The 57,671-nt window shown below is 42.0% G+C and carries 55 protein-coding genes, 2 rRNA genes and 1 pseudogene; 31 read left to right on the top strand and 27 right to left on the bottom strand.

From position 1 onward, the window contains the following. Positions 1-224: 224 nt before the first annotated feature. Entirely contained in the window at positions 225-1,445 is a 1,221-nt protein-coding gene (gene serB / locus FTV27_RS11175; RefSeq protein ID WP_180024656.1) for a phosphoserine phosphatase SerB, read from the bottom strand. A gap of 77 nt (positions 1,446-1,522) precedes the next feature. On the opposite strand from serB, the gene FTV27_RS11170 reads away from it, so the two are divergent. Beyond that, complete coding sequence (locus FTV27_RS11170; protein WP_078190618.1) at positions 1,523-2,779, top strand: hypothetical protein; 1,257 nt, start codon at positions 1,523-1,525, stop codon at positions 2,777-2,779. A gap of 49 nt (positions 2,780-2,828) precedes the next feature. Here the strand turns inward: FTV27_RS11170 and ppk1 are convergent, their stop codons facing one another. The 5 genes from ppk1 to mhpT all read right to left on the bottom strand — a co-directional run bounded on the left by ppk1 (position 2,829) and on the right by mhpT (position 8,615). Next, the gene (gene ppk1 / locus FTV27_RS11165) at positions 2,829-4,892 is read right to left on the bottom strand and encodes a polyphosphate kinase 1 (RefSeq protein ID WP_180078525.1); all 2,064 of its coding nucleotides are present in this window, start codon (positions 4,890-4,892) and stop codon (positions 2,829-2,831) included. A 206-nt stretch (positions 4,893-5,098) separates the two neighbouring features. Continuing rightward, positions 5,099-6,067 carry a bile acid:sodium symporter family protein gene (locus FTV27_RS11160; protein ID WP_180024658.1) on the bottom strand — a complete coding sequence of 323 codons (969 nt, stop codon included), beginning with the start codon at positions 6,065-6,067 and terminating at the stop codon, positions 5,099-5,101. Positions 6,068-6,140: 73 nt separating this feature from the next. Beyond that, positions 6,141-6,791: a bifunctional nicotinamidase/pyrazinamidase gene (pncA, locus tag FTV27_RS11155; RefSeq protein ID WP_180024688.1), complete on the bottom strand. Its 651-nt coding sequence runs from the start codon at positions 6,789-6,791 to the stop codon at positions 6,141-6,143. 70 nt (positions 6,792-6,861) lie between these two features. Beyond that, entirely contained in the window at positions 6,862-7,251 is a 390-nt protein-coding gene (locus FTV27_RS11150; RefSeq protein WP_180024659.1) for a hypothetical protein, read from the bottom strand. A gap of 152 nt (positions 7,252-7,403) precedes the next feature. Then, positions 7,404-8,615 carry a 3-(3-hydroxy-phenyl)propionate transporter MhpT gene (gene mhpT / locus FTV27_RS11145; RefSeq protein ID WP_078193261.1) on the bottom strand — a complete coding sequence of 404 codons (1,212 nt, stop codon included), beginning with the start codon at positions 8,613-8,615 and terminating at the stop codon, positions 7,404-7,406. Positions 8,616-9,338: 723 nt separating this feature from the next. On the opposite strand from mhpT, the gene dapA reads away from it, so the two are divergent. From dapA to purC, 3 genes are read left to right on the top strand one after another with little or no spacing between them, the layout of a single operon-like run. Then, a complete protein-coding gene (dapA, locus tag FTV27_RS11140; protein ID WP_078193262.1) occupies positions 9,339-10,238 on the top strand; it encodes a 4-hydroxy-tetrahydrodipicolinate synthase in 900 nt (299 codons plus the stop codon). A gap of 15 nt (positions 10,239-10,253) precedes the next feature. Continuing rightward, positions 10,254-10,859: a lipoprotein-34 precursor (NlpB) gene (locus FTV27_RS11135; RefSeq protein ID WP_078193263.1), complete on the top strand. Its 606-nt coding sequence runs from the start codon at positions 10,254-10,256 to the stop codon at positions 10,857-10,859. A gap of 36 nt (positions 10,860-10,895) precedes the next feature. After that, positions 10,896-11,615 (top strand): phosphoribosylaminoimidazolesuccinocarboxamide synthase, encoded by a 720-nt coding sequence (gene purC / locus FTV27_RS11130; RefSeq protein WP_078190626.1) that lies wholly within the window; start codon positions 10,896-10,898, stop codon positions 11,613-11,615. Between the two features lie 338 nt (positions 11,616-11,953). On the opposite strand, the gene FTV27_RS11125 is transcribed toward purC, so the two are convergent. Further along, positions 11,954-13,222, bottom strand: a complete 1,269-nt coding sequence (locus FTV27_RS11125; RefSeq protein WP_180078524.1) for a replication-associated recombination protein A — start codon at positions 13,220-13,222, stop codon at positions 11,954-11,956. A gap of 252 nt (positions 13,223-13,474) precedes the next feature. Here FTV27_RS11125 and FTV27_RS11120 point away from each other — a divergent pair, with 252 nt between their 5' ends. After that, complete coding sequence (locus FTV27_RS11120; RefSeq protein WP_180078522.1) at positions 13,475-15,271, top strand: EAL domain-containing protein; 1,797 nt, start codon at positions 13,475-13,477, stop codon at positions 15,269-15,271. A gap of 20 nt (positions 15,272-15,291) precedes the next feature. Further along, complete coding sequence (locus tag FTV27_RS11115; protein ID WP_180078519.1) at positions 15,292-15,768, top strand: DUF523 domain-containing protein; 477 nt, start codon at positions 15,292-15,294, stop codon at positions 15,766-15,768. A 27-nt stretch (positions 15,769-15,795) separates the two neighbouring features. On the opposite strand, the gene FTV27_RS11110 is transcribed toward FTV27_RS11115, so the two are convergent. Beyond that, entirely contained in the window at positions 15,796-16,248 is a 453-nt protein-coding gene (locus FTV27_RS11110; RefSeq protein WP_180024689.1) for a YcgN family cysteine cluster protein, read from the bottom strand. A 167-nt stretch (positions 16,249-16,415) separates the two neighbouring features. Here FTV27_RS11110 and FTV27_RS11105 point away from each other — a divergent pair, with 167 nt between their 5' ends. After that, positions 16,416-16,574, top strand: coding sequence for a DUF1328 domain-containing protein (locus tag FTV27_RS11105; protein ID WP_005006601.1), 159 nt, complete (start codon positions 16,416-16,418; stop codon positions 16,572-16,574). Between the two features lie 163 nt (positions 16,575-16,737). Here the strand turns inward: FTV27_RS11105 and murJ are convergent, their stop codons facing one another. Together murJ and ampD are read right to left on the bottom strand one after the other, a co-directional pair. Continuing rightward, positions 16,738-18,279, bottom strand: a complete 1,542-nt coding sequence (murJ, locus tag FTV27_RS11100; protein ID WP_078193266.1) for a murein biosynthesis integral membrane protein MurJ — start codon at positions 18,277-18,279, stop codon at positions 16,738-16,740. A gap of 86 nt (positions 18,280-18,365) precedes the next feature. Beyond that, positions 18,366-18,938: a 1,6-anhydro-N-acetylmuramyl-L-alanine amidase AmpD gene (gene ampD, locus FTV27_RS11095; protein WP_180078517.1), complete on the bottom strand. Its 573-nt coding sequence runs from the start codon at positions 18,936-18,938 to the stop codon at positions 18,366-18,368. A 197-nt stretch (positions 18,939-19,135) separates the two neighbouring features. Between ampD and nadC the strand changes: the two genes are divergently transcribed. Continuing rightward, positions 19,136-19,981 (top strand): carboxylating nicotinate-nucleotide diphosphorylase, encoded by an 846-nt coding sequence (gene nadC, locus FTV27_RS11090; protein ID WP_180078515.1) that lies wholly within the window; start codon positions 19,136-19,138, stop codon positions 19,979-19,981. A gap of 66 nt (positions 19,982-20,047) precedes the next feature. On the opposite strand, the gene FTV27_RS11085 is transcribed toward nadC, so the two are convergent. Both FTV27_RS11085 and rph read right to left on the bottom strand, forming a co-directional pair. Continuing rightward, positions 20,048-20,263 (bottom strand): hypothetical protein, encoded by a 216-nt coding sequence (locus FTV27_RS11085; protein WP_180078513.1) that lies wholly within the window; start codon positions 20,261-20,263, stop codon positions 20,048-20,050. Between the two features lie 157 nt (positions 20,264-20,420). Beyond that, a complete protein-coding gene (gene rph, locus FTV27_RS11080) occupies positions 20,421-21,137 on the bottom strand; it encodes a ribonuclease PH (protein WP_078190634.1) in 717 nt (238 codons plus the stop codon). 176 nt (positions 21,138-21,313) lie between these two features. Here rph and FTV27_RS11075 point away from each other — a divergent pair, with 176 nt between their 5' ends. Further along, positions 21,314-21,991 carry a TetR family transcriptional regulator gene (locus FTV27_RS11075; RefSeq protein WP_180078511.1) on the top strand — a complete coding sequence of 226 codons (678 nt, stop codon included), beginning with the start codon at positions 21,314-21,316 and terminating at the stop codon, positions 21,989-21,991. Positions 21,992-22,051: 60 nt separating this feature from the next. Here FTV27_RS11075 and FTV27_RS11070 read toward each other — a convergent pair whose 3' ends face one another. Continuing rightward, positions 22,052-22,669, bottom strand: coding sequence for a thiol:disulfide interchange protein DsbA/DsbL (locus FTV27_RS11070; RefSeq protein ID WP_078193271.1), 618 nt, complete (start codon positions 22,667-22,669; stop codon positions 22,052-22,054). A 182-nt stretch (positions 22,670-22,851) separates the two neighbouring features. Between FTV27_RS11070 and ubiG the strand changes: the two genes are divergently transcribed. From ubiG to FTV27_RS10995, 15 genes and pseudogenes are all read left to right on the top strand, one after another. Beyond that, entirely contained in the window at positions 22,852-23,562 is a 711-nt protein-coding gene (gene ubiG / locus FTV27_RS11065; RefSeq protein ID WP_078190637.1) for a bifunctional 2-polyprenyl-6-hydroxyphenol methylase/3-demethylubiquinol 3-O-methyltransferase UbiG, read from the top strand. Next, on the top strand, positions 23,562-24,260 hold the full coding sequence (locus FTV27_RS11060) for an HAD family hydrolase (protein WP_180078509.1): 699 nt from the start codon (positions 23,562-23,564) through the stop codon (positions 24,258-24,260). The genes ubiG and FTV27_RS11060 overlap by 1 nt, the downstream gene beginning before the upstream one ends. A gap of 36 nt (positions 24,261-24,296) precedes the next feature. Next, on the top strand, positions 24,297-25,046 hold the full coding sequence (locus FTV27_RS11055; protein WP_078190639.1) for a YciK family oxidoreductase: 750 nt from the start codon (positions 24,297-24,299) through the stop codon (positions 25,044-25,046). Positions 25,047-25,214: 168 nt separating this feature from the next. Then, positions 25,215-25,634 (top strand): hypothetical protein, encoded by a 420-nt coding sequence (locus tag FTV27_RS11050; protein ID WP_180024665.1) that lies wholly within the window; start codon positions 25,215-25,217, stop codon positions 25,632-25,634. Between the two features lie 232 nt (positions 25,635-25,866). Next, on the top strand, positions 25,867-26,022 hold the full coding sequence (locus FTV27_RS11045; RefSeq protein ID WP_180008593.1) for a hypothetical protein: 156 nt from the start codon (positions 25,867-25,869) through the stop codon (positions 26,020-26,022). A 311-nt stretch (positions 26,023-26,333) separates the two neighbouring features. Beyond that, complete coding sequence (locus FTV27_RS11040) at positions 26,334-26,744, top strand: RcnB family protein (protein ID WP_078193274.1); 411 nt, start codon at positions 26,334-26,336, stop codon at positions 26,742-26,744. A gap of 242 nt (positions 26,745-26,986) precedes the next feature. Further along, positions 26,987-27,397 carry an RcnB family protein gene (locus FTV27_RS11035; RefSeq protein WP_168379728.1) on the top strand — a complete coding sequence of 137 codons (411 nt, stop codon included), beginning with the start codon at positions 26,987-26,989 and terminating at the stop codon, positions 27,395-27,397. Positions 27,398-27,575: 178 nt separating this feature from the next. Further along, positions 27,576-28,665, top strand: a pseudogene (locus FTV27_RS11030) (RNA-guided endonuclease InsQ/TnpB family protein). Positions 28,666-28,751: 86 nt separating this feature from the next. Then, positions 28,752-30,104: an amino-acid N-acetyltransferase gene (gene argA, locus FTV27_RS11025; protein ID WP_180078507.1), complete on the top strand. Its 1,353-nt coding sequence runs from the start codon at positions 28,752-28,754 to the stop codon at positions 30,102-30,104. Between the two features lie 338 nt (positions 30,105-30,442). Then, positions 30,443-31,405, top strand: a complete 963-nt coding sequence (locus FTV27_RS11020; RefSeq protein WP_180024668.1) for a sulfonate ABC transporter substrate-binding protein — start codon at positions 30,443-30,445, stop codon at positions 31,403-31,405. Between the two features lie 26 nt (positions 31,406-31,431). Beyond that, positions 31,432-32,421: an aliphatic sulfonate ABC transporter substrate-binding protein gene (locus tag FTV27_RS11015; RefSeq protein ID WP_180078505.1), complete on the top strand. Its 990-nt coding sequence runs from the start codon at positions 31,432-31,434 to the stop codon at positions 32,419-32,421. A 33-nt stretch (positions 32,422-32,454) separates the two neighbouring features. Next, on the top strand, positions 32,455-33,630 hold the full coding sequence (gene ssuD / locus FTV27_RS11010) for an FMNH2-dependent alkanesulfonate monooxygenase (protein WP_180078503.1): 1,176 nt from the start codon (positions 32,455-32,457) through the stop codon (positions 33,628-33,630). Further along, positions 33,630-34,445 carry an aliphatic sulfonate ABC transporter permease SsuC gene (ssuC, locus tag FTV27_RS11005; RefSeq protein ID WP_078190647.1) on the top strand — a complete coding sequence of 272 codons (816 nt, stop codon included), beginning with the start codon at positions 33,630-33,632 and terminating at the stop codon, positions 34,443-34,445. Before ssuD ends, ssuC begins: the two co-directional genes overlap by 1 nt. 10 nt (positions 34,446-34,455) lie before the next feature. Then, positions 34,456-35,262, top strand: a complete 807-nt coding sequence (locus FTV27_RS11000) for an ABC transporter ATP-binding protein (RefSeq protein ID WP_180024671.1) — start codon at positions 34,456-34,458, stop codon at positions 35,260-35,262. Between the two features lie 347 nt (positions 35,263-35,609). Continuing rightward, a complete protein-coding gene (locus FTV27_RS10995) occupies positions 35,610-36,230 on the top strand; it encodes a TetR/AcrR family transcriptional regulator (protein WP_078190649.1) in 621 nt (206 codons plus the stop codon). A 69-nt stretch (positions 36,231-36,299) separates the two neighbouring features. Here the strand turns inward: FTV27_RS10995 and FTV27_RS10990 are convergent, their stop codons facing one another. From FTV27_RS10990 to FTV27_RS10980, 3 genes are all read right to left on the bottom strand, one after another. Continuing rightward, positions 36,300-36,866, bottom strand: coding sequence for a 5'-nucleosidase (locus FTV27_RS10990; protein WP_180078501.1), 567 nt, complete (start codon positions 36,864-36,866; stop codon positions 36,300-36,302). A gap of 118 nt (positions 36,867-36,984) precedes the next feature. Next, positions 36,985-38,061 carry an aromatic ring-hydroxylating dioxygenase subunit alpha gene (locus FTV27_RS10985; protein WP_180078499.1) on the bottom strand — a complete coding sequence of 359 codons (1,077 nt, stop codon included), beginning with the start codon at positions 38,059-38,061 and terminating at the stop codon, positions 36,985-36,987. Between the two features lie 259 nt (positions 38,062-38,320). After that, a complete protein-coding gene (locus FTV27_RS10980; RefSeq protein WP_180078497.1) occupies positions 38,321-39,469 on the bottom strand; it encodes a TDT family transporter in 1,149 nt (382 codons plus the stop codon). Between the two features lie 208 nt (positions 39,470-39,677). On the opposite strand from FTV27_RS10980, the gene ribF reads away from it, so the two are divergent. The 5 genes from ribF (at position 39,678) to FTV27_RS10955 (ending at position 45,284) form a co-directional block, all read left to right on the top strand. After that, the gene (gene ribF / locus FTV27_RS10975) at positions 39,678-40,679 is read left to right on the top strand and encodes a riboflavin biosynthesis protein RibF (RefSeq protein ID WP_111886018.1); all 1,002 of its coding nucleotides are present in this window, start codon (positions 39,678-39,680) and stop codon (positions 40,677-40,679) included. A 63-nt stretch (positions 40,680-40,742) separates the two neighbouring features. Then, positions 40,743-43,589: an isoleucine--tRNA ligase gene (gene ileS, locus FTV27_RS10970; RefSeq protein WP_180024675.1), complete on the top strand. Its 2,847-nt coding sequence runs from the start codon at positions 40,743-40,745 to the stop codon at positions 43,587-43,589. Beyond that, positions 43,582-44,121 (top strand): signal peptidase II, encoded by a 540-nt coding sequence (lspA, locus tag FTV27_RS10965; RefSeq protein ID WP_078190655.1) that lies wholly within the window; start codon positions 43,582-43,584, stop codon positions 44,119-44,121. Before ileS ends, lspA begins: the two co-directional genes overlap by 8 nt. Beyond that, on the top strand, positions 44,114-44,596 hold the full coding sequence (locus tag FTV27_RS10960) for a peptidylprolyl isomerase (protein WP_078190656.1): 483 nt from the start codon (positions 44,114-44,116) through the stop codon (positions 44,594-44,596). Before lspA ends, FTV27_RS10960 begins: the two co-directional genes overlap by 8 nt. Before the next feature lie 145 nt (positions 44,597-44,741). Beyond that, positions 44,742-45,284 carry an NADPH-dependent FMN reductase gene (locus tag FTV27_RS10955; protein ID WP_180078495.1) on the top strand — a complete coding sequence of 181 codons (543 nt, stop codon included), beginning with the start codon at positions 44,742-44,744 and terminating at the stop codon, positions 45,282-45,284. Positions 45,285-45,569: 285 nt separating this feature from the next. On the opposite strand, the gene FTV27_RS10950 is transcribed toward FTV27_RS10955, so the two are convergent. From FTV27_RS10950 to FTV27_RS10935, 4 genes are all read right to left on the bottom strand, one after another. Continuing rightward, positions 45,570-46,862, bottom strand: coding sequence for a M20/M25/M40 family metallo-hydrolase (locus FTV27_RS10950; protein ID WP_180024677.1), 1,293 nt, complete (start codon positions 46,860-46,862; stop codon positions 45,570-45,572). 537 nt (positions 46,863-47,399) lie between these two features. Further along, on the bottom strand, positions 47,400-48,689 hold the full coding sequence (locus FTV27_RS10945) for a glutamate carboxypeptidase (protein WP_180024678.1): 1,290 nt from the start codon (positions 48,687-48,689) through the stop codon (positions 47,400-47,402). 489 nt (positions 48,690-49,178) lie between these two features. Further along, positions 49,179-49,517: a tautomerase family protein gene (locus FTV27_RS10940; protein WP_180078632.1), complete on the bottom strand. Its 339-nt coding sequence runs from the start codon at positions 49,515-49,517 to the stop codon at positions 49,179-49,181. 92 nt (positions 49,518-49,609) lie between these two features. Then, positions 49,610-49,786 carry a hypothetical protein gene (locus tag FTV27_RS10935; protein ID WP_171263829.1) on the bottom strand — a complete coding sequence of 59 codons (177 nt, stop codon included), beginning with the start codon at positions 49,784-49,786 and terminating at the stop codon, positions 49,610-49,612. 251 nt (positions 49,787-50,037) lie between these two features. Between FTV27_RS10935 and FTV27_RS10930 the strand changes: the two genes are divergently transcribed. Beyond that, positions 50,038-51,078, top strand: coding sequence for a TauD/TfdA family dioxygenase (locus FTV27_RS10930; protein ID WP_180078494.1), 1,041 nt, complete (start codon positions 50,038-50,040; stop codon positions 51,076-51,078). Between the two features lie 92 nt (positions 51,079-51,170). Here the strand turns inward: FTV27_RS10930 and FTV27_RS10925 are convergent, their stop codons facing one another. Next, the gene (locus FTV27_RS10925) at positions 51,171-52,346 is read right to left on the bottom strand and encodes a PQQ-dependent sugar dehydrogenase (RefSeq protein WP_249748488.1); all 1,176 of its coding nucleotides are present in this window, start codon (positions 52,344-52,346) and stop codon (positions 51,171-51,173) included. Positions 52,347-52,789: 443 nt separating this feature from the next. Between FTV27_RS10925 and FTV27_RS10920 the strand changes: the two genes are divergently transcribed. Then, positions 52,790-53,389 (top strand): type 1 glutamine amidotransferase domain-containing protein, encoded by a 600-nt coding sequence (locus tag FTV27_RS10920; protein WP_180078492.1) that lies wholly within the window; start codon positions 52,790-52,792, stop codon positions 53,387-53,389. A gap of 68 nt (positions 53,390-53,457) precedes the next feature. Here FTV27_RS10920 and FTV27_RS10915 read toward each other — a convergent pair whose 3' ends face one another. The 6 genes from FTV27_RS10915 to FTV27_RS10890 all read right to left on the bottom strand — a co-directional run. Further along, positions 53,458-53,769 (bottom strand): ankyrin repeat domain-containing protein, encoded by a 312-nt coding sequence (locus tag FTV27_RS10915; RefSeq protein ID WP_180078489.1) that lies wholly within the window; start codon positions 53,767-53,769, stop codon positions 53,458-53,460. Positions 53,770-53,784: 15 nt separating this feature from the next. After that, entirely contained in the window at positions 53,785-54,630 is an 846-nt protein-coding gene (locus FTV27_RS10910; RefSeq protein ID WP_180078487.1) for a hypothetical protein, read from the bottom strand. Between the two features lie 88 nt (positions 54,631-54,718). After that, positions 54,719-56,068, bottom strand: a complete 1,350-nt coding sequence (locus FTV27_RS10905; protein ID WP_180078485.1) for an MFS transporter — start codon at positions 56,066-56,068, stop codon at positions 54,719-54,721. A 407-nt stretch (positions 56,069-56,475) separates the two neighbouring features. After that, positions 56,476-57,027 carry a DUF4256 domain-containing protein gene (locus tag FTV27_RS10900; RefSeq protein ID WP_180078483.1) on the bottom strand — a complete coding sequence of 184 codons (552 nt, stop codon included), beginning with the start codon at positions 57,025-57,027 and terminating at the stop codon, positions 56,476-56,478. A 234-nt stretch (positions 57,028-57,261) separates the two neighbouring features. Continuing rightward, a 5S ribosomal RNA gene (rrf, locus tag FTV27_RS10895) occupies positions 57,262-57,376 on the bottom strand. A 189-nt stretch (positions 57,377-57,565) separates the two neighbouring features. Further along, positions 57,566-57,671: ribosomal RNA gene (locus FTV27_RS10890) — 23S ribosomal RNA — on the bottom strand; the annotation flags it as partial.

Here is a 57,671-nt window from a genome sequence, read left to right as displayed (position 1 = left end):
ACATTTTTTCTTTTTAAAGAATTTCTAGAACAATGATGGCATCTCGTTTCGAGTGTCATTACAAAAAAAACAGCTGGTTTTAGGCTAAAAAAATTAATTTTTCGAATGCTGTTAATCGTTGTTTTTATCGACAATTTTCTTCTACCGTTCATCGGATGAGCTGAATTCTTGGCATAAAAAAACGCAGCCTTTTGGCTACGTTTTTGACTGTGCCTTAAATGGTTTTAAGCACGATTTAAATCTTTATCATGCACACCAAGCAGGTAAAGAACACCATCTAGACCCACGCTTGAAATGGCTTGATTGGCATTTTGACGCACTAAAGGTTTCGCACGGAAAGCAACGCCTAAGCCGGCTAAAGACAACATTGGCAAATCATTCGCACCATCACCGACTGCAATGGCTTGTTCTAATGAAATCCCCATTTCTTCAGCGATTTGTGTCAATAAGAAGGCTTTGCGAGCACCATCCACAATATGGCCTTTCACTTCACCTGTTACCGCGCCATCTTGGACGTCCAGTACATTGGCATGCACTTCATCGATACCCAGTTTTGCTTGTAAATATTCGGCAAAATACTGAAAACCACCTGACAAAATAGCTGTGCGATATCCCAATGATTTAAGGGTTGAAATCAGACGTTCCGCACCTTCTGTAATGGTCAGACGTTCTGCAATTTTAGGCAATACCGAAGCATCCATACCTTTGAGCAGTGCCACACGTGCACGGAAACTTTGTTGGAAATCGAGTTCACCTTGCATAGCACGTTCAGTGATTTCAGCCACTTGAGCGCCGACACCCGCTTCAATCGCCAATTCGTCAATCACTTCTTGCTCAATCAGCGTCGAGTCCATATCAAAGCAGACCAAACGACGATTACGACGGTAAGCATTGTCCTCTTGAACGGCAACATCTACCCCAAGTTCGGTAGATAGACGTAAACATGCTGCACGCATTGCAGTGGCATCCAACATTTGGCCTTTTAAACCAAATTGAACGCAGGCACGGCGCGGACCTTCGCTTGATCCATCTAACTCTGGACGGCCAGATAAACGCGTCACAGTTTCAATATTGAAGCCTTGGTTCGACACAATATTTGTAACTGCCTGTAAATGAGACGCCTGTAATTCTGGCGCAAGTGCCGTAACGATATAGCGTGTGCGGCCTCCCTCATTTACCCATTGTTGATATTCTGTTGTAGAGATTGGTTTAAAGCGCACAGTTAAGCCAATATCATGTGCTAAAATCAACATTTCCTTCATGGCTAATGCTGTCGCAGTCTGGTCTTCCGACGAAACAACAATACCTAAAGTCAGCTGATTGTGGATGACTGCTTGTCCGACATCTAAAATCTGTAAGGAATGTGCGGACAAAACCTGCATTAATCGTGTAAATTGATTAGGTTGGTCAGGTCCTAAAAGTGATATAAGAATGATTTCTCGCATGAATTGACTCGGGTCTGAGCTACAACTAATGTAAGAATCATAATCTAAATTGAATAGAATTGCCTTGGAAGTTTACGTTGAATGCGCCTAGACAAGGGCTATTTGCTAGCCTATTAGTAGTTTGTTTTGCTTTGCATACCTTTTTATTGGTATTGGCAACAACCCACCAACTGAACGAAAACCGTGCCAGTCAGGGACAACTGATGACCAGTCAATTGGTTACAGACAGCCTATCTGAGCTTGAGCCGGCCAATACCGTATCATTAGCCTTACTTGCTGACCGCTATGCAACCAACCCGAGCGTGGCTTCCATCCGCATTTTAAATGCCAATAATCAAGTTTTGGCCACAGGCGGTTTGACCAAAACCCGTGATGGTGAAATCTTTGTTCGTGATGCGCTGCAAAACGAAAAGAAAGTCGGAACAGTTGAAATCACCTTAATTAAACCAAGTATTGGTGAAATCTTACGTACGCAATGGGCTGCGATTCTATTTTCATTATTCTTACATGGCTTGTTGTGGTTGGCGTATCGCGCAATTGCACGTCCAAGTCGTACTGAATATTTAGCGCGAATCAACAATGAATCACGTCTAAAACACGAAATTCAAACGCTAGCGCAGGCTTTAGAACAAGAAAAACATAATGCCGCTGTGGCGATTGCTCAAGCGCAGCAAAATGCGCAAGCCAAAGCAAAACAGCATAAAGACATGAAACCAGTGGTTCTCGACAGCAACAGCTTGGCATTAAATATTCAATTTTATGATCCGAAACAGCTGCTCGATAGCGTCAACAAAACCGTGTCTGTGCCGTATTTTAATCTCTGCCAAATTTTCTTGAATAAAACCACAGAACTCTGTGTTCAACATTATAAATTGAACAGTTCTGACATCAGTACGGTGCATAAGTTTGATGAACATGGTGCAACCATCAGCATGACCGCTGACACTCCAGATGCGCTGCGTTGCCTCACCATGATCAGCTCAGTATTCCAATTGCTTTCTGATGTTTTATATAAACGCTACCGTGAAGAAAAACGTTTCGTTTTACAAACTCGTAGTGCGATTTCAAGCTCTGTCGAAGCCATGCAATTGTCTTCTGTACAAGCAGCTGAGCGTTTGGTTCAACAATTGGTTGCCAAAGAAAGTGCTATTCATGTGCCGACAACTTTGCTCAAAGAGATTTCAGATCATTTCCAATTGGTCAGTTTGCCAAATCCGACCAATGTGCTCACTCGTCATGCATTTATGCTCAATGGGATGGACAGTGATGCCGCTGAATTGGCTCAAAACTTCAGAACTGAAATTTTAAAATCCAAACAGTCAAAAGCCTCGTAAAGGTTTGAGCGAAATCAAAAATCCCGACTTGAGTCGGGATTTTTTTGTCTTAAACGGTCGAAATTTTCTGTGCAATCAAATATTTTTGCGCATTATGCGGTTCGGCACCTGCTTCAACCGCGACTTTCTCCCATTGCCCATTCGACTGCATTTCCCATGCATTTTGATTATCTTCCAAATAGTTAAGTAAACAATCTTTCATAATGCGTTTTTTCAAACGGCTTTCCAAAATGGGAAAACAGGTTTCAACCCGTGAAAATAAGTTACGTCCCATCCAATCGGCACTGGCACAGTACAATCGTTTTTCGCCTGCATGCTCAAAATAATACACTCGAGTATGCTCTAAGAAGCGTCCGACGATAGATCTCACATGAATATTCTCAGACATACCTTTGACCTGAGGAATCAAACAACAAATCGAACGGATAATTAAATCTACAGATACCCCTGCTTGCGATGCACGATACAAAGCAGCAATCAGTTGCGGTTCCGTGAGTGCATTGACCTTCACAATAATTCTTGCGTATTTTCCCGCTTGTGCGGCAACAATTTCCTGTTCAATCAGTTTCAGTAATTCAGTATGCAGGGTAAATGGTGCATGCAGTAAGGCTTTCAGCTTCGCCATCTTGCCCATACCGGTCAATTCCTGAAACATGCGATGCACATCCTCGCAAATATCGGGATGCGTCGTCATCAGGCCATAATCGGTATACATCCGCGCATTGCCTGCGTGGTAATTACCTGTTCCCAAATGGGCGTAGCGCAATAGTTGATTATTTTCACGGCGTACAATCAAAATCATCTTGGCATGGGTTTTATAGCCCACAATGCCATACACCACGACAGCCCCAGCTTCTTGCAATATATTGGCCACAGTAATATTGGATTCTTCATCAAACCGTGCCCGAAGTTCGATGACTGCGGTTACTTCCTTGCCGTTGCGTGCCGCCTCCGCTAAAACTTGTACGATGTCCGAATCTGGCCCACTACGATAGAGCGTCTGCTTAATGGCTAAAACCTGAGGGTCTTTTGCAGCTTCACGTAATAAGTTGATGACCGGTTGAAAGGAGTCAAACGGATGATGTAACAACACATTTTGTGTTTTTAATACATCAAAAATCGCGGTTTGTTTACGAAAAACTTTAGGAATAATCGGTGTATAGACCGGATATTTCAGTTCAGGTCGATTAAAACTGGTACTGAGACGCGATAAATTGATCGGGCCGTCAATGCGATAGAGCTCCTGCTCACTCAAATCAAATTCATCTAACAAATAATCAATAATGCTTTGCGGACAATCATCTTCAATTTCTAAGCGAACTGCCCGACCAAAACGCCGTGAAGACAATTCATCTTTTAATGCCACCGCCAAGTCATCCACATCTTCAGCCAGAACTAAATCTGCATTGCGTGTCACTCGAAAGGCATAACAGCCCGTCGCTTTCATCCCCGGAAATAGGTCATTGATGTGTTGCTGAATAATGGCGGTCAGGAAAATTTGTGTCTCTGCACTGCCTTCAACCTCGGCGGGCATTTTGATTAAACGCGGCAATGAGCGTGGCGCAGGCACAATTGCCATTTCAATGGCACGACCAAAGGCATCTTTACCTTCTAGACTCACAATAAAGTTGAGGCTTTTATTGACCAAGCGTGGAAACGGATGCGATGGATCTAAGCTAATTGGTGTTAAGACTGGTTGAACTTCTTTACTAAAATAATGGCTAATCCACGCCCGATGTTTTTCTAAAATATCTTTAAATTGAATAAAGCGAATGCCTTCACTTTGTAATGCAGGCAATACAGCATGATTGAGGGTCTGGTATTGCTCTGCAACCGTGTCATGAATCACTTGGGAAAGTTCATCTAAGACCACTTCAGTCGGAATGGCATCTGGCGTCCGTGCAATCACATTCAAATCTCGTTGTTTCATCAGCCCCGCAATGCGAATTTCAAAGAATTCATCTAAATTGCGTGAAAAAATGATGAGAAAATTCAAGCGTTCAAGTAAAGGTAAACTTGAATCGAGTGCCTGAGCCAAGACCCGCCGATTGAAATCTAAAAGTGACAATTCACGATTATAATAGGTCTCTGATGAATGCTGAAAATGTTGCATACCCTCTCAATGCTGTTTGAAACAGTCTATATCTAAAGTGTTTGCCGGCATGTTAGGCAGCGGATATGACACTTATGTTACAAATAGCATTAATCAATTAAAAAAGCATGCAATTCCCTAAAGCCCTGTTCATCAAATCGTAAAATTTATTTTCGACATCAAAAAAGAGGGACATTGCCCTCTATTTTACTGAATTGTTTTTTTGTTTATTGCACAGGCTTGTCTTGTTCCAATGCTTTGGGCTCACTCGTCCGTGCTGCCCAATAGGTTGCCAGTGCGGGACCCGAAATATTGTGCCACAAACTAAAAATCGCACTCGGCACAGCGGTCAGAGGTGAAGCGGCAAAATGGGTCGCCGCCAATGCCACACCCAAACCTGAGTTTTGCATCCCAACTTCAATCGACACTGCTTTACAGTCTGCATAGGGCAATTTAAATATTCGGCTGGCCCAAAAACCCAATAGATAGCCCAAGCCATTATGTAAGGCCACTACCCCCAGAATCAGTAAACCTGATTGCAAAATCTGTGTTCGGCTACCCGCAATGATTGCCGCCACAATCGCCACAATTGCTACAACAGAAACCAATGGCATGACCTGTATATAGGCATCCACTCGGTGCTTAAAGACAGTTCGAATCATTAACCCCACAATGATCGGAAATAAAACCACTTGTAAAATTGAAACCAACATCGATGCCGCATTAATTTCAATCCATTGGCTTGCCAGCAAATAGAAAATCGCAGGGGTTAAAACCGGTGCGAGTAATGTCGCAACAGAGGTACAAGCAACAGATAATGCGGTATTGCCTTTTGCCATATAGGTGATGACATTAGAAGCCGTTCCACCCGGACAGCAACCGACAAGAATGACCCCGATCGCGATTTCTGTCGGCAGTTGTAATAATTTACACAAGAAAAAAGCCAATCCCGGCATCACAATAAACTGTGCCAAAACCCCGATCATCACAGCTTTAGGGCTTTGCAATACACTTTTAAAATCTTGCAGTGTCATGGTCATGCCCATACCCAACATAATGATGCCTAGCATCCATGGGATATATGCTTTTAACCAAACAAATACATCGGGAAAAAACATGGCGAGCGCTGCAAACAGCACCACCCAAATCGCAAATGTTTTCTGCACAAATTGAGTGAATTTTAAGAAAGCCGACATAGGCATCTTCCATTTAAATACAGGGACAAAAAAAGGCACACCCTTGTGCCTTTTCTCAACTGAGCCCACTGGGTCATGCCAAAGATAATGCCTGTGCATGCTGCTGCACAATATCTTTCAGGTAAATACGCTTCACCCCATTCGCCAACATGTCTTGCCATGCATGCTGAAGCGAACCCTGTAAATCGATCCCTTTGGTCAAATCAGCAATCACAAAAGTTTCAAAACCAAGCTTACGTGCATCCATTGCCGTCCATGCAACACAGAAATCCGTGGCAATGCCCACCACAAAGACTGTATCAATACCACGTTCGCGCAAATAGCCCGCCAAACCTGTTGAAGTTTTCTGATCTGCTTCCATAAAAGCAGAGTAGCTGTCGATATGCTGATGAAAACCTTTACGGATAATCAGCTGCGCCGTCGGTAAATTTAAATTAGGATGCAATTCGGCATCCTGTGTGCCTTGTACACAATGCGTCGGCCACAATACTTGCGTTCCATAATTCAGCTCTATGCTGTCATAAGGTACATGCTCAGGATGATTTTCAGCAAAAGAGATATGGTCGGCTGGATGCCAATCTTGAGTCAGCACAATATTCGTAAAGTATTGCCCCAGTTGATTAATCCCTGGAATAATTTGATCGGCATTGGCAACAGCCAACTGACCACCCGGGGTAAAACCATTTTGTACATCGACCACAATCAGCGCTGTATTTTTTTGCATATCTCTCCATCCGTTGTCATGCATTTTCGGCGACTCTACTGATTCGCTCATATTTTAAAAGCCTTAGTATTCAGTCCTGTGCATAAAAATAAAATGACTGTCCTTCCTGACAATACCGATACTTGGGCAAATGCTCAACCAGCCGCTGTGCAAATCGTGGGTAAATACGGGCTTTTCGCCGAGTCGAAGCATGAAAATAAAAATATCGCGGTTGATGTTGAAAGATATATTTTAATAAATGGCTGCGTGTCTGTTGCATGACCTCAAACGCATTAATCTTTTCAGCAACATCTTCTAGGGTAGGTTCATCGGCAAAGGCCAACCACGCATTTTTTCTCGGCTGTTGGCGATGTCTTTGAAATACAGGTTTGAGTTCCAAGATAAATTCGTGCTGATGTAGATACAAACTAAATTCACGTTGATCAACTTTAAAAATTGCGACCAGTTTTCTTGCTGACATAGCCCCTCTACGTTGATTTTTTGTTTTTTCTTTCTGCTGTATTTTTACATAAAATACATTTATTTATATTGGTTTAGAGCATTAGTGCGACTTCTATTGTCGCCATAAAAAAAGCCCGCATGATGCGGGCTTTTTTTGATATGGCATGTTCCTTATGATGGAATACGACGTACCAATAACAACATAAATATTGCAGAGATTGCGATACATGGAATTGCCGCGGTAATCACCCCTGCCGCACCAAAACCTGCTGCCAATAACTGACCCGCAATTGCAGGGCCTAACATTGCACCGACACGACCAACGGCTGAAGCTACACCAACACCCGTACCACGTAACTGTGTCGGATACACGATACCACCGAAGGCATACAATACGCCTTGGCAACCAATCACGAATGCACCGACTAAAGCTGACGCCATGTACATTTGAGTCAATGAACCTGCACCATTCAGCGCAAATAGACCTGCCAAAATACCGCCGTACATCAAAATGATCACATAAGCTTTCTTCCAACGATCAGTCAACATACCTAAAATGATCGTACCAATGGTTGCACTCACCATGAAGTAGAACTGCGCAGTTGCACCATCTTTACGAGTGAAACCGAGTTCGGTGAACAACGACGGTAACCAGCTCAACATGATGTACACCACCATCAAGGTGAAGAAGTAGCTCACCCAAATTGAGAAAGTACGTAAACGGTTTTCTGTGTTAAAGAGGTTTTTGAAAGCACCTTGTTGCACTTCGCCATTGGCGGTCGCTTGAACCGCTTGATCTTTGGCTTTCAAGAATTCACGCGATTCGGGCAGGAACCAAATCATCAATGGAATCACAACAATCGGTAATAAACCGCCTAAATAGAAAATATTTTTCCAGTTTGCACCGAAGTCCGTCATTGCAACTAATGACAAGATTGCCGCACCCACAGGCATACCACAGTACATCAAACCGACTGCACGGCCACGATTTTGTGGCGTTACCGCTTCAGATGCCAAGGTAATTAAAATTGGCATTGCTGCACCTAAACCTGCACCTGCAAGAAAACGTACAGCGAGTAAGCTATGGAAGCTATTTACCCATACCGTACATAAGGTAAAGATGGCGAACATCCCCGTAGACCAAATTAATACTTTTTTACGGCCCATTCGGTCTGCAATCCGACCACCCAACAAAGCACCAGGTAATAATCCTAAAATACCGGCACTAAAAAACACCCCTAGCTGCGAGCTATCCAGCCCGAAATATTCACGAATCCCTGCTGCTGCAATACCTGCAGCCTGAATATCCAGACCTTCGATTACGGCAATAAGGAAGCAGATTGCTACCGTGACAATAGCATGCTTATTATCTGACTTTTCCATTGGAGAATCCTTGTTGTCATCAGCGTTCAAATTAAGTCGCATCATCGCTGAGCCTTATAAAGGATATAACTACCAATAAGTTGAAGCCTTTCGTCCAAAATTGGATTACGTGCATGGTGTAATAGTTTTTGTGCTTTAAGTCACAAAGTCGTAAAAACAATTAAAAATTTAAAATAAAAAAATATGAATCGTGCAATGAACAGTCAAATCAAGCGATCTTTTTAAACACTCATAAAAACATGTCTATTTCTATTAGATATAAAAAAGATTATTACCCAAGTTTTTAACAATCATTTGTAATAAAACCCGAGCGAATTGATATAGTTTTTAAATCTTTAGTCATTGTTATTTAATCTTAAATTCTGATTAAAAAGCACGGAATACACATAGATCAACCTTTTGCTGATGATTTAATCAATCCCATCAACCATGCCAACCCTCTCGATTGAATAACACATTTTCAAGATTCAGCCCTTGCTAAACAATTTTCAGGCTGCAAAAAAACCGCTATTTTACACTTGATTGTTTTAAGTTTGATTTGTATAAAGAATTTTATGGCTTTGACCAAAGCATATTGTTCTTATGCGTTTGATCAGTCATAATTTGCGTAAGCATTATTCAACTTGGGTATAGCCCAATGAACATGCTACAAATCAAAATTCGAAACCATCCAGAAATCAATATTTCATCTTGTCGGATGGACAAATAGGATAGCTTTTCAAAATGACTCAGCAAGCTCAGACCATTCAAGGTTCAATTGTCGCAATCGTCACCCCAATGTTTGAAGATGGCAGCGTAGATTGGAAGAGCCTCGAGAAGCTGGTTGAGTGGCATATAAAGCAAGGCACCAATAGTATTGTTGCTGTAGGGACTACAGGTGAAGCTTCTACCTTGAGCATGGCCGAACACACTCAGGTGATCAAAGAAATCATCCGTGTGGCGAACAAACGCATTCCAATTATTGCCGGCACAGGTGCAAACTCAACCCACGAAGCAATTGAACTCACCAAAGAAGCCAAAGAATTAGGTGCAGATGCGGCATTATTAGTTACACCATACTATAACAAACCTACCCAAGAAGGCCTGTATCAACACTACAAAGCGATTGCTGAAGCTGTTGATTTACCTCAAATTTTGTACAATGTACCTGGCAGAACCGGTGTAGACATGCACAACGACACCGTGATCCGTCTTGCTGATATTCCACAAATCGTGGGCATTAAAGACGCCACTGGCGATGTTCCTCGTGGTCAAGAACTCATTGAAGGCCTTAAAGGCAAAGATATGGTGGTGTACTCAGGTGATGATGCAACGGCTTATCAGTTAATGGGTTTAGGTGCTAAAGGCAACATTTCGGTTACTGCGAACGTGGCGCCAAAAGAAATGAGCGAAGTGTGTGCAAGCGCTTTGGCGGGTGACGCAGTCCAAGCCGAGCAACAAAACAATACTGTTGCAAATTTACATCAAATTTTATTTTGCGAATCGAACCCAATTCCTGTGAAATGGGCACTTCATGAGATGAACCTGATTGAAACAGGCATTCGCTTACCATTAACACCCCTTGCAGAACAATATCGTACTCCGCTTCGTGAAGCACTCATCACTGCGGGCGTTATCAAATAAAGAAGAGCAAACATCATGCAATTACGTTTAGGACTTAGCCTGGCACTTTCAGTATTTACATTAGCCGGTTGTAGTTCACTTGCCTTTAATAATGGCACACTGGACTATAAACAAACCACAGATGTTGAACCGCTGAAATACCCTGAAGGGTCAATGGTTCGTCCTGCAACGCCTTTGTATCCTGCTCCATCAGTTGACCCACTAGCAATTGAGCATGCACCAAAGCTTGAAAATAAGCGCGGCAATCGCTATGCCCTTCCGCGTCCAGCCGCGGAAAAAAATAATGTCGTCGCAGATTCCTCAACAGACAGTACAAATATTAGCCGCCCTCAACTATTGGTGGATGGAAATCAAAATCCACTGATCAAAGTTGAAGGAAATTCTGCTACAATTTGGCAATACACACTTGCTACCCTCAGCAGCCTTAACCATACCATTGTTGGTCAGAGCAAAAACCGTTACGAAGTAACCGTCAAGGTCGATCAGCAGACCTATGTCTTAAGACTTTCTTCTGTAGGTTCAAGCAATAACATCGCTGTATTCAATGCCGATAACAGTTTTGCAGACAAAGAAAAAGCTGCAGATCTGTTAGCTCAGATTTACCAAAATTGGCCAGCCTAGTCGTACTAGGCATTTTTTCTCGAAAAAGGTTCCCTCATGTTAAAACAAACCTTGCTCTATACTGGTAAAGCGAAATCTGTTTATGAAACAGATAGTTCTGACCACCTCATCCTAGTTTTCCGTGACGATGCTTCTGCATTCAACGGTGAAAAAATTGAACAACTGGATCGCAAAGGTAAGGTGAACAACCGTTTTAACGCCTTTATCATGGAAAAATTGGCTGCGGCTGGTATCGAAACTCATTTCGAAAAACTTCTTTCTCCAACTGAAGTTTTAGTGAAAAAATTGACTATGGTTCCTGTAGAGTGCGTAATTCGTAACTATGCAGCAGGTTCACTTTGCCGTCGTTTAGGCGTTGAAGAAGGTAAAGAACTTACTCCGCCAACTTTCGAATTGTTCTTCAAAGACGATGCGTTAGGCGACCCAATGGTGAATGAATCACAAGCGATTGCATTAGGTTGGGCGACTGCAGAACAACTCGCTCAAATGAAAGAATTGACTTATAAAGTAAACGAAGTACTTAAAGGTCTATTCGATGCAGGCAACATGCTGCTTGTTGACTTTAAACTTGAATTTGGCGTGTTCCACGACCGTATCGTACTAGGCGACGAATTCTCTCCAGACGGCTGCCGTCTATGGGACAAAGACACTAAGAAAAAACTCGACAAAGACCGTTTCCGTCAAGGTTTAGGCGGTGTGGTTGAAGCTTATGAAGAAGTTGCTGCACGTTTAGGTATCGACCTTTCTGATATCTAAGTCGTTCATCGATTTAAAAAACCGAGCTCTTTAGCTCGGTTTTTTAATGAAATATTACTCGATTAATCCTTGATCGAAAAAACAAATGTTAACCATAAAAAACCTCTGTTTCACATTTACCCACGTTCACACTAAGATAGCTACATATCAGGCAGCACCAGGATCTATACTTCTCCAATGTGTATGCCGACCAGATTTTCCATCTACCCTCTAGGATGTATCTCCCCAAAGACATCCTATTTTTTCAGCCCAGCTCGCCTTGAGTTGGGCTTTTTTTTGCATGAAATAGACATAAAAAAGGGCGCCGAAGCGCCTTCCCATTATGATCATTCAAATTATTACTGCTGTTGTTGCATCCAACGTCGTTGCTGCAAACGCTCACCTTCGACTTCACGTTTATTGCGTGCAGACTCATACAGCTTAGTGCCTTTTAGTTCAGGCGGCATATAGTCCTGCATGACAAAATGTTCAGGATAATTATGTGGATATAAATAGTCCACGCCATAGCCTTGCTCTTTCATCAATTTGGTTGGCGCATTTCTCAAATGTAGTGGCACAGGTAAATTCGAGGTTTTTTCTGCCAAATCTAAGGCTTTGTTGATGGCCAAATAAGTACTATTACTTTTAGCACTGGTTGCCAAATATACCGCACATTGCCCCAAAATGATTCGACATTCAGGCATACCAATTGCCTGCACAGATCGGAAACATTCTCCAGCCAACAGTAAAGCATTTGGATTTGAGTTGCCAATATCTTCAGATGCCGCAATCAACATACGACGGGCAATAAAAACAGGATCTTCACCTCCTTTGAGCATTCGAGCCATCCAATACAAAGCGGCATCTGGATCACTGCCTCGAATCGACTTAATAAAAGCCGAAACTAGATCATAATGCTGTTCGCCCGATTTGTCATAGCGTGCAATATTTTGCTGCGCAACTTTGACTACCACCGCATTGTTAATGATATTCTCTAAGTCTGGCTCAAACGTACTGGCGATTAAATCTAAAAGATTTAATGCTTTACGAGCGTCACCTGCGGCAAATTGAAATAAAGCTTCATATTCTTCGATTTGAATATAACGCTCTTTTAAAAACGAATCTTGCTGAATGGCTTGATCCAATAAGCGCTGAATTGCGTCATTATCCAGAGCATTTAAGGTATACACCTGACAACGCGACAATAAGGCATTATTAACTTCAAATGAAGGGTTTTCTGTGGTTGCACCAATCAGGGTAATTTTGCCCTTTTCAACCGCATTCAGTAAGGCATCTTGTTGTGACTTATTAAAACGATGAATTTCATCAATAAACACCACAGGTGTCAATAAATCTCCACCATCGGCGATGATTTCACGTAACTCTTTCACCCCAGTATTGAGCGCAGATAAACTAATAAATGGTCGGTCAACAGCCTGCGCCAACAACAATGCAATCGTGGTTTTACCTACACCCGGAGGTCCCCAAAAAATAATCGATGGCAAATGCCCTTGGTCAATCATCTGGCGTAACGGTGCATCTTCACCTAAAAGGTGATCTTGTCCAATAATTTGAGATAAATCATGAGGACGCATGCGTTCAGGAAGAGGAATTTGGCTGTCTGACATCTTATTATTTCGTTTCCGGCAATTGGGGACGTTTTTTCTATTCTAACACTGCCTTGGCAGAATCTTTGCTTTATTCGGTATTCAATTTAGGAAGGTGGTTTAATGTCGTTATTTAATTATCTTGCATGTAAAAAAGCTTAGGCGAATGTTAACTATAATGTAACAAGACATCCTAGCCCTTATTGATCAAATTAAAGTATCATCGGCAAGATATCCCATTTTAGACTTGCCTGACCCAATTGGACAGATTGTATGAAGCAATCAACAAAGCAAAAGCGAATCGTTCAAGTTCAACAAGGCATTGATCTACCTATAAATTTATTTCAAAAAATGCCCCAAGCCAAGAATATACAATTACAACATAATCAATGCGCTGAATTACGAGAAAAACTGAATAGTCGTAATCAAATGTTAGATGCTAGTGTCGACTGTATAAAATTATTAAGTCTAGACGGTCAAATTCTGCATATGAACCGCGCGGGATGTTTAGCTCTCGGCGTATCTCCAAATGAAACTGAGTTTGGTATGTCTTGGCATAAATTACTGCCTGAAGAAGTCCGTGACGCGTGTTTGAATGCTTTTGCCGAAGCCAAAGATGGCAAAATATCTCGCTTTGTCGGCATGAGCCAAGTAGCAGATAAACCCTTGGCTTATTGGGATAATATGCTCAGCCCAGTATTCAACGAATATGGCCAAGTCAAAGAAATCCTCTGTGTATCACGTGATATTACGATACAGCGACTGGCAGAAAATAAACTTCAACGCATCATTGAACGAGATGATTTAACAGGTTTATTAAACCGCCGTGCGTTTAGTCGAGTATTTAAAAGCCAATTAAAAGTGGCGCGAGAACATCAGCAACAACTGGGTTTGTTATTAATCGATCTAGATTATTTTAAGCATATTAACGACACCTTAGGTCATAGTGCAGGAGACCATTTACTGCATACCCTTGGGCAGCGTTTTCAGCAATGTTTTGATACAAATATTGTAGTTTCACGTTTAGGTGGCGATGAATTTGCCATTTCTATTCCAAATTTAAAATCGCAACAACAATTACAGAATTTTGCCAGCATCGCCTGTCAGCAAATGGACATGCCCATTTTCTATAATGGGCAAAGTATCAATATTGGTATGAGTATTGGCTGTGCGATCTACCCTCGCGATGCACAAAATACCTCCAATTTACTTAAATGTGCTGATATTGCGCTAAATGATTTAAAAAGCAGTGGTCGTGGTGGTGTACGAATGTTCAACCATACTATGTTCAAAACCCTTGAAAATACTACTCGCCAATTAACGCTTGCACGCAGCTTGATTAAGTCCAATCAAATTATTCCGTTTTATCAGCCCAAAGTTCGTCTTTCTGACAGTCAAGTTATCGGCTTTGAAGCATTGTTACGTTGGTATGATAAAGACCAACAATTACAATTACCTTCTCAAATTTTTGCTGCATTTCAAGATTATGAATTGGCTTCACGCATTAGTGAAACAATGCAAATTAAAATCTTTCAAGATATTCAAAAATGGATTGAACTTGGACTACAACCGCTACCAATTTCAATAAATGCTGCACCTGTCGAATTTTTACGTGATGATTATGCGGAAAAACTACTGAATCGCTTAAAGCAGTTTGGTATATCACCAGATATTATTGAGGTCGAAATTACCGAGCAAAGCCTGTCAGAACGTGGCTCAAATTATGTGATTCGCGCTCTCCATTTATTAAAAGAGCATGGCATACACATTTCTCTAGATGATTTTGGTACAGGTCATTCATCATTAACACGTTTGAGTAATTACCCTGTCGACTGTATTAAGATAGACCGTAATTTTGTGGAACGCATGCATACCGACTGTTCAGCACTTGCCATTGTCAAAGCGATTACCCAAATTGGTGCGAGTGTTTCCCTGAATATATTAGTCGAAGGTATAGAGAAACCGGAACAGGTCGATACCTTAAAAGAATGTAATTGTCATACTGGACAAGGTTTTTACTTTTATCGCCCGCTCAGTTATGACCATGCGATGGAACTTTTGAGTCACTAAAACTTGTGGAGCATGACACGATGACACTGAAGTATTTAGTCAGTGCCTGTCTGGCAGACCAACCCGTTCGTTATGATGCCAAATCAAATACACAACAAGCGATTTGCCAACTGATGCAGACTCACCAAGTCATTACGGCCTGCCCAGAAATGATGGGCGGCCTTAGCTGTCCACGTTTTCCTGCAGAAATTCAAAATGGTCAAGCCACTGATGTGCTCAATGGTACAGCTCAAGTTAAAGATGTTTTGGGGACAGACGTTAGTGCTGAATTTATTGCAGGTGCTCAACGAATGTTAGAATTGGCCCAATTACACAAAGTTGATGTTGTTGTCTTGAAAGATCGCAGCCCGTCTTGCGGCAGCCATTATATTTATGACGGTAGCTTTACCCGTACGAAAATTGAAGGCTATGGAGTAACCACAGCACTCCTCAAACAGCACGGTTTTCAGGTTCTGTCAGAACAAGACTTTCTGGCTATGATACAAGATCAACTCTAGATCCAAGATAGAGCGTATCTGTGTCCTTTAGCGTACCCAACGTACAATATAATCTTCAATATCGTCAGGGTTGACGTCTTCTTCACTGATGCAACGCCCTGCGGCAGACTTTCTTGCCTTCAAAATACTGTCACGATTTCCCGTCACTAGATGATGCCAACGTGGTAAATCTTTACCCTCAGAAATTCTACGATAAGCACAGCTCGGTGGTAGCCAATGAAATTGGTGAATCTGATGTGGGGTCAGCTGTATACAGTCTGGAACATGTGATTGACGATTTGGATAATCGGAGCAAGATGCCTTTTCACAATCTAAAAGTTTGCATGCCACTTTGGTGTAGGCAACCTCATGAGTATCTTCATCTTCAAGCTTAATTAAACAGCAAAGTCCGCAACCATCACAGAGTGACTCCCACTCCAAATGGTTGAGTTCAGTCAAAGGATGCTTTTTCCAAAAATGTGGGCGTAGAGTATCGGTCATCTTCTCGCTCGCAACAAAGGTGGCAGGCATATTAACTGAACCTGCACATTAATTCCTTGTTTAAGTTACCGAATATTGAACATTAAATAAACAAAAGACTACAGAGTAGGTTTTTTTAGCCTCTTATAATGAGCATACAGAATAAAAAATCACATGGAGATAAAACTATGTTCCGCTGGGCTATTATTTTCGCTGTAATTGCATTGATTGCGAGTCTGCTAGGTTTTGGTGGTGTGGCAGGCTTATCCAAAGACTTTGCTGTTATTCTTTTGGTTATTGCAGTTATTCTCGCAATTGTTGGTTTCCTCTCTCGAGGAAAAGTTTAGGCGACGGATTGTATGTCGTTTTAAACTACAAATTACCCCCTTAGACTCATGGATAAGAAACGTAGGTTTTTATCATCTTGAGTGTCAATGAAAAAAATAAGAGCCTATGGGCTCTTATTTTTTTTTCATCCACGTAAACTTACTACGTTGTATGGTTTTAGCTTTATGGTTTTAAATGACGTGGTCTAAAGCCTGTTGCAATTAAGGCGATACCATAAGCAGCAACTCCAATCACACATAAGATGATCACTTCCGCGACACGCATCCACGCAGATACATCACCGTTGTACCATGTTAAGCCATACCACAGAGCAGCAATCATCACAGCATTGGCTATCGCAAACTGAATCACCAACTTTTTCCAATGTGCGCCAAAGCGAAAAATATTGCGCTTATGTAAATAAAAATACAGCATCCCTGCATTCACCAATGCGGAACCAGAGGATGCCAATGCCAAGGCCATATGCTCAGCATGCCAATCAATCAGTTTAAAGAATCCAATAAACACCACGTTAAGAATGGCATTGGCTGCGACCGCCATTAAACCTACACGTACAGGAGTTTTGGTATCTTGTTGCGCATAAAACCCTGGTGCAAACACTTTAATGAGCATGAATGAAATCACACCGGCACTCATACATTGCAATGCCAATGCGGTCATCTGTGTATCTTCAAAGCTAAATTGACCACGTTCAAATAAGGCCTGAATAATAGGTGTAGAGAGCATGAAAAGCGCAATACTTGCAGGCACACCCACCAAGATAATGACCTTAGCTGCCCAATCAATCATACGACGGAATTTTTCTTGATCTTGTTCAGCATGACGTGCAGACAATGACGGTAAAATTACGGTACCTATCGCGACACCAATTAAGCCCAATGGCAATTCGGTCATCCGTTCGGCACTGTATAACCATGACACCGAACCATCTTGCATGAAAGACGCCCAAATGGTGTTCAACAGTAGGTTGATCTGCGTCACTGAGACACCAAACAGTGCTGGCAGCATCAACTTCATGATGCGATCAACACCTTCGTGTTTGAAGTCAACTTTCGGTGGAATCAGTAATTTTTTACGCCACAGCTCTGGAATCTGAATCGCCAATTGCAAGAATCCTGCCGCGACAACAGACCAACCCAAAGCCATAATTGGCTCAGCCATATAAGGGGTTAACCACAGCGCACCGGCAATCATCGCGACATTGAGTAACACTGGAGCGAACGCAGGTGTACTGAATGAGCCATAACTATTCAAAATACTGCTGGCAAATGCCGTTAGGGACATAAACAGTAAGTAAGGAATCGTTAGGCGGAACATATCGGTAGCTAACGCAAACTTGTCTGCATCACCATGGAAACCCGGTGCATAGATATAAATAATCGCGGGTGCCGCCACCATCGCGATGAACGTCAAACTAGTCATCACCAGACCTAAACAGCCAAAAACACGGCTAATCAGAATCTGGACTTCGGCATGGGTTCGACTGGTTTTATATTCAGTCAATACAGGAATAAAGGCTTGTGAAAATGCCCCTTCTGCGAATAAGCGCCTAAAAAAGTTAGGAATACGAAAGGCAACCACGAAGGTATCGAAGTCTTTACCTGCACCAAATACATTTAACAGGACAATATCCCGTACCAGTCCCAATACACGGGACAACATAGTCATTGCACTGACAATGACTGTCGAACGCCAAAGCGCCATCGGTATTTCTCACTTTTGAAAGTGCGCCTATTGTAATGAAACTCGTCAAGGAATTTCATTGGTTTATTAAACGCAGTATGTATTGTTTATTTGTTTTTAAAATGATGTAGCTGTTGACGAAAAGCGTTCCACTCAAAAAATGGACCCGGATCAGTTTTACGTCCCGGTGCAATATCTGAATGCCCTGCAATATGTTGTTGAATTTTAGGATAAGCCTGTTGTAAACACGCCACGACCTCGGTCAGCACGGCATATTGTGCAGCCTCAAAAGGTAAATCATCACTTCCTTCGAGTTCGATGCCTATCGAATAATCATTACATTCTTTTTGTGCTAAATAGGTTGAGCGACCTGCATGCCAAGCTCGATCATTAAAATTGACAAACTGTAGAACTTCGCCTGTGCGCAGGATCAATAAATGTGTCGATACTTGCATCCCTTCAATAGTTTGAAAATACGGATGCACCGACCAATCTAATTGATTTTGAAAAAACTGCTCAATATAGCCACCCCCAAATTGGGAAGGTGGCAAGCTAATATTGTGAATCACCACAAGCTGAATTTCAGTATCTGCGGGACGCTGATTAAAGTTCGGTGATGGAACTTGCCGTGCACCGATAAGTTGCCCATCCTGCACCTGAAATGTTGTTGCTTGTGACATAAAAAATCCTGTGTCTAAGCCGGCCTGCAATGCTGCAGATCAAAACGCCGAGCCCTACTTGAAAGGTTTAATGCTAAAACTTTCACATTGAAATCTCAATTCAAGTCTGTGAAAGGAGTTAAAAATCGCTCATTTTTAAGGAACAATGCTAATATAACGCGCACATTTTCTCGGGTTAAAAAGATACGGAATTTCTTATGAGCATATCGCAATCTTTGCTTGAACAATCTATCCAAATCAATATTCAACACGCACTACAAGAAGATATTGGCGAAGGCGATATTACAGCCCTGTTAACTCCAGAAGATGAACAAGCCACTGCAACGATTATCAGCCGTGAAGAGATGATCTTGGCGGGTCAGCCTTGGGTTAATGCACTCATTCAAACTTTTGATGCAAGTGTACAAGTCACATGGTTAAAAAATGATGGGGAACGTGTCTCAGCAGGTGAGGCTTTCTTAAAATTAGCAGGTTCTGCGCGTAGTTTACTCACGGTTGAGCGTCCAGCCTTAAATTTTATACAAACATTATCTGCAGTAGCGACTAAAACTGCTGCCTATGTCCAGCAGCTTGAAGGTTTGAATACTCGTTTACTCGATACCCGTAAAACCTTACCAGGCCTACGTATTGCACAAAAATATGCAGTAGCTGTCGGAGGTGGTCAAAACCATCGCTTAGGTTTATTTGATGCGTTTTTAATTAAAGAAAATCACATCATGGCAGCAGGTGGCATTAGCCAAGCTATTGCTAAAGCGCATACCATTGCTCCGGGTAAACCCGTTGAAGTGGAAGTCGAAACTTGGGACGAACTCAACCAAGCGTTGGAAGCAGGTGCGGATATTGTGATGTTGGATAACTTTAGTCAGCAACAAATGATTGATGCCGTCAAACATGTGAATGGTCGCTGCAAACTTGAAGCCTCAGGCAATATCACTATTGCAAATTTACGTGAAGTGGCAGCGACAGGGGTCGATTATATTTCGATGGGTGTTTTAACCAAAGATGTGAAAGCAATTGACCTGTCTATGCGCTTTAATGCTTAAATGTTACCAAAATTAAATCCATTTAAAGAAGGGTGCTCATCAGCACCCTTTTTAATACGATTCCTTTTAATCATCATCTTTGCCTTTTGAATTCTCTTCTCGCTCTTCATCCTGATCTTGATCAGCTTTAGCATCACGATCATCATCATTTTGCTCATTGTCATGATCACGATCTGATGACAAAACAAAGCGCTCTTTATCCTCATCTTTTGAATTGGAAACATCACAAGCACTCAGTCCTAAAAGTCCCAACAATGAAAAACCGATCAATAACGCTTTCATTATTTTCTCCTTGTTATTGTGTTCTTCACACTGTGCTGAAACTTTGCTGTCAACAATAGCGCTTTTAAGTTTTAATTTGTCAGTTGATATTACTCATCCGACTTAAAAATAAAAAAAGCACCCGAAGGTGCTTTTATCAACTTAAGCTTTAGTCATATTACCAACCCAAAGCTTCTTGTTGTTTTTTGATCAATTCTTGAATGCCTTTTTCAGCCAATTCAAGCATTTCATTACACTGTGTACGTGTAAACGGTTTGTCTTCTGCTGTGCCTTGAAGTTCAATGAACTCACCAGCTTGTGTCATCACTACGTTCATGTCTGTTTGGCAGCTTGAATCTTCTTCATAGCAAAGATCAAGTAAAGCTTCGTCTTGATACATCCCTACAGAAATCGCAGCAACGAGACCTTTTAATGGATCTTGTTTAATTTTTTTATTTTCAAGCAAGACATTCATTGCATCGACCAAGGCAACTGCTGCACCTGTAATTGATGCTGTACGTGTACCGCCATCTGCCTGAATCACATCACAGTCGATGCTGATGGTATTTTCACCCAATTTTTTCAAATCGACCATCGCACGTAAGCTACGACCAATCAGACGTTGAATTTCTTGAGTACGACCGCTTTGTTTACCACGTGCCGCTTCACGGTCAGTACGTGTATGTGTTGAACGAGGTAACATACCATATTCAGCAGTCACCCAACCCTGACCTTTACCTTTAAGGAAACGCGGTACTGAGTTGTCGACACTTGCAGTACAAAGAACTTTTGTATGACCAAATTCAACCAATACAGAACCTTCCGCATAACGTGTGTAGTTACGGGTAATTTTTACTTCACGTAATTGATCTAATGCTCGTTGGTCGATACGCATGATGAGTCCTTAATCTGACAAAATTGATTGCGGTACATTATAACAGAAGGTACAGCCAGATTCGGGACGCATTCGTGCGCATTTACAAAATCCATTCATCCAAGTTTTGATAGGCCCATCGTACGACATCAGGAAATTTGTTAGACTGAAGCCACGCAAAATTCAGGACGAATTGCATGTCGATACGGGAAGAACGTAAGCAACAAAGTCGTAAAGCTATCCTTGATGCAGCGCTTGCATTGAGTACCACAGGCCGTTCTTTTAGCAGTCTGAGCTTACGCGAAATTTCCCGTCATGTCGGCTTGGTTCCTGCTGCGTTTTATCGCCATTTTCAAGACATGGACCAACTCGGTTTGGAACTAGTCGACCAAATGGCCCTGCACCTTCGGAATGTCCTCAATCAACTGAGTCAGCAATGCTTTCAAGCACCAGATGCACGCACACGACAAAGTCTGGATTATTTATTTCATGCCGTTGAGCAATTTCCTGAGGCATGGATGTTTCTTATTGCTGAACGTTGGGGTGGTTCAGCATTCTTAAGACAAGCCATTACTCGTGAGTTTAATTTTCTCAGTACCGATTTGGCCCATGCACTGGCTCAAGTTGAAGCGACTCAACATATTCAATCCGAACAAGACCTCAAAGTATTGGGACAAATTTTGTTTGAATTGGCCTTAAGTTGGGCCATGCAGTGGATTGACTTACATCGACATATTGACCTTCCACAACGTACTGATGCGCTAAAACAATTTCGCCGCCAAGCTCAGACTCAAGTTCAGCTCTTATTTCGTGGCATCTTGCATTGGGATCGATCTTTGGCTCAAATCTCTGATCCACAAAATTTATCGCCATAAAACGCAAAATGTACCGTCATAAAAAAAGCCGCATCGAGTGCGGCTTTTTTATGACATCTGTTATTTCGCTTTGCGTTCTTTATCAACAAGGAATTTCACGATTTCAACAGTACGTGCATCTTCACCTTGTACGATGTATTTACCATTGACGGTAATCGCAGGCACGCCGCTCAATTGATATTGAGCCGCTAAGTTTTTCGCTTGAGCAATTTTTGAAGACACAGCAAATGATTTAAATGTGCTGTTAAATTTCGCTTCAGGAACACCATAACGGGTGTAGAACTTAGCAAATGCGCCTTGTTCTAAGATATTTTTTTGACCCACATGAATGTCATGGAACAATTGTAAATGTGCTTTTTGACGAACACCCAGTGCTTCCGATGCATAGTAAGCACGCGCGCCTTGTTCCCAAAGTGGATTCATTGCTGCAGGTGTACGGACAAAACGTACATCTTTAGGCAATTGCTTTAACCACGTTTGCATATGCGGTTCTAATGTAAAACAATGTGGGCAGCCATACCAAAAGAACTCACGGACTTCGATTTTACCCGGACGTTCGACTTTAATCGGTTTTGGAATAACCGTGTAATCAGTCCCCGCGACAAATTGTGCTGCCATCGCACTGCCGGAAAAAGCCAAAATAGCTGTTGTAATCGTGCCTAAAAGGAATTTTTTCATTGAACTTATCGTCCTCAAAATCATTATGATTAGTTTATGGCAACACTATAAATCAAATCTGTCGATTTCGTTTTCATTCTGTGAACTTTTTTAAGGCTTTTATCGCTTTTTTTTCAGGACGCGCTACACTAACTCCCATAAACTTTTTTCTAAAATATAAAGACTTGATTGAGGTGCAACCGATGTCGCAATTGAATGTTGATCCACAAGAAATTGCCAAATTTGAAGCTTTCGCAGCCATATGGTGGGATCAGCATTCTGAGTTCCGCCCTTTGCACATGATTAATCCCCTGCGTTTGAACTGGATTGATGAGCATTCAAATGGTATCACTGGCAAGAAAGTATTAGATGTAGGCTGTGGCGGCGGTATTTTAGCTGAAAGCATGGCACGTCGTGGCGCGCAAGTATTGGGTATCGACATGGGCGAAGCGCCATTAAATGTTGCACGCCTACATGCCGAACAAGAAAATGTGCAAAATATTGAATATCGCCAAGTGCCTGTAGAGCAATTGGCAGAAGAACAAGCAGGTCAATATGACGTCGTTACCTGTATGGAAATGCTCGAACATGTACCTGATCCAGCATCAATTATTTTAGCGTGTCAAAAACTGGTAAAACCGGGTGGTCATGTATTCTTCTCGACCATTAACCGTAATCCTAAAGCCTATTTGTTTGCGATTATTGGTGCGGAATATGTTTTACGCATGTTGGCGAAAGGCACTCATGATTATTCAAAGTTTATTAAACCTTCAGAATTAGCTCATGATATTCGTCAAGCCGAGTTAAAACTCAAAGATATGACAGGTTTACATTATAACCCGATCACCAAACGCTATTGGCTCGCACCGAATGTGGATGTGAACTACATGGTTCATACGGTGAAAGAAGCCTAATGAAAGCTGTACTCTTTGATCTTGACGGTACACTGATTGATACCGCGGCTGATTTTATTCGTATTATTCAAGACATGTGCCGTGACAAAGGCATTGCGGTGGTCAGTGCAGAAGATATTCGTGTACAAGTATCTGAAGGCGCGCGTGCGATGGTCAAACTAGTCTATCCAGAGTTAGACGTTGAAGATCCTGTCTTTCTGGCACATCGTCAACGCTTTCTAGATCTGTATGGTGCTGATATTGCAGTTGATACCGATCTGTTTGAAGGCATGTATCCACTACTCGCAGAGTTAGAACAACATCAAATTCCGTGGGGCATTGTCACCAATAAGCCGCGTTCACTCAGTGAAGCGTTGCTCAAAGCGTTGAATTTAACTGAACGCTGCTCGGTATTGGTTTGCCCAGACGATGTCAGTAAAACCAAGCCAGACCCAGAGCCGATGTATTTAGCAACCAAGCACATTCATCTAGATGCTCAAGACTGTATCTATGTCGGTGATCATCCACGTGATATCGATGCCGGTCGTAATGCGCAGATGTACACAATTCTTGCGGCTTATGGCTATTTACCTTTACAACACAAAGATGACTTAACAGCTTGGCATGCAGATTGTATAGTGAAGACTGTTGCTGAATTGCATGAAGTCATTCATGATTTGGTCATCAAACCGAAAACGCTAAACACTGCGACTTTATAACGATAGAACACAACACAATAAAACGAGGAGGTACGGATGAAATATTCAGAATATCAACCTCGCCCCGATCTGCTCAAAGATCGCATTATCCTGATTACAGGTGCGGGCGATGGTATTGGCCGTGCGGCTGCCCTCAGTTATGCCTTACATGGCGCAACCGTGGTCTTACATGGACGCACACTGAATAAACTAGAAGTGATTTACGATGAAATTGAAGGATTGGGTGCCCCCCAACCGGCGATTTTACCGCTACAACTGTCTAGTGCCTCTCCTCGTGACTATGAGCTATTGGTCGACACCTTAGAAAAGCAATTTGGTCGCCTAGACGGCATTTTGCATAATGCCGGGATTTTGGGTGAGCGAACTGAACTAGAACATTATCCTGTGGATGTTTGGGATGATGTTATGGCGGTGAACCTTCGTGCGCCTTTTGTACTGACTCAAGAGCTAATGCCATTACTGCAAAAATCTGAGCATGCCTCAGTGGTCTTTGCCAGTTCGGGTGTGGGACGTGAAGCCCGTGAACGTTGGGGCGCGTACTCGGTCTCAAAAATTGCCATTGAAGCCGTGAGTACATTGTTCGCCAAAGAAAATGAACACCCCAATATTCGTTTTAACTGCATTAATCCCGGTGCGACACGTACTGCCATGCGTGCAAAGGCGTATCCAGACGAAGATCCAAAAACTTTGCCTACGCCTGAAAGCATCATGCCTGCATATTTATATTTAATGGGTGACGACAGCTTGCATTTAACCGGTGCCAGCATAGATGCCCAAGATGAATAAGCTTAAAGCCAATTTAAAAAAGGAAGCGCGAGCTTCCTTTTTTATGTATTGAATGCCTACAAGACATCATTCACCGACTGATTTCGCGGTGTCCTCGCGAAAGTCGACTTGAGTTTTTAGCAAATTTGCCGATACTTGGGGCATTCTTTAAAAACATTGGATTGATACATGTCTGACTTTAGCAATATTACAGTGACTCCAACTGAGGATGGCATGGTTAACCTACTGGTCGATGGTCAACCGATTTCAGCAAAATATGGCATAAAATTCGACCCGAGTATCGTGGACGATTTAAAAGGCTTAGATGTCGGTCAAAATGCAAAATTATTTGAACAATTTATTTTTTCGCATACTGACTTAAACTTTGAGCATGCCTATTTCTATGTCACTTGCATTCAAAAGCAAGAAGCAGGCTTTCAAGTGATCACTAACTTTGTTTATCGCATCATTGCGCAAGATCAAGCACCGTTTGAGCATGTGATTACCAAACAAGGTGCAGCAATGACACCTGAAGATATTAATGAATTTATTCAAGCTCATATTCAAAAATCATTAACGGATTATACCGACCTGAAATACGCATACTAATTACGTTCCAAGTGACACATTTAGAACTAAAAAGGGCCATTTGATGCCCTTTTTTTAAACTCTTAGATTAGCATTTGAAATTCAACAAGCTTTGATCAATAGACAGCTTCATTACCCAACTTGCCATTGATCGTATTTTTAAATTATTTTTATAATAATATTCGGTTTTTCAAATCAAGTATAAAAGCATAGACTGTTGGCCATGACATAGACCGACGGCAAGGAGACCCAAATGGCTGATCAAACACGTAAAATTGAAACCATTCGTTCAATTGAAACCTTACAACTGACTGAAAATTTGATCTCTGCAATGGACGATGCCGAGCAAGCTGAATCTGTGGCTCAAGCGATTTATTCACTCCAATGCCTCAATGAGCAGTGGTACTAAAACCCCGAATTTACCCACCGTTTTCATTCCAGTATCTCTACCCTATTTGCCCATCAAGACTTGATGGGCGTTTTTGATCGTGCTTACAATAGACCTCAAATTTGATCAAGACTGCATTGCAAGGATAAAAAGCACGCATTATCGGACCATCGCTTTCAAGATGGAAAGATTGTTCTCAGCGCGAAATTTATCGCATAATATCCGCAATCTCTTCGTTTTATTTAAAGAAATATTCATCTTTCTTCACAGTTTCTCTGCATTTAATGCGTACAGTAGTGATATTGAAGATAAATTACTCATGAGGGTTGAACATGAAAAAGATTTTGCCAATTTTGGCTATTTCTTTCAGTGCTTTAATAGCAAGCAGCATCACGTCTGCAGCGCCTCACTTCAAGAACGATGAACGTGGCTTTGATGGCCCACGCGGCAATGCATATGGTCAAATGAAAAAAGATCGTGATTTCCGTGGTTATCAGGACGATGACGATCTTGAAGATCGACGCCGTATGCGTGAACAACGTGGAGTCAAACGTTTGCAACAACATAAATGGCAAACGGGCTATGTGATGCCACAGCATTATCGTGGTAATGGTTATAAAGTCGATTATAAAGACCATAACTTACCTAAACCATCGCGTAATCAGCAATGGTATAAAATCAATAATGACTACATATTGGTCAACTCAGATAGTAACAGTATTCTGAAAATTTTAGGTATGTAAGCCGTTTTGAATTTAATTTCGCTATTTTTTTAAAGCCCAGATCAACTCTGGGCTTTTTTTATGAGGTTTTTTTAATGTTTAACCGCAAAAGCTGATGCTGCCTAGCGTTCAGATCATTTACACACCTTCAAATTTCCTCCATACATTTCACAATTCAACTATATTGCCCCCACGCTTTCTCTGAACTTTCTCGCTAATTTTGAATCATCGAAAAACAGATTAGAAATGTATAGAGGTGTCCCATGAACAAAATCGTATCGAGTTTAGTTCTTTCCGTATCGGCTTTGATGGCTACAACAGCAGCCATTGCTGCGCCAGACCATCGTCAAGATGACCGCCGTTACCATCCGTCATACCAACATCAAGACAACCGTTGGGACAAAGATCACCGTCCGAGCAATTGGAATAACAACAACCGTTATGACAATAATCGCTACGACCGTAATGACTTTCGTCGTGTAAATCCAAGCCGCGATTGGCGTGTTGGTCAAAGCTTTCCTCGTTATTTCGATTCAAGCCGCTACAAAGTGAGTGATCGTGAAGCGCGCCGCTTACCGAACACCGGTCGTTATCAACAATGGTACAAAATCAATGGTGACTACGTGCTAGTCAATGATCGTACCGATCGCATCATTCGCATTAAGAATGGCTAATCATTCGACGATCTCTTAAGTCCCTTTCCCAACACCTGAACACTGTTCAGGTGTTTTTTTATCAAATGGAGGGTAAAACTCTGTCCTTCAGGTCAGAGATATAAGCGACACGACATGAAGTGTCGTTTGATTTAACTAAGAACTATTTTCCTTGAGTTTTGATTGTTAATATAAGTACATGAAAACCCTTAAATTACGTATAAAAGACAAACATTGCAAGGTGTTAGACCAACTAGCATCAGAAGTGAACTTCGTCTGGAATTATGTCAATGATTTAGGGTTTAGGCATTTGAAGCGGAAAGGTGAATTTCTCTCTGCTTTTGATATTGCCAAATATACGAAAGGCACATCCAAAGAATGTAATTTACAAAGGCACATCCAAAGAATGTAATTTACATAGTCAAACCATTCAGGCTGTAACTGAAGAATTAGTCACCCGAAGAAAACAATTTAAAAAGGCAAAGCTGAAATGGCGTGTCAGCAATAAAAAATCAGCAAGGCGCTCTTTGGGATGGGTTCCCTTTAAAAAGGTGGCTATCAAATATGCCAATGGATATGTCCAGTATGGAAAACACCAATTTAAGCTTTGGGATAGCTACGGTTTAAGCAAATACACGTTAAAAACAGGTTCATTTGTAGAGGATAGCCGTGGGCGTTGGTATGTATGTCTTGTTGTTGAATCGCCTAAGCAAGATAAATCGACAGCAACCAAAGCGATTGGTATTGATCTAGGCTTAAAAGATATTGCCACCTGTTCTGATGGCACTGTAATTTCAAATCCAAAATTCTATCGAAAATATGAGCAGAAATTAGGTATTGCTCAGAGAGCCAGGAATAAGAAGCGTGTTCGTGCATTACACGCCAAGATTGCAAATAGTCGAAAAGATCACTTGCATAAAGCAAGCACCAAGCTTGTGAATGAAAATGCATTGATTATTGTAGGTGACTTGAGTGCTAAAAAATTAGTAAAAACCAAAATGGCAAAATCTGTTTTGGATACAGGATTTTCTGCATTAAAAACAATGCTCAAGTATAAATGCGAGAACGCAGGCGTATTGTTTGAAGAAGTCCAAGAAGCCTATACTACCCAAATCTGTTCGTGCTGCGGTGAGATCACCTCAAGTAGTCCAAAAGGTAAGACAGATCTTGGAATAAGAGAATGGGAGTGCATGAGCTGTGGTACAGCTCATGATCGAGATATAAACTCAGCTCTAAACATTCTTGCGCTTGGGCATAAGCGTCTAGCTGTAGGAATCACCCTCTTTTAAGGGGGTGAGGATGTCAAATTTGCTTTCCGCTGTCATATGTTTTTGTTTAGAATCATCCATACCAGAGCGAATAAACAGGCATAGGCATGCAAACGAATATCACTGAACCATCTTCTAGCACAACCTTACAGTATGTGCATTGGTTCCGTCATTCTGCACCCTATATTAATGCGCATCGTAACAAAACCTTTGTCATCATGTTTGATGGTGAAGCACTGCAACATGAAAATTTTCAACACATTATTCACGATATTGCCTTATTACACTCGCTTGGTATTCGTCTAATTTTGGTGCATGGTGCCCGTCCGCAAATCAATCATAATTTACAAAGCAGCGGCATCCAGACACCATTTCATCATCATCGTCGCATCACCACTCGCGAATCTTTACCTGCTGTGATGAATGCTGTTGGCTCCATTCGTCTGCAAATTGAAGCCCTCCTATCTATGGGTTTAGCCAATTCACCGATGTACGGCGCGCGTATTGATGTGGTCTCAGGTAATTTAGTCACGGCAAAACCGTATGGCATTCGTGACGGTATCGATTTTCAACTGTCTGGTGAAGTTCGTTCCGTCGATATCGATGCAATTCAACGTCATTTAGATAGCCAAAATATTGTGGTGCTTGGGCCGACAGGTTATTCCACTACAGGAGAAGTGTTTAATTTATTGGCTGAAGAAGTTGCGACCAAAACCGCCATCAGTTTAAAAGCGGATAAGTTAATTTTCTTGGGCAAACAACACGGTTTGCACAATGAACATGGGCAGCTACAACGCGAAATTACACCTCATCAACTTGATCAGCATATTTTGCAATATCAAGATTCTAATCCCGATATTGCCCTGCATTTAAGCGTTGCTAAAGATGCTTCTTTACAAGGCGTACACCGTGTTCATCTTATTTCATATGCCTATGATGGCGCATTGATCGAAGAACTGTTCACGCGTGACGGTTCTGGCACCATGATCACGGATGCGCATTATGAAGAAGTGCGTACTGCCGATATTCAAGATGTGGGTGGCTTAATCAATCTGTTACGCCCTCTCGAACAAGAAGGCATCTTGGTTTATCGCTCACGCGAGCGTTTGGAAAATGAAATTGGACAATTTGCAGTGATTGAACGTGACGGTACGATTTTGGCCTGTGCTGCGTTGTACCCGATTCCTGTCACAGGGGATGAAAAACGCTCTGCTGAAATCGCGTGTGTGGCTGTGCATCCGGGGTATCGAAAATCAAATCGCGGTAGCCAAATTTTGCATTATTTAGAAGAAAAAGCGCGAGATTTAGGTATTGAACAATTGTTTATTTTGACCACACGAACAGCGCATTGGTTCCTTGAACAAGGTTTTGAACAAGTCAGCGTCGATGACTTACCGAATGCCCGTCAGGCCTTATATAACTATCAAAGAAACTCGTTAGTTTGTAAAAAGTCACTTTAAAGTGGCTTTTTTTATGCGCTGAATAGCATTATTTTGCATAAGGTTATGCCGAATCCCTTGGCTATCCCCTCAAATCACTTTGCAAGCCATAGAATAACCATATCTACCATTTAAATAACCCAAATAAATAAAATAATTTCAATAACTTAAAATAATACTTCGACACATTATATGTTTTTCTAAAATCATAATTTCTCATAAGTTTTGCTGATTTTTATTTATCTTTTTTCCTGATTTTAAATTTAAGTTTTCTTATTTTTTTCGAAAAAGAAAACTCTTTAGCTTATGTGTTCATAAATCAACAGTTCTGCAACTTTAGGCCTGTATAGGAGCAACACATGCGTACTCACAAAGCAAAACTTTGGACAAAAACACTTGTACTGTCTACAGCGGTTGTGGGTGCCATGATGATGTCGGGCTGTGGCAAAAAAGAGGCTGAAGAAAATGTCACCTTAAATATCGGCTTCCAAAAATATGGCTTATTGCCAATTTTAAAAGAACGCGGAACCTTAGAAACAGCCTTAAAAAGCCAAGGTGTAAATATCAAATGGGTGGAATTTCCTGCGGGTCCACAGCTGCTTGAAGGCCTCAATGTGGGCAGTGTTTCATTTGGTGAAGTCGGTGAAGCACCACCTATCTTTGCTCAAGCCGCTCAAACCGATTTGGTTTACATTGCCAACCAACCTGCTGTTCCAAAAGCTGAAGCGTTAATTGTGCAAAAAGATTCGGCTATTCACAGTATTCAGGACTTAAAAGGTAAACGTGTGGCCTTAAACAAAGGCTCAAACGTGCATTACCTGTTGCTCAAGTTGTTGGAAGCCAATCAGCTTAAATTTAGCGACATCAATGTCGTGTATTTACCGCCTGCCGATGCACGAGCTGCCTTTGAAAAAGGTGCAGTCGATGCATGGGTAATTTGGGACCCGTTCCTTTCTGCCGCTGAGCATCAACTTAATGCTCGCACCATTGCCAATGGCGAAAACTTGGTGAAGAACTACCAGTTCTATTTGGCCGATCGCAAATTTGCTCAGGAAAATCCAAAAGTCCTGCAAGCTGTGGTGAATGAGTTGAATTTGACCACGCAATGGGTCTCAAAAAATCAAGATGAAGCGGCCAAGTTACTCGAAGGCAAAACCGGCTTAGGTCTAGATGTACTTAAAACATCTATTTCACGCTTAGGCAATCAAGTGACGCCGATTACTGCACAAGTGGCGCAAGAGCAGCAGCAAGTCGCTGATGCGTTTTATAACGAAAAATTAATTCCAAATAAATTAAATATTGAGTCGGCCATTATTAAATAAGCCGACTACAGCATAAGGGCGATGCCATGCGTATTCTAAGAACATTTTCCATACTGACTTTAGCCACTTTGGCCCTTGGACTCAGTGCCTGCCAAAAACAAGAAACAGCACAGCAGGATGGTGAAAAACCAGCTGAAACAGCCGTAAAAACCTTGGTTATCGGTTTCCAAAAATCAGCCTTAAATTTACTGGTTGCCCGTGAACAAAAGCTCTTTGAACAACAATTTCCCGGCGCTCAGATTGAATGGAAAGAATTCCCTGCTGGCCCACAAATGTTAGAAGCCCTTGCGGTCGGTGCGGTGGATTATGGCTATGTCGGCAACACCCCGCCTATTTTTGCCCAAGCTGCCAATAAAGACCTGAATTATATTGGCTATGAAGTGGTGCCTGAACAGTCGCTTGCTGTCGTGATTCCAGCGGACAGCTCAATCAAAACCATTCAAGAATTACGTGGTAAACGCGTTGCTGTACAAAAAGGCTCGAGTGCGCATGAGTTATTAGCCAAAACTTTAGAAAAAGCCGGTTTGACTTGGAATGACATTCAACCGATTTGGATTCCACCAGCAGATGCACGGGCCGCATTTGATAAAAAATCAATTGATGCATGGGCCATTTGGGACCCGTTTTTATCTGCAGCGGAGTTGGATGCTCAGGCTAAAGTGCTGATTCAATCTGGTGATTTTCCAAAGACCTATTCATTTTATGTGGCAAATCCAAAAGTCGTTCAAGCGCACCCTGATGCCCCAGCTAAATTTTTAAAGGCCCTAGACGCTTCCGATCAGTGGATTGTGAAGAACCAAAATGTGGCTTTAGAGATTTATCAAAACAGCACTGGGCTGCAAAAGAATATTGCTGCGCAAGCCTTTTCTCGCCGATCTAAACCATCTCCTGTGCGCCCACTGACACCCGAGGTCATACAAGCACAGCAAAATATTGCGGACTTATTTAAACAAGTCCAACTGATTCCAAACAACATTCAAGTCCAAAAGCAAGTTTGGACACCTTCATCACATTGATACCCGAGCCATCAAAAATACAAGGAACTGAACATGAAAATTTTCTGGTTTATCCCTACCCACGGTGACAGTCGCTACTTAGGAACAAGTAAAGGTGCACGCCAAGTCGATCATGCCTACATGAAGCAAATTGCAGTAGCGGTGGATAATCTTGGCTATGAAGGCGTTCTGATTCCGACAGGTCGTTCATGTGAAGATCCATGGCTTACAGCTGCAAGCTTGATTGATACCACTAAAAATCTAAAATTTCTAGTCGCTCTACGTCCGGGGGTGACAACGCCTGCACTGACTGCACGTATGGCTGCAACTTTTGACCGTTTATCTGGCGGTCGTATCTTACTAAACTTAGTCACAGGCGGTGATGAGCAAGAACTCAAGGGTGATGGTGTCTATGAAGATCATGCGACGCGTTACCAAACTGCCGCAGAATACACCACGATTTGGCGTGAAATTTTAACCCGTTCACATACTGGTGAAAGCTATACCTTCCATGGCGAACGCCTGAGTGTGGACGACGCAAAATTACTTTATCCACCGGTACAAAAACCGTATCCACCACTATGGTTTGGCGGTTCTTCAGAGGCAGCTGTTGAACTGGCAACGGATCAAGTTGACACCTATTTAACTTGGGGTGAGCCACCTGCTGCGGTAAAAGAAAAAATTGCAGTGGTGCGTGAAAAAGCCAAAGCCAAAGGACGTGAACTGAATTATGGCATTCGTTTACATGTCATTGTGCGCGAAACCAATGAAGAGGCATGGAAAGCAGCTGAAGAGCTGATCCAATATGTCGACGATGCCACCATTGCAGCCGCGCAAGCCAAGTTCAAAACCATGGACTCTGTTGGTCAACGCCGTATGGCTGAACTGCACAACGGCGACCGTAGCAAATTAGAAGTATCGCCAAACTTATGGGCGGGTGTTGGCCTGGTTCGTGGTGGTGCAGGTACGGCACTCGTTGGTGATCCTGAAACGGTAGCCGCACGTATCCAAGAATATGCTGATCTCGGGATTAATACCTTTATTTTCTCTGGTTACCCACACCTTGAAGAGTCGATCCGTTTCGCAGAATTGGTGTTCCCACTACTGCCATTGGAAACGCGTCAGAAATTGGTTCAACCTAACTTAACAGGCCCATTTGGTGAGATCGTCGCGAACAACTACACCCCAGATGAAAATAAAAAAGCTGGAAAGATTCAGGAGCCGGCCTAATGTCCAAAACTGTTTCTGTTGAAACCTTCAAAGCACCGAAGGTTTCACGTGGAACACAACTCGGGCAGCGTTTGCTGCCTTGGTTGTTTCCTATTGCATTAATTATTGTATGGCAAATTGCCTCTGTTACAGGGCTGTTAGAAAGTCGTATTTTGCCTGCGCCAAGTGCGGTGGTGGTGGCCTTTTGGAACTTACTGATCAGTGGTGAACTGTGGAAGCATGTCCAAATCAGTGCGGGTCGTGCTTTGGTTGGGCTTTTAGTTGGGGGTGGATTAGGTCTTTTTTTAGGGCTGCTAAATGGTTCATCCAAAACAGCATCGACGTTACTCGATACCACGCTGCAAATGATCCGTAATATTCCTGCTCTTGCCCTGATTCCATTGGTGATTTTATGGTTTGGGATCGATGAATCGGCCAAGCTGTTTTTAGTCGCTATTGGCGTATTCTTTCCCATTTATATCAATACCTATCATGGTATTCGTTCTGTAGACCCTCAACTGATTGAAATGGGCAAAAGCTACGGTTTGAGTGGCTGGCAACTGTATAAAGAAATCATTCTACCGGGGGCGATGCCGTCTATTTTAGTTGGTCTGCGTTTTTCACTCGGTCTCGTTTGGGTTCTGTTGATTGTGGCAGAAACCATTTCTGCACAAGCTGGCATCGGTTATATGACCATGAATGCACGCGAATTTCTACAAACCGACATCGTCTTGGTCGGGATTTTATTATATGCCCTACTCGGTAAATTGGCCGATGTACTGGCTGTTGCCTTAGAAAAATATTTACTCCGTTGGCACTCGGGTTACCAAAAATAAGGAGCATGTGATGACCGATTTAAGCATAAGCCGTCATGCAGACGACTCAACCCAACCTCAGCGTTCTTCAGTCGAGGATATCAACCCCCATGCGGTGTTGGGCGCAGAGATTCTGATTGAACAACTACACAAATTTTATGGCGATGTTAAAGTCCTTGAAGACCTAGACCTGCATATTCAACCCGGTGAATTCTTGGCGATTGTCGGTCGTAGTGGCTGTGGTAAAAGTACCCTGCTTCGCCTCATCGCCGACTTAGAAAAGCCCAGTTATGGCGAAATTAAATTTAAGTCTGCACGTCATATTCGTGAAGGCATCACCAGTGATGATATTCGTGTGATGTTCCAAGACCCTCGCCTTCTGCCTTGGCGTAGCATTGAGAAAAATGTGCAACTCGGTTTAAGCAAAGACCAACATGCCAATGCCACAGCACTCCTCGAGAAAGTTGGTTTAAAAGACAAAGCGGGGCTTTGGCCAACACAGCTATCAGGGGGGCAACGTCAACGTACTGCACTGGCACGTGCATTGTCACATAAACCACGCATTTTGCTGCTAGATGAACCACTGGGTGCGCTCGATGCCTTAACACGTTTAGATATGCAGAATTTGATTGAAAAACTTTGGACTGAACAGGGTTTTACCGCAATTTTGGTCACACATGATGTAAGTGAAGCCGTGCAGTTAGCAGACCGAATTATCTTGCTGGATAAAGGCCATATTGCCAAAGAATTTTGTGTCGATTTGGCCCGTCCACGAAAAAAAGGCATTGAATTTACTGAACTTGAACAACAAGTCTTACAAGCGGTGTTGGCCACTTAAGCTGTACTTGTGCAGGAAATCATCACTTAAACCGTGTGACTTCCTGTACTATTCAAGAACAATATCGCAACAAAACCATGTTTAGCATTGAGGGTAGATTTATCGCCTGTTGACAAATACATCACAAAAATTACGACAAATCATATAAATCCATGACTAAAAATAATGATTTATTTAAATTTCACCCTAAAATGATTATTTGAAATATTATGGCATTCGTCGTATTTATTTGACCATTGAACAGAATAAACTGCCAAAATTCATAAAATTAAAAACGATGATTGTGCACAAATCTGTTGATTTGCCGTACAATTCAATATTCCCTTTTCATTTTCTTAAAAGAGCTAATGGAACAAAAAAAGAGTACCCAGAAACGCCACCAGTTGCTTAATGCAGCACTGGATGTCTTTTCCCTGTATGGCTTCAATGGCGCCAGCTTGGATGAGATCGCACAGATTGCAGAAATGCATAAATCGAATATTTTCTATTACTATGAAAATAAAGAAGCGCTTTATGTTGAAGTTCTGACAACGGTTCTACAAAAGTGGCTTGCTCCGCTACAAATGTTGGAAGCAGACCTTGAGCCTGAAGAAGCGATCACCAATTATCTATTGCAGAAAATTGAAGTATCTCGTACGCAACCGAAAGCCTCACGTTTGTTCGCACTTGAAGTCATTCAGGGCGCACCACACATTCTTGAAATTTTAAAAGGCCCACTAAAAAAATTAGTGAAACGCAAAGCCAAAGTCATTAGCAACTGGCAAGAACAAGGCAAAATTTCAAAAGATATTGATCCAGAACTTTTAATTCTGAACATTTGGGCAATCACGCAAAACTATGCTGACTTTGCAACCCAAATGGAAATGGTCACTGGAAAAACCTTACGTAATCGCAGTATGCAACAACGGATTATTCAACATACCGTTCATATGATGCTTTACGGTGTAATTCCACGCCCAGAAAAGTAAATTGAATTGGGTCGAATTGGCATACGACCATAGCATTCTATGGTCGCCGACCGAAATTAGCTAAATGCCTTATTTTACTGTTTGATATAATTCCAATAATTTCTTTGCGCCGAATAATAAATTTTCTTCCCAATCCAAATGTGCTGTGTCATTCGCACCATCGGTAATATATTTTACCGACACAAAGCGAACACCCAGTTTTTTACATACTTTAGCGATTGCGTAGCCTTCCATATCGACAAGATTACACGGTACTTTCGGCAGCTCAGTTTCAAAGCTGTCGCCTGTACCACAAATTCCTTTAGGCAAATGACTAAACATGCTCTCTGGCTGAATTTCAGCAGGATGATCGGTATCCATCGGGGTCACCCCGACATCAAAACCCAAAGGCGATACATCCATATCCCGTTGTACAAATTGAGCCACTTCAACCAAAGCATGTGCATCAAAATGTGAACTTCCCGCAGTGCCCAAATTCAGCAAAGTATGACATCCGGTTTTTTGAATCACATCAAAGGCTTTAAATGCGGCATTGACTTTACCAATACCACTGTAATGCACTTCAATGCCTGCAGCTTCAAACAAGCCTTTAGATTCACTCGGCAGTGCCATAATTAAAGCGATTTGCTGACGCATAGCGGTCTCCTCAAATTGATGCCTTCATATAGCATACATTTGCACGTGCGCAGAAAAAATCAGCTTCAAAAATCACATTGCTCAGAAAAATAAACTCCTCAAGCAGATTCAACTGCTATCAAATTTGAAATTGCATCGGACGTTTGCCAATAAAAGATGGTGCCAATTGTTGGTCGTGACGTAAGGCATCTAAAATCTTCTCTAAGGCAATATGTGCCATATCCCCTCGTACACTATGCGAATGGGTCATCGGCATATGCTCGATGCCAACTCTTCGCGCTGACAAAATTTTAATGTCTTGTTTGTTGACCACCCAAGTATAGGCATTCACAGCCGGCATCAATGCCTTAGACAACAATTTTGGAATCGGAAATTTATAACTAACACAGGTATAAACCCTTGACTCATACGGTCCCACAGGGCTAATCAGACTATTAAACACCATGCCCGACGGATCTCCCCAATGGTATTCCACCAAGGTAATATTCGGCGCGATAAAACTGTCGCGGTGGACTTGTTCAGCACCATGCGGATTGGTCAGCCATGGCATCATGCCAACATCTGCATCATGGTCATGATAGTCAACGACTACTTTGCGCGGCCCCACATCTATGGTGGCATCCACGGCTTTTCCCGACTCTGAACGAAACCAGCCTTCATGCACAAATATGGTATGGGTCACATCCATAATATTTTGTGCAACAGCGCCCATCTCACCATCATAACTGCCGACCATGTAATAGCTGACCCAGCCGGCTTGATCATAAAACGGTAATTTAAATATTTCTGGGCGTTCCTGTTTGGGCTTTTCACCGAGATAAATCCATACCACCCCATCTTGCTCACACACATCAAAACTACGCTGTTTAAAGGGATGCGGTTTTTCTGGAAAAAACTGCCCATTGACACTGGGAATATGCGCCACATGGCCATCACCCTGATACGACCAACCATGATATGGACATGTAACGCAGCCATCAGTCATTTTACCCTGAGACAAAGGCACACCACGATGCACACATTGATCGAGCAATGCAGCGGCTGTTCCATCTTTTTGTCGGAACAGAACAATTTTTTTACCATACAGGGTGGCTGAAAAAGGTTGATCTTTTTTGAGTTCTTTAGAGGTACAAGCGACGTACCACTCTTCTAATAATCCTTTGGCATCATCCCAAAAACTGGTTTGATTACACATAATTCGATCCTTATTTTTATCTTTTTTGTTTTAATCCATATGCCTTGCTCTAGTTCCTATACTTCAAGCAAGTTTATATCTCGAAGCCAATTGATCTCTCGAAAATACGCGCAAATTTTATACATGAATGTTTTGCTTGGATAGCAAAATAACGTAACTGCATCACACGCTTGCAGAAGCTCTATATTTGTTTGCTGAAATCCGTCAAAGCCAACGCGCAATAGTTTTCTTCAACGGATTTACATTCACCCGACATCATTTAAGATGCGCGCTGAGCATCACAATACGCTTTTAAACACGGAGAAAAAAATAAGCTGCCGCGATAAAACCCTTGTATGGTTTTCAGCATCACCAATGTCCAAAGCGTACAGAGCAATACTGCAAAAAAAGTACCGAACTGTTGAATAGCGTGTAACTGCGTTTGTTCCGCCAAATGGATGACCGCCAAACTAAAAACGCCGAATGGAAACGTCATCGCCCACCACCCGAGATTAAAGGGTAAATCTCGTAAATGTTTTAGCGTGATGAGTATAGCGACTCCAAACCACCATACACCAAATCCAAGTAGAACAAGGGCTGCAAACACACCGCCTTGAAGTAACACCTGTCCTAAATCAACCAAATTTACTGCTGTCAAAATACGTGGGGCTTGCTCTCCCAAAAGTAACAGCGCTAAAGCCCCTGTCCCAATCGGTCCTAAGGCCAACCAACTGCTGATCGCCATTTCCTTACTTGGAAGTTGATGTAAAGCCAGACGCAGCAACAAGATGCTTAAGATGGCAAAGGCTGGAAATACTGAGATTCCCCAAAGGAGATAACTCCCCAGCAAAATATGGACAGCATGAGCCTGTGCAGGTAAATGTGCCAACAATAAACCGCCTGAACTGGCAGCCACCTCGCAAGCCACTATCGGCAATAACCATACTGCGGTCATGCCTTGCAGCGCATGTTGCTGACGACTAAACATCAGAAAGGGAACACACCATGCAATCGCAATTGCCATCAACACATCGACATACCATAAATATTCAGCCCATGTGATGATGCTTACGCCCAAAAACTCAGTGTACAGCGTGGTGCCAAATTTCAATGCGCCATTGATCAGGGTTGCCAGTGCCATGGGGATTGCCCCAAGAAATAAACTCATCACCGGATGCTGGAAAATCTGCTTGGCTTCTTGTGGATACAAGATCCATCGGCTGAGATACATCCCACTAAACAATATGAACAACACGATGCTGATCTGCCACAACCCTGCTCCGATGGACCACATCCACTGCGGCGCCAACGCTATAGATGGTAAAATGAGGGCCACCACACCTGTGCCCATCACCACCGTAAACCAGTTTGGGGTGAAATGACGAATCAAGTCTTGTTTATGCTGGAGTTGATAAAATGGCATTTTCATCGCATGATGCTCATCAAAATGGAATGTCTATAGTTTAAGCACACCATTAAATAAGAAAAATTGATTAATATTTATTTTTATAATTTATTTTACTGATAACAAATTCATCTCTGCATAAAAAAACTTGAGTAAAAACACAACAACAAGACGAACGCAGAAGATTATGGCAATATATAGCCCTCAAACATTTTCAACAATTGATTCGCCCATGAAGCTGCTCCGTCTGAATGCTTTAGCGCCCCACTTAGAACTCCCCAAAACTGCCGTGACCATTGGCAATTTTGATGGCGTACATTTGGGTCATCAAGCGATGGTCAGCCAGCTCAAAGACATAGCACAGCAACAAAACTTAAAAACAGCTGTGATGATTTTTGAGCCACAACCACTTGAATTCTTTAAAGCTTATGACGCTCCACCTCGAATCAGTTCACTACGTGAAAAAGTCGAATATTTAACTGAACTGGGCGTCGACTATATTGTGGTGGCGAAATTTGACAATGCCTTTCGTAATCTCAGCGCTGAAGAATTTGCCGATATTTTAAAAAATAAGCTCAATACACAAAGTTTAGTTTTGGGCGAAGATCACCACTTTGGCAAAAACCGTCAAGGCAATAGCGAATTTTTACGCCAATACGGCTTCCAAGTCACAGCCCTGCAAAATGTCGAAGTCGATGGCGAACGTGTCAGTTCAACACTGGTTCGTCAGACTTTACAAGCAGGCGACCTTGCCCATGCCGCAAAACTTTTAGGTCGTCCATATAGCATCACCGGTCGTGTGCAATATGGCGATCAAATCGGTCGCACGATTAATTTTCCTACCATTAATGTGCGTTTAAACCGTCATAAACCTTGTTTAAATGGCATTTATGCAGTCGATGTCATTTGTGAAACCGAATCTTTAACAGATAAAGTAAAAAGCGAAAATGCTGACAAATTAGGGGTTGCAGGTTATGCACCCTCTGCCCTGTTTGGTGCAGGGCATGTTGGTACGCGTCCCGCGATTAAACAGGAACATCCTGAATGGCGATTAGAAGTACATTTTCCTGATGTTTCTGCTAATCTGTATGGCCTGTTAATGCGGGTGACGTTCTTGAACTTTTTACATGGCGAAAAGGACTACCCTTCGCTTGAAGCACTGAAAGCGGGAATTGATGATGACGTCGAAAAGCTCCTTGAGTTTCGAGGTCAGCACCCTCATTTCCCCTTTTAAACCCCGATTATTTATTGTAAAACGCGTCAGTCAACGGGCTGATAAATTTGGAAGACAACTTGCATGAGCGATAAGCAAACTCCTGAAAATGCAGTGGATTATAAAGCCACGCTAAACCTCCCAGGTACTGAATTTGCGATGAAAGCAAATCTCGCAGTACGTGAAGCGAAATGGTTAGAAGAGTGGTATGCCGACAACATTTATCAGCAGATTCGTGCATCGCGTATTGGCAAGAAAAAATATGTGCTTCATGACGGCCCTCCATACGCAAATGGCCAAATTCACTTAGGCCATGCGGTGAATAAAGTCCTGAAAGACATCATCATCAAAAGCCGTGTGATGGACGGTTTTGACGCGCCGTATGTACCAGGTTGGGACTGTCATGGTCTTCCAATCGAACTGAAAGTTGAAGAAAAAGTCGGTAAAGTCGGCGTGAAAGTAGATGCCTCCACTTTCCGTAAAGCGTGCCGTGAATATGCTTACACCCAAGTCGAATTACAGAAAAAAGACTTCGTGCGTATGGGCGTATTTGGTGATTGGGACAACCCTTACCTCACCATGAACTTCAAACAAGAAGCCGACATCGTTCGTTCGCTCGGTGAAATTGCTAAAGCAGGCCATATTGAGCCGGGTCTTAAACCTGTAAACTGGTGTTTGGACTGTGGTTCTGCCTTAGCTGAAGCTGAAGTAGAATACGAAGACAAAAAATCAGATGCGATTGACGTTGGTTTTAACGTTGTTGATTTAGCTGATTTATCTGCACGCCTAGGTGTTACAGTTAGCGATTCTACAGATATCGTAATCTGGACAACCACGCCTTGGACTATGCCTGCCAACCAAGCGGTTGCTCTACATGCTGAGCTTGAATACCAATTGGTGAAAGCAACTGGCGAAGACAAAGCAGCGCAAAACTTCATCCTTGCAAAATCATTAGTTGAATCTGCAACGCAGCGTTATGGCTTTAACGCAGTTGAAGTGATTGCTGAGTTTGCTGGTGCAAAACTTGAAAACCTAGTACTACAACATCCGTTAATTGCTGAACGCCAAGTACCAGTAATCTTAGGTGAGCATGTCACAGACGGCAGTGGTACAGGTGCTGTACATACCGCGCCAGGCCATGGTGTGGACGACTATAAAGTTGGCTTACAGTACAACCTAAAAGTCGACAATCCAGTTGGCGGCAACGGTGTGTATTTACCGACTGCACCAATTTTTGCAGGCGAGCACATCTACAAAGCTAATCCAAAAATCATTGCTGCTTTAACCGAAGCAGGCAAACTTTGGGCACATGTGGTGATCAAACATAGCTATCCACATTGCTGGCGCCATAAAACACCGATTATCTTCCGTGCAACACCGCAATGGTTCATCAGCATGGATGCAAAAGGTTTACGCCAAGGTGCATTGAACGCGATTGAAAATGACATCAGCTTCGTACCGGATTGGGGTAAAAACCGTATCCAATCGATGATTGAAGGTCGTCCAGATTGGTGTATCTCACGTCAACGTACATGGGGCGTGCCAATTCCATTCTTCGTGCATAAAGATACTAACGAACTTCACCCGCGTACGCCTGAGCTGATCGAAGAAGTGGCGAAGCTGATTGAACAAGAAGGTATTGATGGTTGGTATAACCGTGATGCGTCTGAGTTTATCGGTGCAGATGCAGAGCAGTACAATGCGGTTCGCGATACGCTAGACGTTTGGTTTGACTCTGGAACAACACACTTTGCAGTACTCCGTGAACGTGAAGAATTGCAAGACCCTGCTGACTTGTACCTTGAAGGTTCTGACCAACATCGTGGCTGGTTCCAGTCTTCATTGTTGACGTCTATGGCGATTAATAACCGCGCACCTTATAAAGGCTTATTGACTCACGGCTTCGTTGTTGACGAAAAAGGCCGCAAAATGTCGAAGTCGATCGGTAACGTGATCACTCCACAAGACATCATTAAAGACATGGGTGCAGATGGTCTACGTTTCTGGATCGCCTCTGCAGACTACCGTTATGAAATGACTGCAGGTAAAGAAATCTTTAGCCGTGCATCAGATGGTTACCGCCGTATACGTAACACATTGCGTTTCTTGTTGGCTAACTTGAATGGCTTCAAACCATCGACGGATGCTTTGCCTGTCGATCAATTGATCGCACTGGATCAATACATCTTGCAACGTGCTGCGGAAGTACAGAAAACCATTCAGCAAGCCTATGAAGATATGAACTTCCATATCGTGACCAGCGCATTGACCAACTTCTGTATTAATGACTTGGGTGGTTTCTACCTCGACATCATCAAAGACCGTCAGTACACCACTAAGGCAGACTCAGCAGCGCGTCATTCTGCACAAACTGCGTTGTATCACTTGGTTCAAGCCTTTGTCCGTTGGATGTCTCCAATCTTGAGTTTCACCGCACAAGAAGCTTGGCCACTGATTCCAGAGCAATCTGAGAAATATGTATTTACTGCGGAGTGGTATGACATTCCTGTAGCCTCTACAGCGAATCTGGTGACTGAAGCTGAATGGCAAACCTTAATCACTGTCAAATCTGCAGTGAACAAGTTTATTGAAGCTGCACGTACTGCAAAAACTGTGGGTTCAAACTTGTCTGCAAAAGTTGAACTTTGGGCCAATGCTGAACTGAAAGCTGTTTTAGACAAATTCGGTGAAGAACTGCGTTTTGTCCTCATCACTTCTCAAGTGATTGTCAATGAGTTTGATGCAGCGCAAGGTGAAGCCTCTGACCTTGACGGTTTAAATGTCAAAGTCTCTGCTGCTGACGGTGAAAAATGTGCGCGCTGCTGGCATGTACTGCCAGATGTGAATACACATCACGAACATCCAGGTCTTTGTTCTCGTTGTATTATTAACCTTCCTACAGGTCAAGGCGAAGAGAGAAAATATGCCTAATCCACAAGAAAAAAAGGGCTTCTTTCAATTCTACCCACACAATTTAGTGTGGGTGGGCTTATCCATTGTTGCCATTATTTTGGATCAATGGACCAAATGGATTGCAAGTACACATCTGAACTACGCAGATCCTGTACCTGTCATGCCCTTTTTAAATTGGACATTACTACATAACTATGGCGCTGCCTTTAGTTTCTTGTCCGATGCCGGTGGATGGCAACGTTATTTCTTTACTTCACTCGCAGGACTTGTGTCTGTCATTTTTGTATTTTGGCTCATGCGTATGCCAAAAAACGTGAAAGTCCTTCCGATTGCCATTGCCCTAATTTTAGGCGGCGCAATCGGTAACTTAATTGACCGTGTATCTTTAGGTTATGTGGTGGATTTCATTCACGTGTATTACAACAACAGCCACTTTCCTGCATTTAATATTGCAGACAGTGCTATTACTTTAGGCACGATTCTGCTTCTTATCGATACGTTTTTCTTAGAAAAACACCGAATTCAACGTGCGGAAGCGCAAAATGACTGATTTTATCAATCCTAACGAGGAAACTCGTATTGAAGAAGGCTCTAAAGTAGACCTTCACTTTTCTGTTGCTATTGAAAATGGCGTAGAAATTGACAATACCCGTAGCCGTGCTGAACCTGTCAGCCTTGTCATGGGTGATGGCAGCTTATTACCGGGTTTTGAGAAAGCTTTATTCGGTTTACGTGCAGGTGACCGCCGTACCGTGAGCCTTCCTCCTGAAGATGCATTTGGTCCATGGAACCCTGAAAACGTACAAAAATTCGATACCGTCAAATTTGAGCAACGTCCTGTCGAAGGCCATATGATTGAGTTTGAAGATAAAGCCAAACAAAGTCTGTATGGGGTGATCAAAACCGTCGGTGAAGACATTACCGAAGTGGATTTCAACCACCCTCTAGCTGGTAAAAATATCACCTTTGAAGTTGAAATTTTCAAAGTGACCCCTGCCGGTCAACAAGGCGTAAAACTGATCTAAGTTTCAGCAAATAAAAAGCTCCTTCAGGAGCTTTTTTTATCACTATTTTTATAACTATCAATCGACTCGATACATTTTCTGTATATGCAACGGACCAAATTCATATTAATTTAATGCAAGACTTTAAAACAAGACGGGAAATACGATGAAACTTCATATTATTGTCGGCAGTGTCCGCGAAGGCCGTACGGCAATTAAGATTGCCAACTGGCTACTTTCAGAAATCGAAAGCTATGACTACAGTACCGTAGAAACTGAAATTGTCGATTTAAAAGAATGGGATCTGCCAATTTTTGCAGGCGCACATCCGCCTTTAACAGGCATTTATGACCAACCCAAACAACAAGCATGGGCAGATAAAATCGCACAAGGTGACGCATTTATTTTCATTAGCCCTGAATATAACCACGGCTACAGCCCTGCGCTCAAAAATGCATTGGATTACCTCGGTAAAGAATGGGCCGGAAAACCTGCGGCATACGTTAGCTATGGTGGCACCAATGGTTCACGTTCGATTGATCAAATTCGTCAAGTGGCAACCCAATTGGGCTTAATTGACAGTAATGCTGTGGTCGAAATTCGTGATATTTTCACGCGCAATCAAGCAGATAAATTCGAACCGAATGAATTTGACAACAAAGCAGTTAAAGCGATTTTCAAAAAATTACTGCAATATGTGAGTGCTTAACTCATGTCATGCGTTCGATGTAAGAAAATGCTTACTGCAGATGGCGTCCTTGACCACTATGCTAATTGAAGCACCTTATTTATAGTTAAACCATACAGAGACAGGAAGTTTCTAGAATAAAAAGAATGGAACATGCAGGAAGCGATTGATTTGACAGGAGTTGAATCTTAGCAATATACGAAAAAGCCCCAACAGGACGTTGGGGCTTTTTCATTTCGTTCTGTATGCTTAATCATAATGAAGCCCACCTAGGTAGGCTCCTTCTAATCATTGCGATATAGAATATTATCTTGCTTTCGACACATCCACAATTAATCGTGTTGCCAAATACAAACGCGGAATAATACTGTCTTTTAAAATATATTCTGCATTGCTTGAGTGAGCCCCATCTCCTGATAATCCCATTCCCTCAATTACAGCAGCTTTCGACTTTACTCCAGCAAAAGCAGCATCAGTACCGCCTCCTGTTGGAGTCAAAGAAACAGTCAATGGAATGTTTAACTCATTTTTATAGATGTCTTGCGCTTTTTCAGCCAACTTTTTAGAGGCATCATTTACAGCCAACGGTGGACGGCGGACTTCAAATTTCACACTGACTTGGCTATCTGATAACTTTTTATTTTTGATTTTCTCATTTAACGTTTTTTCCACGGCCTCAAAGTCTTGGACACGTAGTGCTCTGACATCCGCCTGTGCAGCAGCATGTTCTGGAATGACATTGCGTGTTTTACCCGCTTCCGCCACAGTCCAATTCAGCTTTAACCCAGTGTTAGGATCAGATAGATTTTGCATTTGTGCAATTTGGTGAGAGAGCTCAGTGAGTGCATTCACCCCTGCCTCAGGTTTCACACCGGCATGTGAAGATTTTCCTTTAATTTCTAAGTAGGCTGCGCCAATGCCACTGGTTGCCAGACGTAAGTTACCATCTTTACCGCCCCCTTCAAAAGACAACACCACATCCTGATCTTGTGCTGTTTCTGTAATCAACTTACGTGAGGCAGGTGAGCTGATTTCCTCATCTGAATTCATCAAAACAGTGATCGTGCCATAGTCTTTATAATTCAATTTTTTAAGGGTATTCAAAACATGCAAAATTGCAGCTACCCCTTGTTTATCATCAATGATACCTAAGCCATAGACCTGATTACCGTCAATTTTAAACGGTTGGTTTTTAAGCATTCCCCGTTCATAAACCGTATCCATATGCGCGATCATCATGATTTTACTTTTACCTTGACCTTTCAATACCCCTTTAACTATTGGTCCCATTTTCTCAGGTGTATCGTCCATGCGATAAATATCTGTACTTTCGATCACACTCACTTCAGCACCGACATTCTTCAACTGATCTGCCACCACTTTGGCCATTTGATTCAGGCCTTCAAGATCCTTACTGCCGGATTCAATATTGACCAAGGTTTTCAAGGTCTCTAAATAACTTTGCTTTTGACTTTCCGCAATTTGCATAATCTCTTGTGGAGATACTGCCCAACTTGCTGAAGCACTAAGCGCAATGACGCAGCCTAATGCGAGCTGAAGTTTTGATGTCGTCCGTTGTTGTGTAAGTGTTCTTAGCATCGATCTTATTCCCTGTATATTTTTCATTATGAATTTTTAATGTCTGATAAATTAGTTCACCATTCAACCAATTAATCGCAAAAATATGTAACACCGCTGATGAAGATTTTAATCTCATCAAAACCAGCTTCCCGCTGTTTTAAAACAGGTTTAGATCGATTTGGGTCAATAGTTCTATCGGTCGATAGCCTTAATGCTGTGCAATACATTGACGCGACGGACAAAATGATAATTTAGGTGTTGTAAGTTTTGGCTTACATCAGATGCGGATAATAGACACTATTCACGTTATTGGATTACTTTTATATTAAGGTCATACAGCGACAGGATGTCACTGAACATAAAACAACAATGATAAGACAATGAGCAGGAAGCTTAACGGTAGGACAGGAGTTATACCGCTAGAATGAATCCGAAAAAGCCTCGACAGGATGTCGAGGCTTTTTTCATTTCAAATGCTACACAAGAATAGCTCTAACATGAGCCACAACCGAACTCAAGGCCATGGCTCAATGGGTCTCACCCAATTGGATACGATTACTTTTTAGAACTCTCCACAATTAAGCGGGTCACCAAGTACAAACGCGGCACGATAGAATCCGTCAAAATATATTCTGCTTTATCTGAATGTAATCCATCTCCAGACATGCCGATTCCTTCTATGATCGCGGCTTTCGAACTAACACCTGCAAAAGCGGCATCGGTACCACCACCCCAAGCGGTCGTTTCAACTTTCATCGGCAGCTTTAATTCTTTTGTGTAAATCTGCTGGGCTGTCGCGGCTAATTTTTTGGCTTGTGGACTAGCTTCTAAAGGTGGACGACGGACTTCAAATTTGACTTCGACCTGACTTTCCGCTAATTTTTTGGTTTTGACTTTTTGCTTCAAGGTTTTTTCCAACTCAGCAAAATCTTGTGGTTTTAAAGAACGAGCATCTGCCTGCGCTGTCGCATGGTCAGGAATCACATTTCGGGTTTTTCCAGCCGTCGCAACAGTCCAATTCAGCTTTAAACCCGTTTTCGGATTGGATAGATTTTCCAATTGTTGAATCTGAAAAGCCAGTTCTGTCAAGGCATTGACCCCTGCTTCAGGTTTTACCCCCGCATGCGAACCCCGCCCTTTAATATCTAAATAAGCCGCACCAATCCCACTGGTGGCTAACATCAAGCTTCCGTCTATACCACCGGTTTCAAAGGAGAGGACAACGTCCTGATTTTGAGCGATATCCATAATCAACTGGCGCGAGCCGGGTGAACTGATTTCTTCATCTGAATTAATTAACACCGTAATGGTGCCGTAATCTTGGTACTTCAGCTGTTTCAGCATATCCAAGACATGAATCACTGCAGCAACACCTTGCTTGTCGTCCAAAATACCTAAACCATAGGCTTTATTACCCTCTATGCGAAACGGTTGACCTTGTAATTGGCCCTTTTGATACACCGTATCATTATGTGCCAACAACATAATGTTCGTTTTACCTTTGCCTTTCAGTACCGCTTTTACAATCGGCCCTGTCTGATCTGGCGCACCATCGAGTTTCATGATGTCTTTGGGCTGAATCAGGTTCACCTCAGCCCCTGTGGCTTTTAATTGCTCTGCGACCACCTTGGCAATCTGATTCAATCCCTCAATATCTTTACTGCCAGATTCAATATTGACCAAGTTTTTCAAGGTCTCTAAATAACTTTGCTTTTGACTTTCCGCAATTTGCATAATCTCTTGTGGAGATGCTGCCCAACTTGCTGAAGCACTAAGCGCAATGACGCAGCCTAATGCGAGCTGAAGTTTTGATGTCGTCCGTTGTTGTGTAAGTGTTCTTAGCATCGATCTTATTCCCTGTATATTTTTCATTATGAATTTTTAATGTCTGATAAATTAGTTCACCATTCAACCAATTAATCGCAAAAATATGTAACACCGCTGATGAAGATTTTAATCCCATCAAAACCAGCTTCCCGCTGTTTTAAAACAGGTTTAGATCGATTTGGGTCAATAGTTCTATCGGTCGATAGCCTTAATGCTGTGCAATACATTGACGCGACGGACAGAATGATAATTTAGGTGTTGTAAGTTTTGGCTTACATCAGATGCGGATAATAGACACTATTCACGTTATTGGATTACTTTTATATTAAGGCCATACAGCGACAGGATGTCACTGAACATAAAACAACAATGATAAGACAATGAGCAGGAAGCTTAACGGTAGGACAGGAGTTATACCGCTAGAATGAATCCGAAAAAGCCCCGACAGGATGTCGGGGCTTTTTCGTTTAGGCTTCATGAAAGCAACAATCCATGTATTTGCACAGACTAAACATCCACCTGAAAACCTAAATCAACATCACAGGCGGCTTGACCACCTCGAATCCCCCAATTTTCTAGAGGGCTTTCACGTAAGGTAATGATGATATGGTCTGCTGGAATACCAAATTCCACCAAATTTTGCACCAGTAATTGATATAACTTACGCTTGGTTGCTAAGGTTCGTCCCGCAAAACAATCAATGGTGATATGCGTAAAGCGCTCAGGCTGCGTCAAATGATCAAACACCTGAAACCGATGTGGCGCATGCACTTGCAAACGTATATTGCGGTCATATCGAGGCAATTGAAAACTCTGTTGTAAGGCGTCAAAAACAGCATTTATCAGCTGTTGTTCTTATTCTATGCTGTATTGCATCCGTATATCGATTTGTGTTGCAGGCATGCGCGAAACTCATTGTTGTTATTTAGATCACTACACTAGCAGGATTTAGCGACGTTCTGCTGTAGGCATTTACCTACAGCACTTGCAGTATTTACGCCTGTAGCCTCAACAGCAACGCGCCTATAGTAAGAACATACAGAGACAGGATGTCTTGCAATAAAAATAAATAATGCACATGCAGCAGGAACGCTGATCGGTATGACAGGAGTCATATCTTTAGAATGAATCTAAAAAGCCCTCGATAGGATGTCGAGGGCTTTTTAGATTCATTCAACGATCGCACTCTATTCGTCGAAAAATCGCAATTTATCAACAATACTTACATCGCAACAGTAAAACTGTACTTATAATCGGCAGAGAATTTAGACAGAATAACGGCTGCGAGTTCAGCAGCTCGAACTGTCAGCGCTTAGGGATTAGGCGACAACAATAAAAATTGAATTAAAAAATTAGAGAATGACCTATGCAATTGCAACAGCAACAACTGAATAGTTTTACCCGCATTTTTCATGCCGCTCCAGAACACAATAGCCCGCAAGATCTTGCACAATATATTGGCGCGCATCGACAAGAGCTTTTACAACTAATCCATGAAAATGGCATTTTGCTGTTCCGTGGTTTTAACATCGAGCAACCCGAACAATTTAACCAACTGATTGAACAATATTTTCAGTTTACGCCATGGAATGCATTTAACCCCAATATGCCCAGCTGGGTTGCATCTTGGATGCGAAAATACAGCGAGAAATTGCTCGGCGCTGGCGACTACCGTCGTTATATAGACCGCAACACAGTGCAATTGGGTCCAGTCGAAAACTCGGTACAAGGCCCGCATGTTGAAGGCGGCGTGCGCTCAGAACGCTCGCGTTATATCGCCTTATTTTGTCAGGAACCATCGACGTATTTAGCAGAAACAGGATTTAATAACTTAGAGCAAATTTGGGAGAATTTTCCGAAACATCTACAGGAAAAATATCTCGGCGCATGGAACCATTTTTCTTATGTCTCGGCGCGCGAGGTGGGATTATTTGATCGGTTATTGCTGAAAAAGAGCCCGTTTAGTTTAGAGATTCGACAAGATAAAAAAGCCAAACTGACCTTGCAGCGTTCGCCACTGGTGATTCATCACCCTGATACAAAAAAGCATGTGATTCAGCCGTGGGCTTTTGCCAATAATACCAATCCATTTGCCCATCAGGCGGCCAAAAATTGCTTTGAAAATCGCGGGGAGATTGAAATCGATTCAACGGCGGACGGCATGCAACTGACATGGGAAATTTACACGCCAGAAGGTCAACAAATTGAATGGAACGATGCCGAAAAGCAGCAATTTTTTGATGCGATGTATAAAGATGCCCTGCTTTTACAGTGGTATAAAGGCGATGTTGCTATTGTGGATAATATTAAAATTGCGCATTGGCGGATGAATGGAGAACAAGGAAATCGTAAATTAATTCAAATTCAAGCCAATGTATTTAATGCCGATGAGCACTATGCGGCTTAGCTGACGTATTTAAAATTCGTGCAGGCCTGTATGTGAGAAGCCCCGTAGGGGCTTTTTTTTATTTTTTGAATTTTTTGTTTATTTTTTAAACACTATTTTGGATCAATTTTGAATAACCATGCCTTTTCTCCATCTTCAATGCCCCAAATACTGCCGTCTTTGGCTTCAATGAGTCCTCGAATACGCTGTGGCATGGCAATTCGTTGTATTTCTTGGACAGGTTTAAGCTCTGTATCAACAATCACAATCGCTTCTGAAGATAAGCCACCAATCAGCGCTTTATTTTTCCACAAGGGGAACTTTTGCCCTTGGTAAAACATCAAACTTGACGGTGAAATCACCGGTGTCCAGCTGATGGCAGGCGCTTCAAATTCAGGCCGTGTATGATGATCAGGAATCGGTTGATCATCATAATGATCACCATTCGACACATGCGGATAGCCATAGTTTTTCCCACGCTGCACAAGATTTAACTCATCGCCGCCTTTCGGTCCCATTTCGGCCACCCAAAGCTGCTGTTTTGCATCAAATGCCATGCCTAAAGGATTACGGTGCCCGAAGCTCCAGACTTGCTTGGCAACTTCGCCTTGGGTCTGAAATGGATTATCTGCAGCAGGCGTTCCATCACTATTTAAGCGCAGCACTTTACCCAAATTTGACTGCAAATCTTGTGCAGGATCAAACTTCTGACGTTCGCCCGAACTCACCCATAATTTTCCATCTGTTCCAAATTGCATACGGTGTGAATAATGGCCTTGACCTTCTACTTTTGGAATTTGCCTCCAAATGATTATTCGCTGTTTTAAACTTGGCGCAGCTTCATTGAGGTTTAATATGGCTTTTTCGATGACAGCGCCATAACCGCCCTGTCCTGCTTCTGCATAGCTCAGGTATATTTGATGATTTTTTTCAAACTGCGGATCAAGTGCAATATCACCTAATCCGCCTTGTCCGCCATAGGCTACTTTGGGAAGGTTTTTCACCTGTATTTTCTGCTGATTTTGCGGGTTAAAGATGATCAGTTGACCTTTTCTTTGAGTTAGCAATAAGCGTCCATCTGGGAGTTGTTGAAACGCCCAAGGTTCATTAAATTGAGCGATTTTTTGTATTTTAAAGCGCTGTTCTTGCTGGATTTGTGCCGATTTTTGAGCTTGGCTTAGTGTTTGATTTTGTGCTGTAGTTGTGGTGTTTTCCGCATGGCATGCGGCTGTCATCAAGATACCGACGATGAGGCTAGGCGTTCGAAAGTATTGTATACATTGTTTCATTTACTGTTCCCTTCCCTTTTATAATCATTTGATTCTAATCAATTAATCAGATGATTTTTCTTTGCAAAGGTAACAGAATAATTTTGTACGTTTTGGCTTACATGACATGCAGAAAATTGCGGCTTTCCAAGTTTCTGAAACAGGCCTAATCTACAGTTATCAGGAGACAGGAAGTTTACGAAACATAAAACAATAACAATAAGTTTCTGCATCAGGATGTGAGATATGACAAGGAGTTGTATCTAGAACACGAAATACGAAGAAAACCCCAACAGGATGTTGGGGTTTTCTTTTTCTAGCTGATTTTTAAAAGTTCGCTCTAATCTAGAACTTTCGCATAACATCTCTGTCAAAACTTCTTACAGTTTCCTGCGAAATTATTACATACCCAAATCCGTCAGCTTGTTAGCGTGGTAGACAATCCTCATTGCAAGGAGTCAATCATGACTTTAAAAGCTTTAGTGATAACGTCAAATGTCGGTGTTGAACATGATGAGCTGATTCAACCCTTAAATTATTTAAATGAAAAGGGAATTGAAGCCATTCATGCCGCTGTTAAACATGCTGCGGTCCAGACAGTAAAAGCAGACAAAAAGGTCGAAGCTGAAGTCCAACCCAATGCCCAATTGAGCAGCGTAAATGCTGAAGACTATGATGTCTTAGTAATTCCAGGCGGAACTGTCAATGCAGATCATCTACGGATCGATGAAAATGCACTGCGACTTATTCAAAACTTTGCTGACCATCAAAAACCTATTGCTGCAATTTGTCATGGTCCTTGGGCGCTCATTAATGCTGAACGAATTCGTGATAAAACTCTGACGTCTTATAAAAGTATTCGTTTGGATTTGGAAAATGCGGGTGCACATTGGGTCGATGAGCAGGTGCACCGCTGTAATACGAGTGGTTGGGTGCTCATTACTTCTCGTTGTCCAGATGACTTGCCTGCGTTTAATCAAGCGATTCAGCAGGAGCTTGAGCAACAGCAACAGCAACAGCAACAGCAACAGCAACAGCAACAGCAACAGCAACAGCAACAATAATACTAAAATGAAAATACCCGCATATTGCATGCGGGTGTTTTATGAATCAACATTATAAAATATATGGCTTACAAATTTTTTAAGTACGCCACAACATCGTCATGACCTGCCATCTCTGCAAGTTCTAAAGCGGTGTATTGGGTCTTATGCTGTACATTTGCACCTTTCTCTACCAATAGTTTCACTACGTCTAAATAGCCGTTTTCTGCGGCTGCATGCAGTGCGCTATAGCCTTCTTCATCGGCAGTGTTTACATCTGTGCCATTCGCCAAAGATTTTTCGACTTCTGCGCGTTCACCTAAAGATGCCCAGTACACCAGTTCAGGTAGATGTAATTCTTCATCGTCTTCAGGGATTGGGGAGAATGCGTTGAGTTTCATAATGCAGACCTTGGATTATTTTTCAAATAATGGCCTATATCTTGCCATAAGTTCCTCTTCGTCAAGCTCCAAAATAGATGATAATTTTTTATAATCTGGTAAAGGAGATCTCTTTAATATTGACTGAAACTCAGCATTATCATTCGGTTTGTACGTTAAAATTGATCCATATCCCTTTATCAATTTTAAATTTATTTTCTGCTTTGCAACTTCAGGAAACTCTTGTAAAAATTCATAAAACCCAATAATTAGATCATCTATTAAGACTATTAGCCGCTCACTTAAATCTATAACACGAGCTAATTCGCTTAGGTCTGCAATTTGTGAAATTTCCTGACAAGTAATATTTATACTAGCCCTATTTGACTGTTTCTTATCCAAGATTTCCTTCTTAATTTTTTCATTTGATTCATTGCGGGTCTGTAGCATCTTAATTACGGATGAATAGTTGGAAAACAAAATAAGTAAATTGGGAATATTGTTCCATTTGGAAGGTGAGCTGCTAGATATAAAGGCTAACTCATGATATGGAAAACTATAATTTTTATCTTCCAAAATTATAAAAGGTATGGCAAAAAATCTTTTTAATGGATCATTACACAAATTATTGTTGTAATTAAATTTGATAGCTATCAATGATTGATGGATTTCATTACCTAAAAATAGCCATTTATTTACGGTGTCTAACTTTCTTTTTTCTAACACTGTTTTTTCTTGTCTATGAAAAACAAAATATCCAAGCAATGCGCCAAAAAGAGAAGAAAACAGAGCCATTGCTATTGGAAATATATAATCTTTAAGAATATCTGATTCTTGTTTTAATTGTAAAATTGCCTCTGCTATTAGTTGTTCTTCGCTCATATTTTTAACATGAATTTTTAATAAAATTCATTTCTTATAACATGAAAAAGCCCCCTTTCGGAGGCTTTTCTTTTTAAAGAATCACAACTTAAGCTTTGGCTGTAGATGCATCTTTAACATCAATTTTATCACTGTCATTTTCATGCATGATCAATGCAACCGCGATTGCAGTAATCAGTACAGGTAAACCTACCGCCATAAAGTTGAAATGCGCAGGTAAGTTCATACCGAGCAAACCACCAATCAAAATCGGGCCTACAATTGCGCCCATACGTCCAATGGCAGAAGACCAACCAATACCCGTCGAACGTACAGCAAGTGGGTAATACTGCGCCACATAGCTGTACAGCAGCATTTGCGAACCAATAGATGCAGCACCTGCCAAGAACACCAAGATGTATAGCAAGAACTGATTAGACTGGAAGCCCATCAAGCTCATCACAATCGCGCCCATCATACCCAAAACCATCAACACAGGTTTTAAATGGAAACGGTCAGCCAAAATACCACCGCCCACAATACCCACAACTGCGCCCACGTTCATGACCATCATGAACATTAAGCTGTTATCCATAGAATAACCGGCTGCCATCATCAGTTTTGGTAACCAGCTGCTTAGCGCATACATGGTCAATAGGCACGTAAAGAACGCCACCCAAAACAGCAATGTATTTACGGCACGACCACGGCGGAACAAGCTCACCACGTTTGCTGCTTCTGGTACATTTTCCTGTGGTAAAGTGAACACTGTATTTTCAGTCACTTTCACTTCAGGTGCTAAGCGCTTCACGATACTGCGGGCTTTTTCCTGTTTGTTTTCTTTCACCATAAATGCCAAAGATTCAGGTAAAAATTTCCAAATCACAGGTAAAAGAAAAAGTGGAATACCCGCAATAAAGAACATGATTTGCCAACCAAAGTCAGGGGTGAACCATGAACCTAAAAGTGCCGCCATCACACCACCGACTGCATAACCACTAAACATCGTCGTTACTAGTGTACTACGCATCTTCTGCGGCGCGTATTCCGACGTTAAAGCCACAAGGTTAGGCATTACACCGCCAATCCCTAAACCAGCCAAGAAACGCAAAATACCAAATTCTGTTGGATTTGACGCAAAACCACCGGCAAAGGTCAAACCACTAAATAAAACGATACAGATCATGATGACTTTTTTACGGCCAATCTTATCTGCTAAAGAACCAAAGAACATGGCACCAAACATCATCCCTGCGAGCGCAGTACTGGCAAGCATCCCCGCTTGCATTGCACTTAAGCCCCAGTCTTGCATCAATAATGGTAAAACCACGCCATTAATCGCTAAATCGTAGCCATCAAATAAAATAATCAATAAGCACCAAGCCACTACATTGAAGTGGAACGGGGTAAATTTAGCCTTATCGACTACAGAATTTATGTCTATTTTTTCCGTTGTCATCGTTCTCATCTCCCATGAGTACTTGTCCATAACATTCATTGAATTTTTAAGTAAAATTCAACAGCCACGGAATATACGGAACAGTAATTTCTAGGGATATTAGACGTATGTTTAATAAATCGAATTGCTTATAAGTGCATGTTAATTGTGTTATTTTTCATGTTTTAGTTTAATTATTAAACATTATCAATATATGATTATTTAACTGATTTTTTTAAATAATAATACTCTTATTTTCAGGTCTAATTCTTCTATTCTTTCATTAAACTTCAGAACGACACACCATCATTTATTTCTATCTTTAGTTTAGAAAAATTTTAAATGTCTAAAAAACAAACGCAATTACATCTTTAGAAAAGCTCACTTTAACGCTCTTGATTGTTTTAAATACCTTGATAGCACTGAGATTAAGCAATCACTAGCTTACAGCGAAATCCACGAGACGCATAATATGACTGCGCGCTATTATGATAGCTAAATACATGATCATAACGTCGATCACAAAACAGTGCCCCGCCCTTTTGCCGAATATCCGCTGGCGTTACGATCCAACTCGAAGTCTTTAAATCGAAATGAAAAACTTGCTGTAACGCACGATAGTCCTCTTCTGTCAGCAGCTGAGCACCGATGTCTCGCACCATATCTATAACGTTATTTTTGGGAGGATGATCCTTCCGATTCTCCAAGGCATCACGGTCATAACATAAGCTTCGTCTAGGTTTTGGCGACTCTAAGCTGCAATCATAAAATATCAGGTCATGAGATTGCCGATTCAGCGTCACAATATCTGGCTCACCGCCTGTATTTTCCATTTCGATTAAAATTTTTAGTTTTGAGGGCTGTGCAATCAATTGTTTTTTTACATCATCCCAAAGCAATTCTGGATGACGCTGCATGTTTGCCTCAAAGCGTTGCTGCAATATCTCTAAAATAGAGACTTCATCGAGATTTTGGAGCATATGTACATCCTATTCTTTTTATACATTGAGACCGTACTTCACTATAAAGAATATAAACTCACCTTGATGTAAATTTTTAGCGCTGTTTAGCCTCATTCATTTTAAATATCTCTCGTTTTCCTATTTTTGTGCTTTAGCTTTTTCTACTTTTATAACGTTCTTTTCCTTTTTTCTTTTTTCCCCCCACATAAAAAAACACCCCCTGCACTAGTCAGGGGGTGTTTTCGAATAATGAGCTGGCGATGACTTACTCTCACATGGGTAACCCCACACTACCATCAGCGCTAAGAGGTTTCACTTCTGAGTTCGGGAAGGGATCAGGTGGTTCACTCTTGCTATTGTCGCCAGCACAACTGTTATGGATACTTGCTTAGTCTAATCTCAGAGCAGTGCTCTTCGTGCTAAGTTTTCTACCAAATGAGTTATTAACAGATCATATCTGAGTTGCAGTATTTTGTTCTTAAGCGTTAACTAAATCAAGTTATTTTGCTTAATATCGAATCAATTGATGCTTTACATACAACTGTTTGGGTGTTGTATAGTCAAGCCTCACGAGCAATTAGTATTGGTCAGCTTCATGCGTCACCGCACTTCCACATCCAACCTATCAACGTCGTAGTCTTCAACGGCTCTTTAGTGGACAT

Origin of the sequence: Acinetobacter sp. YH12251 (assembly GCF_013417465.1) — a bacterium.
Classification (GTDB): domain Bacteria; phylum Pseudomonadota; class Gammaproteobacteria; order Pseudomonadales; family Moraxellaceae; genus Acinetobacter; species Acinetobacter amyesii.
Note: the sequence above shows the minus strand (reverse complement) of the source record. Positions and strands in the feature narration are given on the sequence as shown.

Coding starts and splice junctions, on each gene's coding strand:
- FTV27_RS11150 (WP_180024659.1), bottom strand. CDS start 7,251: ATGTCAGCAAGAAAACTGGTCGCAATTTTTAAAGTTGATCAACGTGAA.
- FTV27_RS11050 (WP_180024665.1), top strand. CDS start 25,215: ATGTCTGACTTTAGCAATATTACAGTGACTCCAACTGAGGATGGCATG.
- FTV27_RS10995 (WP_078190649.1), top strand. CDS start 35,610: ATGGAACAAAAAAAGAGTACCCAGAAACGCCACCAGTTGCTTAATGCA.
- ssuC (WP_078190647.1), top strand. CDS start 33,630: ATGTCCAAAACTGTTTCTGTTGAAACCTTCAAAGCACCGAAGGTTTCA.
- nadC (WP_180078515.1), top strand. CDS start 19,136: ATGAGCATATCGCAATCTTTGCTTGAACAATCTATCCAAATCAATATT.
- FTV27_RS11115 (WP_180078519.1), top strand. CDS start 15,292: ATGACACTGAAGTATTTAGTCAGTGCCTGTCTGGCAGACCAACCCGTT.
- FTV27_RS11000 (WP_180024671.1), top strand. CDS start 34,456: ATGACCGATTTAAGCATAAGCCGTCATGCAGACGACTCAACCCAACCT.
- FTV27_RS11160 (WP_180024658.1), bottom strand. CDS start 6,067: ATGTCGGCTTTCTTAAAATTCACTCAATTTGTGCAGAAAACATTTGCG.
- ubiG (WP_078190637.1), top strand. CDS start 22,852: ATGTCGCAATTGAATGTTGATCCACAAGAAATTGCCAAATTTGAAGCT.
- murJ (WP_078193266.1), bottom strand. CDS start 18,279: ATGGCGCTTTGGCGTTCGACAGTCATTGTCAGTGCAATGACTATGTTG.
- argA (WP_180078507.1), top strand. CDS start 28,752: ATGCAAACGAATATCACTGAACCATCTTCTAGCACAACCTTACAGTAT.
- FTV27_RS10915 (WP_180078489.1), bottom strand. CDS start 53,769: ATGAAACTCAACGCATTCTCCCCAATCCCTGAAGACGATGAAGAATTA.
- mhpT (WP_078193261.1), bottom strand. CDS start 8,615: ATGGAAAAGTCAGATAATAAGCATGCTATTGTCACGGTAGCAATCTGC.
- FTV27_RS11040 (WP_078193274.1), top strand. CDS start 26,334: ATGAAAAAGATTTTGCCAATTTTGGCTATTTCTTTCAGTGCTTTAATA.
- FTV27_RS10960 (WP_078190656.1), top strand. CDS start 44,114: ATGACTGATTTTATCAATCCTAACGAGGAAACTCGTATTGAAGAAGGC.
- FTV27_RS11060 (WP_180078509.1), top strand. CDS start 23,562: ATGAAAGCTGTACTCTTTGATCTTGACGGTACACTGATTGATACCGCG.
- purC (WP_078190626.1), top strand. CDS start 10,896: ATGTTAAAACAAACCTTGCTCTATACTGGTAAAGCGAAATCTGTTTAT.
- FTV27_RS11035 (WP_168379728.1), top strand. CDS start 26,987: ATGAACAAAATCGTATCGAGTTTAGTTCTTTCCGTATCGGCTTTGATG.
- FTV27_RS10920 (WP_180078492.1), top strand. CDS start 52,790: ATGACTTTAAAAGCTTTAGTGATAACGTCAAATGTCGGTGTTGAACAT.
- serB (WP_180024656.1), bottom strand. CDS start 1,445: ATGCGAGAAATCATTCTTATATCACTTTTAGGACCTGACCAACCTAAT.
- FTV27_RS11070 (WP_078193271.1), bottom strand. CDS start 22,669: ATGAAAAAATTCCTTTTAGGCACGATTACAACAGCTATTTTGGCTTTT.
- FTV27_RS10935 (WP_171263829.1), bottom strand. CDS start 49,786: ATGACTCCTGTCATACCGATCAGCGTTCCTGCTGCATGTGCATTATTT.
- FTV27_RS10990 (WP_180078501.1), bottom strand. CDS start 36,866: ATGCGTCAGCAAATCGCTTTAATTATGGCACTGCCGAGTGAATCTAAA.
- FTV27_RS10905 (WP_180078485.1), bottom strand. CDS start 56,068: ATGACAACGGAAAAAATAGACATAAATTCTGTAGTCGATAAGGCTAAA.
- FTV27_RS11110 (WP_180024689.1), bottom strand. CDS start 16,248: ATGACCGATACTCTACGCCCACATTTTTGGAAAAAGCATCCTTTGACT.
- FTV27_RS10980 (WP_180078497.1), bottom strand. CDS start 39,469: ATGAAAATGCCATTTTATCAACTCCAGCATAAACAAGACTTGATTCGT.
- lspA (WP_078190655.1), top strand. CDS start 43,582: ATGCCTAATCCACAAGAAAAAAAGGGCTTCTTTCAATTCTACCCACAC.
- rph (WP_078190634.1), bottom strand. CDS start 21,137: ATGCGTATCGACCAACGAGCATTAGATCAATTACGTGAAGTAAAAATT.
- FTV27_RS10930 (WP_180078494.1), top strand. CDS start 50,038: ATGCAATTGCAACAGCAACAACTGAATAGTTTTACCCGCATTTTTCAT.
- FTV27_RS11075 (WP_180078511.1), top strand. CDS start 21,314: ATGTCGATACGGGAAGAACGTAAGCAACAAAGTCGTAAAGCTATCCTT.
- FTV27_RS10945 (WP_180024678.1), bottom strand. CDS start 48,689: ATGCTAAGAACACTTACACAACAACGGACGACATCAAAACTTCAGCTC.
- ribF (WP_111886018.1), top strand. CDS start 39,678: ATGAAGCTGCTCCGTCTGAATGCTTTAGCGCCCCACTTAGAACTCCCC.
- FTV27_RS11120 (WP_180078522.1), top strand. CDS start 13,475: ATGAAGCAATCAACAAAGCAAAAGCGAATCGTTCAAGTTCAACAAGGC.
- pncA (WP_180024688.1), bottom strand. CDS start 6,791: ATGCAAAAAAATACAGCGCTGATTGTGGTCGATGTACAAAATGGTTTT.
- FTV27_RS11085 (WP_180078513.1), bottom strand. CDS start 20,263: ATGAAAGCGTTATTGATCGGTTTTTCATTGTTGGGACTTTTAGGACTG.
- dapA (WP_078193262.1), top strand. CDS start 9,339: ATGACTCAGCAAGCTCAGACCATTCAAGGTTCAATTGTCGCAATCGTC.
- FTV27_RS10950 (WP_180024677.1), bottom strand. CDS start 46,862: ATGCTAAGAACACTTACACAACAACGGACGACATCAAAACTTCAGCTC.
- FTV27_RS11125 (WP_180078524.1), bottom strand. CDS start 13,222: ATGTCAGACAGCCAAATTCCTCTTCCTGAACGCATGCGTCCTCATGAT.
- FTV27_RS10900 (WP_180078483.1), bottom strand. CDS start 57,027: ATGCTCCAAAATCTCGATGAAGTCTCTATTTTAGAGATATTGCAGCAA.
- FTV27_RS10985 (WP_180078499.1), bottom strand. CDS start 38,061: ATGTGTAATCAAACCAGTTTTTGGGATGATGCCAAAGGATTATTAGAA.
- ampD (WP_180078517.1), bottom strand. CDS start 18,938: ATGTCACAAGCAACAACATTTCAGGTGCAGGATGGGCAACTTATCGGT.
- FTV27_RS11135 (WP_078193263.1), top strand. CDS start 10,254: ATGCAATTACGTTTAGGACTTAGCCTGGCACTTTCAGTATTTACATTA.
- FTV27_RS10925 (WP_249748488.1), bottom strand. CDS start 52,346: ATGAAACAATGTATACAATACTTTCGAACGCCTAGCCTCATCGTCGGT.
- ileS (WP_180024675.1), top strand. CDS start 40,743: ATGAGCGATAAGCAAACTCCTGAAAATGCAGTGGATTATAAAGCCACG.
- FTV27_RS11015 (WP_180078505.1), top strand. CDS start 31,432: ATGCGTATTCTAAGAACATTTTCCATACTGACTTTAGCCACTTTGGCC.
- FTV27_RS11020 (WP_180024668.1), top strand. CDS start 30,443: ATGCGTACTCACAAAGCAAAACTTTGGACAAAAACACTTGTACTGTCT.
- ppk1 (WP_180078525.1), bottom strand. CDS start 4,892: ATGCAACATTTTCAGCATTCATCAGAGACCTATTATAATCGTGAATTG.
- FTV27_RS10955 (WP_180078495.1), top strand. CDS start 44,742: ATGAAACTTCATATTATTGTCGGCAGTGTCCGCGAAGGCCGTACGGCA.
- FTV27_RS10910 (WP_180078487.1), bottom strand. CDS start 54,630: ATGAGCGAAGAACAACTAATAGCAGAGGCAATTTTACAATTAAAACAA.
- FTV27_RS11055 (WP_078190639.1), top strand. CDS start 24,297: ATGAAATATTCAGAATATCAACCTCGCCCCGATCTGCTCAAAGATCGC.
- FTV27_RS11045 (WP_180008593.1), top strand. CDS start 25,867: ATGGCTGATCAAACACGTAAAATTGAAACCATTCGTTCAATTGAAACC.
- ssuD (WP_180078503.1), top strand. CDS start 32,455: ATGAAAATTTTCTGGTTTATCCCTACCCACGGTGACAGTCGCTACTTA.
- FTV27_RS11105 (WP_005006601.1), top strand. CDS start 16,416: ATGTTCCGCTGGGCTATTATTTTCGCTGTAATTGCATTGATTGCGAGT.